Origin of the sequence: Hirschia maritima DSM 19733 (assembly GCF_000378345.1) — a bacterium.
GTDB classification, from domain to species: domain Bacteria; phylum Pseudomonadota; class Alphaproteobacteria; order Caulobacterales; family Hyphomonadaceae; genus Hirschia; species Hirschia maritima.
Genome location: NZ_KB899548.1, coordinates 1 through 57671, shown reverse-complemented (window position 1 = coordinate 57671; position 57671 = coordinate 1). Strand labels below are relative to the sequence as shown.

The following is a 57671-nucleotide window of genomic DNA, read 5'->3' as shown; positions in this document are numbered from 1 at the left end:
ATTGCCTACCCCTTCCAAGATAGCAGGAATAAGTGGAGCTCCACCATATACAAGCGAAGAATACAATTGGAAGCAGTGAGCACCCGCCCTGATTTTCTTATAAGCGGATTGGGCATCATGAACTCCGCCAACTCCGATTATGTCTAATCTTCCATCCACTCTGCGGGCAACCTTACCTAGCACGATAGTAGATTTTTCAAATAATGGCTTTCCGGATAGTCCACCGGCTTGTGATGCATGCTGGCTCTTCAATGTTTCAGGGCGGTCTATTGTCGTATTTGAAACGATTATTCCGGTGAGGCCTCTAGCCTCGAGAACTGCATCGACGATATCAGCAATCGCTTCATCATCTATATCCGGCGCAATCTTAAGAAACACGGGACGCTCAATTTGAGTGGCGTCCTGTTGCTCACCTATCGCACGTGAAGCTGAGGCTAATAACTCTTGAAGATCGGATTTATTTTGAAGCCCTCTCAGACCAGGTGTATTGGGCGAAGAAATGTTCAACGTGACATAAGAGCAGTGCTCCCACACGGATTTAATTCCATCTACATAATCTTCGACACGTTTAGCACCTACAGAGGTTTTGTTGGCACCAACATTGGCCCCCACAATACCGGCTCCTTTTACTCCATTCTTCAACCTACGGACAAAGGGTTCCAACCCCTCATTATTAAAGCCCATCCGATTGATAACCGCCTGATCTTCTTTCAAACGAAACAGGCGAGGTTTTGGGTTTCCAGGTTGAGACTTAGGTGTAACCGTACCGCATTCCACAAACCCACACCCCATATTTAAACTAGGGATGAACGCTTCAGCATTCTTGTCAAAACCGGCAGCAATACCTAATGGGTTGGGCAGCTCTAACCCCGAGATGGGGAGATTTGTTCGAAGCAATGCAGCCAATTCTTCATCCAGAATTTTCGCTTTACTAGCCAATCCAATCTTCAGCGCTTTTATCGTTGCGGTGTGCGCAGCCTCTGGAGAGAGTTGCTTGATGAGCGCTAGTCCAATGTCGTCGAAGATCGTCATGTGCTTAGATCATACTCCAAAGCTTCCTGCGGCGCTAAGGGTGCGCCTGATGGACCTAACTCCATCTGCCATGACTTCTTTGCTTGAGCCGCTCTCACTTCGCCGTAAACATGAGGAAACAATTCTCCACCTCGAGAAACTTCCCATTTCAATGTCTCCGAAAAATCGTCTGTATCGAACGCGATCAAAACTGCACCTTCGACGCCCTGAAACCATTTATCGAGCGTTTCCTGCACTTGAGCGGCCGTTGAAAAATGCACATATCCATCTGCAATATCGACAGGAGCTTGAATCAACGCTCCCTCTTTTGCAGCTTCCCAAGATGAATTTTCCAAAATTTTAAAAATAAGTCGATTTTTCATCATTTCGTATTGAAGGAAAATCGAAACTGAATCCAGATTAAACTTGCAATTTTTCAAATAAGAAAATTGATTTCCATCCTATAAATTAATACTGAAGACATAAATCTGAAAAATTCTCCAATTAGGACATTCTACAATTGCACTTTAGCGATTAGAACATGATGAACAGCGGTATGATTACCTTCATATTGTACATGAGGGATAGTTTTTTACGGCTATAGTATAGTTTAAGTTGAGTCATTCCTGCCCGTATTGATGTGCGTGGCACCAAGAAAATGTAGAGAAATCATGGAAACCGAGACTGTATTGCCAGGCAAATTGAAAGAAATTCAAGAAGCTCTTGAAAACAACAACCGCAATAAAGCTGCTCGCTTACTAACTGAGCAAGCTAAAGAACTACCTGAGGAAACAGTACACCGTCTTGGTCTTGCGCAATTAGCCGCAACAATCGGTGAAACTGCGACTACACGCTTTTATGCAACTCATGCAGTAGCGGGTGATTCAAGTTCAAACACAGCTCTTAAGGCAGCAACTCTTCTTGCGGATGTTGGCGATTATCCAAACGCCATAAAAATGGCAACTCGCGTTGTGAAAACAGCCAAAGATTTTGCACCGGGTTGGAATGTTCTTGGGACACTGCAGGCGCAACAAGGTAATTTTGCAGAAGCAGAGGAAAGCTTAAAAAAAGCGATCTTCATTCAGCCTAAATCAGCAATACATTGGTTAGAGTTGGCCACTATACACACCTTCACACCTGATGATCCACTTGTGAGAGACATCCTAAAACTGCAAAATTCCATGGCAGCAACGTCTCCAATGAATCAGGGAGCCTATTTATACGCCTTATCCAAAGTGTTTTTTGATCTGGGCGAAACAGATCAAGCCTGGCAGGCCACAAACACTGCAGCGACAATAATGAACCAAGTTTCGCCGTATGAAAAAGATAGAAACAATGAGAATGTCGCTGGCATTATCGGCGCTATTCAACAAAATACTTTTGGTCAATTGAAGCAAAGCCCTGATGCTTCAAATCGAGCTATATTCATTTTTGGAAATCTACGTTCGGGTGGATGCCTTGTTCAAAGAATGCTTGTTGGTCACCCTGAAGTAACCGCAGGTGATTCTACTGGTCTGTTCTCTTTGGCTGCCGCTTCCTTGAATGGCATTTCTTCGCAAGACTTACTGGAAATTCAAACAAAGTACGAAAATCCATGGCGTGATATGGCTGCAGCCTATTATCACATGGCAAAGTCCAGATTTGGAGCTGAAGGCCGCATCGTTGACCGAACTATGTCTCAAGGACGTTTAGCTCCTATTATTCATCAAGCAATGCCTAAGGCACCTTTGATCTGGGTTCGTAGAAACATTGAAGACACAGCTTTATCTCAATTCAAGACATGTTTCCCAAGCGGCGGACGTTGGTCATTTGATCAAAAGAACCTCGGCGAACACCTAGCTTTGGAAGAGAAGTTGTATGAAGCCATTGCACCAGCATTGGGCAACGCACTCCTCACCGTCAATTATGAAGACATGGTTGCTAACCCAGAAGCAGAACGGGCTCGCATATTCGCCCATTGTGGCCTTGCAGCCTCACCTGAAGTGGTGGCTCCACATGAAGTTCAGGACAACCCTGTGATTTCTTCAAGCGTCGCAGCTTTACAAAAGCCAATCCATGCCAATGCAATTGGAAATGGCGCTCGTTTTTCTCAACAAATGGAAGTGTTCAGGCAAGCCTACACTGCGGCAAAAGCCTAACTACAAATTTCGATCGTTGATCACCTACAGCTCAAGGGTTAAAACGATTCAGTTCATTAAAGACCCGCCTGTTCTTGGAATCTGGCGGGTCAAATTTTTAACAGCATTTCTGGTGTTGTTTATAACTCAATAACCGTCAGTCCATATGCATTCTAGGCTGTAGCAGGAAAGAAGCCCTCACTAATGCCCGAGAAAAATAGCAAAAATGCATTCTACTTTGTTCTGATCGTAGTGCTGTTAGACATGATCGGTTTTGGGCTTGTTATGCCCGTAATGCCTGACTTGATCACCGAATTAACAGGTCTAGAAGAAGTGAAAGCTGTAGCATGGGCAGGACCAATTATAGCTGTTTACGCTTTAATGAACTTCCTATGTGGACCACTGCTTGGTAGCTTGTCGGATCGATACGGTAGAAGGCCTGTCATTTTAGTTTCCGTGGCAATGCTTGGCGTAAATTTTTTAATTAGCGGATTAGCTTCCACGATCTGGATGCTATTTATCGGGCGCGTCTTATCTGGTGTGTCCGGCGCAACAATCGCCACAGCCAACGCCTATATCGCAGACGTTACCGAACCGGAAAACCGAGGCAAGGCCTTCGGAATGGTGGGAGCCATGTTCGGGTTGGGGTTCATTATCGGCCCTGTACTGGGTGGATATTTAGGCGAACTACACATGCGCGCACCATTTTTTGCCGCAGCTGGCCTATCTTTTGTCAGTGTTTTATACGGACTATTTGTTCTTCCTGAATCTCTCACATCGGAAAACCGCCGCTCATTCAGTCTAGCGAGAGCAAACCCTTTTGGTGCCTTTAAACACTTTTCTAAACTGCCCCACATAGCCTGGCTTCTTCTAGCCGTAGGGTTGTTGGCCCTTGCCCATAATGTTTACCCAGCTATTTGGTCTTTCCACGGGGAAATTCGATATGATTGGAGCAGAGCCGAAATCGGAAACTCTCTAGGATTGGTCGGACTTACAGCAGCCATTGTACAAGGTGCACTTATTGGCCCAGCATTGAAAAGATTTGGTCCAGCAAAAACAGTATGGATCGGTGTTGGTATTTCGATAATTTCCTACGTCTGTTTTGCTTTTGCTGATGTGCCTTGGATTGCTTATCTCATTATCCCGATTTCTGGCTTAGCGGGTCTCACAACGCCTGCGCTCAACTCAATCACTTCAGCGCAAACAAGCAAAAGCGAGCAAGGAGAATTACAAGGAGCACAATCTAGTCTTTTGGCATTAGCGCAAATCATCGCGCCACTGATGATGACACAAACATTATCTAGGTTTTCAGCAGATGACGCCCCGATCCAATTCATGGGGGCACCCTTCATCTTAGCGGCTATATTAGCTTGCCTAGCAGCCCCCCTCATCATTGTGGGGCTGAAGCACTCAAATGCACGAAAAGCCAGTGAGATAGCAAAACATCAGGACGAAGAGACCAATTCAACTGAAGATATTGCCACTGAAAACTAAAACGCACGCTCCCGTATACAAGAGCGTGCGCTAAAAATTCTTTGTTCTATTTATTTGGCTATTTTACCTGCAAGGACACCAAGAATGCCGCCGCCAACGCCACCTTCGATAAGGTTGGCTAGCATACGCATCATGTCGCCCCCGCCCATTAAAGAAGCGAGATCAAAGCCAGCAAATCCAGTTGCCTGACCAACACCGACTCCACCAACGACACCGCCGATTAGGCCCATAATCGTTCCCAAGCCGCCCTTGCCGCCCGCGAGTTTCATTAGGATTGGCCCAAGCACTGCTCCGCCAACACCATTTAACAAAAGTGGTAATAAATCCTGCATATTCAAACCCCTATATGATCATTTGTGTACAATCCATGATACGAATTATACGCCCCGCAGAAGGGTATACACAGATTTGCTATTGGTCCACATTCAAGTGCAGCAACGTATTAGCCAAAAACAACCGTCTTCTTTTCATTACTAAAGATACGCCCTTCGGTATGCAATTTCACAGCTCTTGCTAAAACGCGTGACTCTGTATCCCTTCCCAATGCTGCCATATCTTCAGCTGAAAGACGATGATCCGCAGGCTCGACAGCTTGTGTAATAATGGGCCCCTCATCAAGGTCTGGCGTCACGTAGTGTGCAGTCGCACCAACAAGTTTTACACCGCGATCAAAAGCTTGGTGATATGGTTTAGCACCTTTAAATGATGGCAAGAACGAGTGGTGTATATTGATACAACGCCCTTCAAGCTGACGGCACATATCGTCTGAGAGAACCTGCATATAGCGAGCGAGAACCACTAAATCAGCTTTAACATCTGAAATAATTTCCAGCATGCGTGCTTCCGCTTTCGGCTTGGTATCCTTAGTTACAGGTACGTGAAAGTAAGGAATATCGTGGCGCTCAGCCAACCAACCACATGTGGCATGGTTCGACACAATTGCGGATATATTGATGTTTAAAGCACCAGTGCGGTGACGATAAAGAAGATCATTCAGGCAGTGATCACCTTTAGATACAAATATCACAACATTGGGTTTTACTTTTGCATCGCGCAATTCCCAATTCATATCCCACTTTTTTGCAACGGCATCGAATTCATTTCCAAATTCAGACCGTGAAAAAGAAGCATTTTCAGGTGTAAATTTCACTCGATAGAAGAATAAACCAGTCGCTTGATCACCAAAATTGGCACTTTCCGTTATAAATAGGCGTCTCTCGGATAGAAAACTGGCTATTTCAGCGACAATTCCGATAGAATCCTTACATGATAAGCGAAGAATAAAACTGTCTTGATCAGAGTTGGGGGTCATGGCTTGTAAGACGTCCTTTTAGAGTGCATCAAAGTGCAAATAGCCATCGCTAGAGCTTTGTGCAAGCAAGAGATTTAAATGTCCTCATCAATTCGTATCCCTGATGATAAAGAATGCCCTGCTCTATTTCTAGATAGAGACGGGGTTATCAATGTGGATAAGGGCTATGTAAACACTGCTGATGGCTTTGAATTTATCCCTGGCGCGATTGAAACAATAGCAAAATTTAATTCAATCGGATGGCGGGTTTTCATCGTCACAAATCAAACTGGTATTGCTCACGGACACTATACCGAAAACGATATGTTTCGTGTGCATGCCTACATGAACTCGCAACTTTCTAAACAACATGCGCACATCGATCGCATTTATTATTGCCCGTATGATATTCGCGGAAGCGTCACGCAATATTGTCTAGATAGCGAAGATAGAAAGCCTGCCCCCGGAATGCTTCTAAAAGCAATGAGAGAGTTTCCAACACAAACCGGTTCATCATTTCTCATAGGGGACAAACTGACAGATATCGTGGCAGCACAAAACGCAGGAATTCAGGGCTTTCTATTTGAAAAAGGCAATCTGTTTGAATTCATCAAACAAATTGCCCCTGACATGGATACAAAGCTCGCCGCTAGCCTATCCGCCTAACACACCAGCAATTGCTGCTTTTGCTGCCAAAACAGGGCTAAGCAAATGTGTGCGGCCTCCACGCCCCTGACGTCCTTCAAAGTTTCGATTAGATGTTGAAGCACAACGCTCCTGTGGTGCCAACGTATCTGGGTTCATCCCCAAACACATTGAACAGCCCGGTTCACGCCACTCAAATCCAGCCTCTACAAAAATTTGGTCAAGACCTTCTTCTTCAGCCTGTGCATTTACCAAGCCGGAACCAGGAACAGCCATCGCTCTCACGCCATCAGCGACCTTTTTACCTTTGACAATTTCAGCTGCTGCACGAAAATCTTCAATTCGTGAATTAGTGCATGAACCAATGAAAACGCGATCTATTTTCAAGTCTTTTAGAGGTTTTCCAGCTTCTATTCCCATATAATCAAGAGCGCGTTCAGCTGCAGCTCGTTTTATGGGATCCGATATTTCAGAAGGAATTGGCGCGTCTGCAGATAATGGCAATGCTTGCTCAGGAGATGTTCCCCAAGTCACCGTGGGAGCAACATCTTCAGCCCGAATCTCTACAACTTCATCCCAATGCGCATCCTCATCTGAAAACAAAGTTTTCCAGTACGAGAGCGCAGCATCCCATTGCCCTGCTTTGGGTGCTGATGGGCGTCCTTTAATATAATCAAATGTCGTTTCGTCTGGCGCAACAAGTCCAGCTCGAGCCCCCCCCTCTATCGACAGATTACACAGCGTCATGCGAGCTTCCATGGACATGGCTTCAATCGCCTCACCCATAAATTCCATCACAGAGCCAGTACCACCGGCGGTCCCAATGACTGAGATCAAATGCAGAGCAAGATCTTTTGCACCGACACCGTCTTGAAATTTTCCAGAAACACGCACAGCCATGTTCTTCATTTTACGGGCGCGCAATGTCTGGGTAGCTAACACATGCTCGACTTCTGAAGTCCCTATGCCATGCGCTAGCGCACCGAATGCTCCATGAGTTGAAGTGTGGCTGTCACCGCAGACAATAGTCATGCCTGGCTGTGTGCGCCCTTGTTCAGGCCCAACAACGTGCACAATCCCATTATTGATGTGCCCCATTGGATAAAACTCGATACCGTGCTCTTTGACATTTTTAGAGAGCATTTCAAGCTGAGTGCGAGCTTGCTCATCCTTTACACCCTCAAGGCCAGCCGCCTGATTTTCAGTGGGTGTATTATGGTCGGCCGTTGCAAGCGTCAAATCAGGCCTGCGTACGTTACGCCCAGCAGCTTTTAAGCCAGCAAAAGCTTGCGGTGTTGTCACTTCGTGGATCAAATGTAGATCAATGAATAGGAGTGCCTCACCCGTCTCCGCATTGATATGCGCTAGGTGAGAATCCCAAATTTTGTCATAAAGGGTCTTGTGTGTCATGCCGACTATATGCAGCGACTATCAAACTGATGCAAGATGATGGCACGCTTATTCGTTCCAGCAAATCAATTAAATCCAACGTAGACTACGAATGAAATTGCAAACCCTTTGCAATTACTGTTAATGTCACACCAAACGCCATAACTATCTATCAAACGGCTCGACACATACTGAAACTGGAATAGGAATGACACAAAGCGCTAAACGCTTTTTCTGGATGATTTGCGGTTTCTTAGCTCTGGGGCTCGGGATTGCAGGTGTTATTCTTCCCTTATTACCGCACACTGTATTTCTACTGATCGCGGCATTTTGTTTTTCTCGTAGTTCTGAACGCCTACACAATTGGCTAATCAATCACAAACATTTAGGTCCCCCGATAAAAGACTGGAATGACCATGGTGCTATACCGACTGGTGCTAAAATTTTAGCAACTTTGATGATGGGAGGAGCACTTGCAAGCGCATTTCTTCTCCATGCTCCTCAACCAGTTGTTATCGCCCAATTAGTCATTTTACCGCTTGTGGGACTTTTCATTTGGACACGTCCCAATGGTCCTCGAGGAAAAGACCTTTCAAAGCCAGACCAAACTGGTGTGTAGTTAGAATAGCTCCAACCCATTGTTTCCAAAACTTGGGAAGTTGGGAAAAACATTTGCAAGCTCTGAATTCGTCAATCCAAACCAAGACGCAATGGGCGCTGCAAATTGTTCCAATGAAGTCGTTGGGATCAAGCGTCCATGCCCTGCATCCTGCTCATGATCAAAGTCATACTCTGGCATGCTTCCAAATATACGGTTTCCTCGTACGCCTCCACCGACTACAAACTGATGCCCCCCCCATCCATGGTCTGTTCCATCACCATTAACAGCCAGTGTTCTTCCAAAGTCTGATGCAGTGAACAACACCACATCATTTTGTAAGCCAAGCTCAATCATCGCCGTGTAGAAAGCAAAAATTGCTTCATCAATTTGTGTTTGAATATTTGGCAAAGCATTGGCTTGATTTGAATGGGTATCAAATCCCCCACGCGAGGCAAAAAACACCTGACGGCTCATACCCAAATCATCTCGAATTGAAATAGACCGCGCAATATTTTCAAGTTGTCGCCCCACACCAGTTCGTGGAAAAGCAGTGCTCAAATCAGTCGAATTGCTCAGCGCCTCATTAAACCCTTCATTATCGCTCAGAGCACTCGCGCCAGCATTGGCGATATCCCTTTGAAGCAAATTAGTTCCGCTAAAACTATTTCTCGATAATGCGCTTCGAACTGCCTGATAAAGCATTTCACCTTCATCTGAATGGCGCTCGCCTTCCAATGATTGAATAATACCAAATTCAGCCGCACCATCATTGGTAACAGGATATGGAGACACGCGATTCCCAGACTGAAATACATTATTTCCCGCTGCGGTAATTGCAGTGAAGGAATTGGAATTATTGGCCAAGGAATCGACAGCGGCATCGGCCATCAGACCTCCCCATCCCACAGCTGTCCCTTCTGGAGCTAAAGCCATCCAAGTTGATTGTTGATCATTATGAGAAAACAAACGTTTTGGTAAAATCACACTGCCATTTTCAAATTGTGATCTAGTGGTTGGAACAGCTAGTGGTCCAACATTCGCGATAACCGAAGCATTCCCTTCAGCGATCAATGTATGTAAATTTTGCAACTGGGGCGGCAGAGCAAATTGACGTGTACCAAAATCAGCTTGGTTTGCCGGAGTTAATTGCAACAATTGATCATGTTGGCGCGAACTATATCCAGCTAACATTGAAGATCGAATTTCTGCGTAACGATCGTAAGAAGTTTGATCAAAGGGAAGTATAGTATCGTGGTTATCCATCCCTCCAAATAGGAATAGGCATACAACGGCTTTATATCCTGATGTATCGGCAGCATGTGCTTGAAATGCCGGCAGAGCGGAGCCCAGCGTACTATACGTTGCTCCAGCGAGCGCAGATGCTGATAGCCCTTTAAGGAAGCGACGGCGTTGATTGGTCATACTCTCTAACTCCCTTTAGCGCTGCACAATGTAATCAGGTGACGTCATCACCAGTAAAACTGCGTAATAAACCCGTAAACGTGGCCCATCAAAGTCAGTTGTTGTGACATTGGGAATGGCACTCACGGCATCTTGAACGATATCTTTTGTATCTTGCGACATCTGACCGTTGGTCAAAATAATATCGAGATGATCAATTAGATCGGATGGACTATCTGCCAAGGCTAACTCGTCGGAATAATCTGGCCTGAAGCTCGCTCTCATCTCAGCTGTATCGACAAGCTCGCCGCCATCATTGTTTGCGAATCCTTCAAAAATGAAGGCATTCATGGTTCCAACATAACCCGCAATGCTCGCTGCATTTATGATCTGCAACTCGGGCACGGTTAGTTCTGCTGCTCCACTTTCAGTTCCCGGTGGGACATACCCCGGGCGAAAAAAATTAAATACAGATGGAGCACCATACCCCTGCTGGCCCAAACTGTTTACATCGCCTGTATGCCAAAGAGATGGCATGGATGCAGGCGTTACAGTTCCCACATCAAATGCTCTCGACCAGTGAATAAAACGAATGATTGGCTCTCTGATTTTTCCGAATGTGTTTGAATTAATATTGGCCGAATTACGCGCTTCATCATCAAACAAAATTGCAGCTACCGTTGCAGCCAGATCACCTCGGCGACCATCTCCAACAACCTCGCCATTGGGCAGTGTAAATTGCCCAGCAGCAAATGCTCCAGAAACGCGCTGGATATAGTCTGGAGAAGGATTACTCGTAACTAGCCTTTGAATTAGTTGATGACTAACAAACGGCGCGGTGTTCTCATGATTCACCAATGCATCCAATGCCGTAACGATACTCTCTTCACCCAATGTATCAGTCGGAATCTCAGTCGTTAAAAAGCTCTTGGCTAAATCCGAATGCTGATTTTCAAATATAACCATTCTTTGAGCTTGGTGTGCTCCATCATTCGCCAACAAATTCCGTCTGAAATTTTCATTGTTCAAAGACAAACCTGTAAACACTTTCGCTAGTTCAGTAATGTCATCATTGTCATACGTTTCAATCGGCTCACCATCAGCGCCCACTTTAAGACTTCCATCTTGGTTTAATTCAACCAAACCAATAGTGAAAAGTTGCATGATCTCACGCGCATAGTTTTCATCTGGCATTCGGCCGCTAGCTGGATCAGCTTTTTTGTTGCCCAAATAGGTCAGATAATGCCCCATCGCAGGAGAATAAGTCACCTCTTCCAAAAGGTCTCGATAGTTGCCTAGCGCGTGTTCAGTCAAAATATCTTGATAATAAGCAACAGCTCGCGGCGCATCTGATAGGGTTGAATCCAACAGAGAAATGACCAAAATTTCGGATAACGCAAAAGCCACGCGCTGACGTAATTCATCATCCCCATCAATTGCATTCATTAAGAATGAAAAACGTGGGGAAATATCAGCGATAAATCCTTCAATATTTGAAGAATTATCATCTATCCCATCCAGAAATCCCTGTACAATGGGCGTGTGGAGAGTCGGCGTTTTTGCCAATTCAGAAACAAACCATTCTGAAGGTGATGTTCCCGTCAATCCATCAATTTTTTGAGAATTTGCTCCAAACGTTGCTTGAGTCAAAAAACGAGCAGTTTCAGTATTTGATGTAAAAGCAGACGAAGCTGGAGGTGTCGGTGTGGGCGTGGGAGTCGAACCGGTTGGTGGCGGAGTTGGCGTTGGGGTTGGATTAGAATCGCCCCCTCCACCAGAACAAGCTGCGGCGAAAAACAATACACTCAGTGCCAAACTAGTCTGTTTTAGAAGTTGTTTCCTCATCAGATAATGCCTCACCTTCCCAGGAGTTCACCTTTGGAGAAGGAGCCTACATAATTCATTTTTTTTGAACAGAAAAAACTTATGAACTTTTACTAACTAAATTCATAGCATTCAAAAAAACAATCAATTTTGGGAAATAATCAGACTGAGAGGTGATGGCGGTCTGGGGAGGATTCGAACCCCCGACCCCTTGATTCGTAGTCAAGTGCTCTATCCAACTGAGCTACCAAACCATTCACCATCTCGTCTGAGAGGCGGTTTCTATCGTTCTCATTCAAACTATGCAAGAGGAAATTTGAAAAAGATCGCCTCTTCGTCAAAAAACTTCAACGACAACTGATTTTAAACGGTTTTATTTGCTTCAAAAACACCGCGCGCCACCGCTCTAGCAAGCGTACCTGCAGCCAATTCACCTAGACGGGCCAAAGCTAAAGGATTCGGTTCTGGTAATTTCTTTTTTGCTGTCGACACGACAAAAACGACATCGCCATCAAAAGGTGCAAAAACAGGGCGAATAGCGCGCGACAATCCGGAGATTGCCATTTGTGCAACGCGTTTAGCTTGTGCAGGCGTAAGCTCTACATCAGTTGCCACACAAGCAATTGTCGTATTTTGACGTTCATTGGTTGAATTGGCCTGACTCGCTGGATTAACTTTCGCAGCTCCCCAATCGTCTGGATCTAAAACGAAACCTTCTGGCGGACGCGAACCACCGAACTCATCATTCAGTTCATAAGGGTGAGCCCAAAAGGCATCACATCCTGGCATACGGGTAGCTCCAAAACAATTGACCGCAACTAAAGCCCCTACCGTAATATCATCACTTGTGACGATGCTAGTCGACCCGAGACCGCCACGTTCAGCACCGGCGCGTGCGCCGTAACCCGCTCCAACTGCTCCTAAAGAAAGCATTTCTCCGTTTTCAACTGCATCCATATAAGCCGCACGCCCTAAAACACGGTATGGCGTGTCCTCTCCCCATTTTTTATTCCCACCATTAGCGAGATCATAAAGGATAGCCGAAGGTACGACGGGTGATTTGGGTACATCAGGTAAATCCATAAGAGAAAAACCCTCACCCTGTGCTCCCAATGCTGCAACCACCCCATCCGCAGCAGCTAAGCCGTACACAGAACCACCGGATAAAACGACTGCATCCACGGCGTCGACAAGCTTATCAGCACCTAAAGCGTCAGTCTCACGCGTTCCCGGTCCTCCTCCCACAATAGCCACGCCACAAACGGCACGGTCATCCGGTAATATAACAGTAGTACCGGTCAGAACTTCACCGTCATGACTATTGCCTACTTTTAAGCCAGCAACATCAGTAATAAGATTTTTCGTACCTATACGTGTTGTCGTCATTGGGAAGTTATACCTATCTATATATTTATCACGGCAATTGTGATTTGAACTTATTCTCTGTGAGTCTCACATCACCACTATACAAGCAAATTTAAAGGGACATAGGCCTTATGATCTTCAAGCATGTTTTACTTTCCGCCACAGCGCTGATCTCCCTGTCTGCTTGCCAAACAGAGGATGCGGTTAAAACTCCCACGCCACCCTCAAATGCGACAAAAGATGTTTCGCAACCTGAATGGCGTCTTGCCGGAAAAGCTATGGCCACAGCGGCAAACCCGCACGCAGTTAAGGCCGCTGAAAAAGTGTTAGCCGAAGGCGGACATGCAGTGGATGCTGCTATCGCAGCGCATGCGGTTCTGGGACTAGTTGAACCACAAAGCTCTGGCATTGGTGGTGGTGGTTTCATGATGGTCTATGATCGTGCCAGCGATACTATCCGAATGTATGATGGACGCGAAACAGCTCCTTCATCCATCGATGAAAGCCTATTCCTTGATGAAAATGGAAAAACACGCGGATATGTCGAATCTTGGCAAAACGGAATAAGCGTCGGCGTTCCCTCAATTGTTCGAACCTACGAACAAGCTCATGAAGACTTTGGAATGGCCAGCTGGGAAAAACTATTTGGCGATGCTGAAACCTTAGCCAGAGATGGATTTAATGTCTCTCCACGTCTAAACAAATTACTTTCGAACCCGCGTCTACGTGGTGCTATCAACCTAGATGACAATCCCAAGAGTGCCGCTTATTTTTATCCAGACGGCGAACCTCTTGTGGTAGGCACACTCCTCACAAATCCAGCATATGCAGACATGATGCAGAACATTGCTATAAATGGAGCTGATTGGTTTTACGGTGAAGGCATGGCAGGGGCTATCGAAACAGCTGTTCAATCAACCACTATTCCAGGCGAGCTAACAGCTGAAGATATCGCAGCCTACCAAACGATTGAACGTGACGCACTTTGCGGAGCATATAAAACCTATAAAATTTGTTCTGCTCCCCCTCCCTCATCTGGCGGCATTACCCAACCAATGATCCTTGGGTTGTATGAGCGTTTTACTGATGGGCTTGATTTTACTACCGCTGAAAATTCCAATTCATTTCCATCAGATAAACACCTGAAAGCTTTTGTAGATGCACAACGCCTAGCTTATGCAGACAGAGATCACTATGTAGCGGACTCAGATTTTGTTTCAGTTCCAATGCATGATCTTATCAATTCAAAATATTTGGATGCGAGGGCCAAAGAAAGATTCGAACCTTCTCAAAAATCCAAAGCAGGTGACCCTGGAAAAGTCCTACGAAATGAACCAATCATTGATATGTGGGGGCGCGATACCACAGACGAAACGCCAGGCACGACCCATCTTTCCATCGTTGATGTTTACGGGAATGCTGTATCTATGACAGCCACAGTCGAAAGTCCTTTTGGATCATCAATCTGGGTGCCTGAAGGCGGATTTCTTCTCAACAATGAACTTACTGACTTTGCACGCAATCCGCGAATTGAAGGGAAGCTGGTGGCCAATGCTCCGTCTCCAAATAAACGCCCACGCTCTTCCATGTCGCCAACATTGGTATTTGACGAGAATGATGATCTCTTCATGGTAACAGGATCACCTGGCGGAAACTCAATTATCGCTTACACAGCAAAATCTCTCTTGGGAGTTTTGGATTGGCAGATGGATGCACAGACAGCTGCGGACCTTCCGAACATAATCGCCCGCGGCGACACTGTGAATGTTGAAATTGGTGTAGCTAACGGTCAACATGCATCAGATACATTAAAAGCCGCTGGTTACTCAGTTAAAGAGCGAGAAGGTGAAAATTCTGGAATTCACACAATTGTAGCTCGCACTGACCACTATGAAGGTGCAGCTGATATGCGCCGCGAAGGTATTGTCGTTAGCATCGATAAAGAAGCAGATTAGCCTAACTGGAAATCTCGCCGGAGCTTACTCCGGCGAGTTGAAGTTTCAGTTTGAAAACCGCACCTTTTTCAACAGTTTCATCAAGCGCAACTTCACCGCCCATTGCCAAAGCTAACTCTCGCGTGATTGCCAACCCCAATCCGCTACCGCCTTTATTTTCTGAAGTTGAGAATGGTTGAAAAATTTTTGTTTTCACCTTCTCAGGCACGCCAGGTCCATTATCTTCGACCAATATCTGTATCCAAGTATCATCAATGATTTCCGCGCCAATGCGTATTAACCCTGGCTCTGCGTCTGCTTCCTGCTGTGCAATAGCTTGTCCAGCATTGCGAACTAAGTTTGCAAGCAAGCGATGAAGCATTTCAGGATCTGCATACACCTGCACTTCTTCATCAACATCATTAAGCCAATCAACCTCAGGATTAGCTGCTACACCTTCCAACAAAGCGTCTTCAGCTATGTTTCTAAGCTCTACGGTGACCATGTGCGCCTTGGGTGCATCAGCTTTGCCATATTGCAGCGTTGCCTCTGCTAACCCAATGGCACGCTCTATGGCACGTTCCAGCCTTGGTGCTGCAGATTGCACACGAGGGTCTTCTGATCTCATCAAACTGTCAGACGCCAGACGCGCTACCGATAATGAATTTCGAAGGTCATGGGAAATTTTAGCTACAGCCTCGCCCAGTTCCGCAAGACGCTTATTTTGGCGAAAAGAATTGGAAACCGCACTTTGCATATCTACTAGTGCAAGTTCCGCTTTACCAATTTCATCATCCCGCCCAGACGGTTTAAATGCCGCCAATCTTTCAGGAGCTTCACCAAAATCAGCAACAGCATTCGTGATTTTCATCATAGGCTTCACCACCAAATGATAAAGTGACCACGCAATAAACGATCCAACGATCGCTGAGATAAGCAAAGAAATCAAAAGGATATTGATGGAGTATTCAAGCAGATCAGAACGCAATGCTTCTTCGGGCACAATGATATCGATGTATGAATCTTCCGTCCCGCTATCAGTATGAGAGATGACTTGAAGAATGCGACCGTCTTTGGCCGTTGCGTGCGCAAAAAGACAGAAGAAAGCGTCAAACCAAGTTTCATCACGCAAATCCATTGTGACTGGCATAGAAGCAATGGGCATGGGAGGACTAAACACCTGCTCCCACATCTCCTCATCTCCCATGGCGACAGCAAGCAATTGAGTCTCGTTCAATAATCTTGCGCTCAATTCCTGAGATACTTTACGATCCGGCGCAATTTCCAGCGCTGTTGCCGCGATTTCAGCTGCTTGCACACGTTCTGCAAACCAGTCGCTTCGAAACTTGGTGATTGAAGGAAGGAAAATCAGAAATTCCGCGACAAGGACAAAAGCGACTGTCAAAATCAACAATCGCTCCATCAATCCAATTTTTACATTGGGCAAACGCCCCGTCATCTTCACATCCGCCTGCGCAGAGTGAAGCCTATCAGGATCAACCGGAGCATCCTCCGTCCCTTGAAGACCAATTTCTTGTTTCACTAAACCACGTTTGCTCTGAAGCAATTAAAGCTCAACTAAAAATTCTTCAAAAACTTTACCATGAACTTACCTTTTTTACCGAATACCAATGGCTCATACCATTTTGACGCGGCACGTTTCAAAATTTCTGCCCGAGTTGGATATGGTGAAATAAAATTTGTAAGCGCTCTAATTTTCAATCCGTTGGACATAGCAACACTCGCAAGCTGAATAATATCCCCTGCTCCCTCTCCCACGACGGACACACCAAGCACAGTTCCATTTTTCAAAGTTACTATCTTTGCGCCACCTATCGTGTCTTTCTCTGCAATTGCGCGATCATTCTCTTTGAACTCGAAGTGAGAGACACGAACCTTTTCTCCATGTTCTTCGCGAGCTTGTTTTTCGGTAATTCCAACTTGTGCAACCTCGGGAGATGTATACGTCACCGCAGGAGTTGGAAGAGAATCCGCACGAGCGGCGGATTTAAACAGAGCGTTTCTAACAAATACCGATGCATGCCACCCAGCAAGGTGAGTGAACTGTCCACGTCCTGCAGCATCACCCAAAGCCCAAACACGACCATTCGATACCGAACGCAGATTTGGTTTTGTTTTTACGCCATGACGATCAAAATCCACACCACCAGCTTCAAGAGCTAGGCTCTCAATAACCGGTACACGCCCCGTCGCGACTAATAGGTGCGATCCCGTAACGGCATCAACTTCGCCATCAGCCGTTTTGGTTTCAACCCTTACGCCAGAACCTGTTTGAGAAGTAGCAGTCGCTGTTGTGCGCTCGAGAATTTCAACACCTTCTTTTCTCAATTCTTCAACTGCAATCGCTGCATGCTCTTCATCCGCGCGTTCCATTGCTCTAGCACGCTCGATAACTGTTACTTTAGACCCTAATCGTTTGAAGGCTTGCGCCATTTCAATCCCGATCGGACCGCCGCCAAGTATGATTAAATGTTCCGGCAATTCTTCAACATCAAAGAGGGTTTCATTGATGAGATATGGCGTATCCTCCAATCCATCAATTGGAGGAACAAATGCGCGAGAACCAGTGGCTATGATAATACGTTTTCCTTCAACTTGCGTTGAAGCAGAGGCCACTACGTTTTCTGTTACAAAATGCGCTTCCTCACGAATAACTGTAACACCCAGTCCCTCAAATCGTTCCTGACTGTCATTTGGTTCGATTGTAGCGATTGCTTCCTTCACATGTGCCTGAACTCGTTTCCAATCCACTCCAGGGTCAGCAGATGTTAGCCCAAATTTGTCTGCCTCTCTAAAGGCTTGTGCTTGTTTTGCTGCTGCTATCAGGGCTTTAGACGGCACACACCCATAATTCAAACAATCACCGCCCATTTCGCCCTTTTCATAAAGAACTACTTTTAGGCCAAGCATCGCACACCCAGCAGCAGCAGATAGTCCACCTGCACCTGCTCCAATGACCACCAAGTCTGCTTTTAAACGCTTTTTCTTGCTCTCAGTTGAAGCATTAGCTTCCAAAGTCTCACTCATATTCATTTTCCTCAGAAGCTTCTATTCACTATCAGCAGTTACAGCTGATTTAGGACCAAATTTTTTCCATGCAACAGGTATCAAAGCGACAACACCCAACGCTACCAATGCTGGAATAAGGTTTTTAGCCACTCCAGCTAAATCTGGGTTCTCCCCAGCGTCAAATGTTGCCCCAAGACCAGACCCAATCCACGTGTAAGCAATAACACCCGGAATGATGCCGAGCATCGTTGTGATTGCATATTGTGAGTATTTTGCACCAAAAATTGCCGGAGCTATATTCGCCACTGGATAAGGCACTGCTGGGATAAACCGTAAGGCAAACATATAGGACCAAGCGTCCTGTTTGAATCCTTCTTCCATCTTAGAGACAAATGGACCGGCTTTTTCACGCAAAATGCTTCCAACAGAAGATTTAGCCGCAAAGAATAACGTAGAAGCGCCCAAAGTGGCTCCTATCACTGTCAATATGCTTCCAGTTACCAAACCGAACAGAAACCCTCCAGCTATCGTCAGCACACCTGCTCCCGGTGTCATCACGACAGTAGCAACGATGTAAATTCCAATATAAGCAAGCACTGCAATGAGCATGTTTTCTTGTACAAATGCCAACAGCACTTCTCTTCGCTCTCTTAATGTTTCGAGCGTAAGAACCTCATGCCAACCATTTGAAATGAAAACCACGACTGCGGCAATGATTGCAAAGATTGGCCACAGCTTTACAAACATATTAGACTTTTTGACGGGTGCCTCATCACCTGAATTCTCTATATTTTCCATCGTGATTCCACCTTTATTTTTTAGACCCAATATCATTGAGTGACCAATCATATCGATATGATTTTATCATTGTTTCAGCAGTTAAATTGGACGCAAGGTCAGCAGGCGCATTTTTCATTAAATGCATGACAACCCCAACTTGGGAACCACCAAAATCCTTTTTGAACCAACGATAAATTTTAGAGATTCGCAATCTGCCGTCGGGTAACACTTCAACCCCTCTTGGATGAGTAATGAATTCTATGGCTGCTTTCTTCAGATCAGATTCCAATGTTTCTACTTCCCATGCTTTGGGTTGCAAATTCGGACACCCAATTGAGGCACAATTTACAGCATAGTGAACTCTCGGTTCGTCCCACTTTTTTCGTAGAATACGGTGCTCAATGTCATCGAGACTCAGCTTCTTACCATCAATTTCGACAAGCTTTTTCTTCCAAGGACCTTTGAAAACGAAGTTGCCTCCAATGTCTCGAATAGACTTTACTGGATAATTTTCGACAACAATGTTTACCGTCAAAGCATTGTAAAGGTTTACCCAAGCAACAAACTTTTCGTCTTTTGAACCATTGGTGTACACATCGCTTTCAATCAATTTCTGAATATATTGGTTTAATTCCAGGCGATCATGATCATTGCGTTTGAAAGCTGCATAATCCACGCGATTGATCCCGTCTTCACCCTCTTCAACATATTTGCTTAACAGGAAGGACCATTCATCATGCGCTTGCGCCAATGCAGACGGCACAGCAATCGTCTGCAGCACTAGCAACAAAAATGAAAATATGGAGCGTGTCATCCAATCGGTCCTTCTAGATCTGACCAATTAAATAACAGACTTTATTCAAAAAATATCCTCACAAGCGTACCTGGGCTTCTAACAAGCACGTGATCGGTTATTGATGAGTATTAAGAGTTATTGTCCCAATCGAGTTGTTCCAAAGCGAATTCTCTCATACGTTCTGAACGAGCAACAATGTCTTGTGGACGCCATTTACTTAATTCTGCTACTTCTGCTGACATCGCAAATGGAGGTCTCATCTCACGATAGAATTGAACTTTCTCGGAAAAATCTCCCGAACCTGCTTTGTGATTGGTTTCTTTATCGATCAGGATCAAGTTACCAAGCATATTGCATAGCCCGAGGCGAGCATCTGGATCTGGAAAATCTATAGCCCACTGCTTAGCTTCAGGTGCCGGCGAAGTCGGCATAACATGCTCGACTGTTCCTCCCGCCACATAGTCAGGTAACGCGTCACGCGTCCAGTGCAAGCTTTCCAACCAACGCAAAAAAGCAACACGCGCTTCATAATCATCAAACCCTGTTGATAATTGGCGTTGGGCTCTATCTTTCTGAGTTGGCTTCAATCGAAGAGCCCCATAAGAAAGAGACATGCAGTTTCTGGCTTTTCCGTCTCCCGTTAAACCTTCAGATTGTTCGATAGCTCTACGGATAATGGTGTGACGCGCTTTTGCCCCTAGTCCTGCCAGCGAAATCGCCATGGCGCGTCGATGGAAATCAGAGAAACGACTGATTACTGTATCCATCCGACGCTTATTATTTTCTTTCTTGGCTTGCTGATAAACAAACACGAAATGAAGCGCTAACGGTTTCCACTCATTCCAATTTTGAAGACCAAGACGCCACAAATCACCTTCAAATGGATCTTTTTGAGGATCGAACAGAGCAGATTTCATTGTCCGCCAAGAAGCTGACAACGCTTCCAAACGATCCATCCATTCCAAAATAGCAAAACCCGGACGTGCTTCAGCCAGATAATCTCCAAACTCAACAAGGTGAGATGGCCCCTGTTGAGCGCGCCGTTCAATGAAATCGACAGCACTCATAAAGTTTTCAAGATCAGGTGTCGTTGAAATACGGTCCCATGTGTCTTTTACCTGAGCAGCACGTTCATCATTGCCCGCGATATCCATCAAAACACCTTTGAGGATATCAACAGAGGACAAAGCCACACCACGTTGGTTGGATGTCACAAATGCTTGTCTCGCTAATTGCATATCTGCGATTTGAATCGCAACAATTCGCACGCGCGTCATCATAAACTCAGCAAAAGATGTAAGTTCTGATGGGCTCATATCCTGCGTTAAACGACGAAACTCTCTAATCGCCCGTGTGACACGGCCACGAGGCGTTTTCGATTCAAGGTTGCGCCGTGCTTTGATGCTCTCGCCTCGACGTTGCGCCATTTCCGAAAGCCAACGCGCTGTTCCTGTTTCTTTGTGGCTTTTAGTGGGATACGTTAATCGGTATCCCCATTTTTCATCTTCGACAAAAGTGTGAAGCCAATCACCCCACTCTTTAGATACAAGTGAAATTCTGTCTCTCAATACCGAGATGAGAATTGTCAAACTGGTGAGACGTTGAAGGCCATCATAAACTTCGCTAATGCCATTTTTAGGTGGTGCCAAATACATTGGTCCCAAAAGATAAGCATTGGGCGGTCCTTCTATCTCCATATCAATGGGTGGAGCTACACCTGATAGATCAGCATCAATTAACTCATCACTTGAAGGAATCGGGATTGCTTGATCATCTTCCTCTTCGTTATTTCCAGCATAATGCGCGGAAAAAACACGATAGATATCCTCAAACAAAGCGACACAGTTGGCCGCTTCCCACTTAAAATCTCGCTGAATGCTCGCAGGTTGAAATAGTCGGCGTCCCATCAAGGAACCGATTGTTTCTACTCGTGTTGCAATATCATTTTGTGGTTTATCGCCCATAAATGACCAACATTCCTTTACTTTTCCCCAAGCGACCTCTCTTTTGCACTATCTACATTGTAAGGTAAATATTAGAAAGCACTGGAATTTACGAGAAAATTGGTTTGCTTAATCTTTTGGCAAAAACCTCTTGACTTATACGCACCGAGCCTATAGCTACCGCTCCTTCTTATTAGAGATTTTTGTTAGAGGGCGTGAGCCGTGAAACGTACATTTCAACCAAGCAACCTCGTTCGCAAACGTCGCCACGGATTCCGTTCGCGCATGGCAACAGCTAACGGTCAGAAAGTACTGGCCCGTCGTCGCGCGAAAGGCCGTAAGAAGCTATCGGCTTAAGTCCGATGGCGTCTACGACGCTGAACGAGACTAACATTGACCGCGTCGAGCGCTTGCGTGTTCGGCGCGCGTTTTTGTTTGTGGCAAAGGGATATGCTGAAAAACGACGCTCTGTCGTAATTCAAGCCCGCCCGAGACCCAACCAACTTTCCGACAATCAAGCCCCAACTGATTCCTCTCAACAGTCAGCTGCACCTTCTGATAAACAGCTAACTGCCGGAGCCGGCTTCACTGCGACGAAAAAAATTGGCGGCGCAGTCACAAGAAACCGCGCAAAACGTCGCTTGCGGGAAGCTTCCAACCAATTTATGCGTCAACATGCTCTTGCCGATGTCGACTATGTGTTTATAGCAAGACGTGACACTGCGACCCGCAATTGGGACGGATTACTTGACGATGTAGAAAGTGCATTGTTAAGCCTGCGTCAGAAAATTCTTTCAGGTGATCCACCTGACCCGAAACCAAACCGCTTTGGTAATCATCGTCCTAAAAAGCGTTGAGACATCAAACGGCAGACTGAGCTTGTAAAAGTAGAGACCGCGCAAACATGCAGCAACAACCACAAGACCAAAAAAGTTTCCTGATCGGAATCGGCCTTATCCTAGTTGTGATGGCCATATCCCAGTTCTTTGTATGGGGACCTCAACAGGAAGCTCGAGAAGCAGCACGCCAAGAATTGCAAAAGTCTGCTGCGGCAAACTCCCCTTCTGCAACGGATTTAGGTTCATCAACTAATACAGCGCCAGTTGACCGAAAAGAAATCATCTCAGGTTCTTCTAGTGGTGGCCGCGTCACTTTTGATGCCCCAGCTTTGGATGGCTCAATCTCACTGAAAGGTGCACGCATTGATGACCTTTCAATGAAACGTCACTTTGAAACATTGGAAAAAGAAGAGGAAGTTCACCTTCTTTCACCTGAAGGCTCGAAAGGTGCATACTATGCTGCATTGGGCTGGCGTGGTGATGCAGACAAGCTTCCAAGCGTTCGCACACAATGGACGCAAACAGCTGGCTCTACACTGACACCTAGCTCACCTATTACACTGAGCTATGAAACAAATGAACTGACATTCTCGCGTCAGATCGAAATCGATGACAACTATATGTTCACCTACACTGATACGGTGACGAACAAAGGCACTGAAGAAGTTTCTATCCGTCCTTTCGGTATCATGCGCCAGTTTGGAATGCCAGATGACTGGTCACCATTCTACATATTGCACGAAGGTGCGATCGGAATGGCCACCAACAAATTGAAACTGAAAAAGTATAAAAACCTAGATAAAGGAAAAGACCTTTCCTTTACCTCTCAAGGTGGATGGATCGGCCTAACCCAGAAATACTGGATGACAGCTTTTGTACCTGCTCAATCTGAAAACATTGCGGTGCAAGCGCGTGTGGTAATGGAAGGACTGCGTCCAACATATGTTGCTTCCATCGAAGGTATGGACCGCATAATTGCACCCGGCCAAACAATATCATATGCGCAACGCATTTTTGCCGGAGCAAAACGTGTTGCAGTATTGGACGCTTATCAAAAAGGTGAGACCGGTCAGGAAGCTATTCCTCGTTTCACAGATGCAGTTGATTGGGGGAATTTCTGGTTCTTCACAAAACCATTCTTCTGGTTCTTGAACATATTTAACGGCTGGTTTGGGAATTTTGGTTTGGCGATCCTTGCCCTTACTGTGATCGTAAAACTGGCTTTCTTCCCCATCCAGAACAAAGCTTATGCTTCCATGGCTAAGATGCGTAAGCTAATGCCGCAAATGGAAGAGATTAAAAAGAAGTATGGCGACGACCGGATGAAAATCCAACAGGAAACCATGGAGCTTTATAAACGTGAGAAGGCTAACCCCTTCTCAGGATGTTTACCGCTAATCCCTCAAATGTTTGTTTTCTACGGATTGTATAAAACTCTGTTTGTAACATTGGAAATGCGCCACGAACCATTCTTCGGTTGGATCAAAGACCTTTCCGCGCCGGACCCTACTTCATTCATGAATCTATTTGGGCTGTTACCATTTGATCCAAGTGCAATTCCATTAATCGGAATGCTATCAATCGGTATTTTGCCAATCATGTATGGTGTAACGATGTGGGCGCTTCAAAGCCTCAACCCGCCACCACCTGATCCAACTCAACGCATGATGATGCAATTCCTACCGATCGTCTTTACCTTCATCTTTGCAGGGTTTGCCGCTGGATTGGTTGTCTACTGGACATGGTCAAACATCCTATCCATTGCGCAACAATATTACATTATGCGCAAGAATGGTGTCGAAACTCAATTCGATAAATTCTTGAAAGCAAGGTTTGGCAAAGGTGCCAAACCAGCCGAATAGACGAAACAGTAAAAACAATACACATTGAACGGGGCCTAAGCGCCCCGTTCTCTATTTTCAAACTATTTTATCCGAGCCAACAATGACTAGCGACGAATACGAATATCCAGCATTGCAAATTGAAGATGGTCGCAAGCTTTTTGCGTCTGAAGTTAATTTCGTCAAAGGTGTCGTAAACATGAAAGGTCTTCCACCTGCGGATAGACCCGAGATTGCTTTCGCAGGTCGATCGAATGTGGGCAAATCCTCCCTGATCAACGCCCTATTTAACCGCAAGCAATTGGCTCGTGCGTCTGCTCAACCTGGTCGCACACAAGAGATCAACTTTTTTACAATCCTTGAAGCAATGTATGTGGTTGATTTACCGGGTTATGGTTATGCCAAGGCTCCCAAAGCTGTCGTTGAAAAATGGACCGCATTCACAAACAACTATCTGCGTGGGCGCACCAATTTGCAACGCGTATTTCTTCTGGTTGATAGCAGACGTGGTGTAGGTGATGTCGACCGCGGTATCATGAAGACTTTGGACCGCGCAGCAATGAATTATCAAATAGTGCTCACCAAAGCAGACAAACTTAAAAAGTCTGAACTGGACAAAGTTATTGAAGGTGCTGTTGAGGCAATCAAGAAAAACCCAGCAGCCCATCCACGTATCATGATGACGTCGTCAGAAAAAGGACTGGGACTTCCAGAGTTAAAAGCAGAAATCGTCGCTTTGCTGTAATAATTTAAGTTATTTCCGCTCAGATTGATCAAAAAACTGGGCACCATTGCACTTCTTTTGACAAATTGAACTTTTGATTTCTGTCGAAAGCAGATAGACATGACGCTATGACTAAAGACACATCCCAATCCTCTGGACTTCCAACAGTCAATACGCTGGCTGAAGCCCTTCCGTTTATTCAACGCTATGACAAAAAAACGATAGTTATCAAATATGGCGGTCATGCCATGGCTGACATTTCGTTGGCAAAAGGCTTTGCGCGTGATGTTGTTTTACTGAAACAAATGGGTGTTAATCCAGTCATCGTGCATGGTGGAGGACCACAAATTGGTGATGCTCTCAAACGCTTGAACGTGACCAGCAAATTTGAAGATGGACTTCGCGTTACTGATGCCGCAACGATGGAAATAGTTGAAATGGTTCTATCCGGCTCAATCAACAAAACGATCGTCCGCGCGATTAACATGGCGGGCGGAAACGCAGTTGGTTTGTCTGGCGCAGATTCAAATTTAATTTATGCTGAAAAAGCAAAAAAAATAAAAAAAGACCCAGACTCCAATATCGAGAAAGTTCTCGACTTGGGTTTTGTAGGCGAACCTAAAAAAATAGACCCAACTATTTTGGAAACACTCGCCGCCCAATCAGAAGATTTCATACCGGTTGTTGCCCCTGTTGGTTTTGGCAATGAGGGTGAAAGCTATAATATTAATGCTGATACAGCTGCCGGCGCGATTGCTGGCGCGTTAAAAGCAGAACGCCTTTTACTTCTGACTGATGTTAAAGGTGTGTTAGATGAGAAGAAAGAACTCATCAGAGAGCTTGACCAAGACACCACAAGTAAGCTCATCTCTACTGGAGCAATTAGCGGCGGTATGATTCCAAAAATCGAAACTGCTCTAACTGCAGTAAAGAATGGCGTTAAGGCGTCAGTTATTCTAGATGGTCGTACACCCCATGCGCTTTTAACGGAGTTGTTCACTGATCATGGTGCCGGAACACTTATCTCTTGATCACATCAAAACAGCCTTAGCTGCACTTGCCATTGCATGCCTTGCTAACTTGCTTCCACCAGCTGCTCAGGCTCAAACTGCCAATGGTTGGCGCTTGTGCAACGAAACTAGCTTTGTATTAGAAGCTGCAACAGGACGCCCTGAAGGATCTACAGGGGTGATTGTTGAAGGCTGGACGCGGCTTCGTCCCGGCGAATGTCGTAGCGCCGTCAGCGCTCCCCTTCGTGAGGGCATTCACTATGTCATGGCACGCTCTTCTACAGCCCATCATGGTGGGCAACGTAATTGGGGCGGAGAAATTCCATTGTGTATAGACACAACGGGATCTTTTGCCGTTGAAAATCCCCCATCGTGTTCTGCTATGGGATTAGAAGAACGAAAATTTCGCGCTGTCAAAATTGAAAACCGCAACAATTGGACAACACGCCTGACTGAAACCGAGCCATATGGAACCAAACGTTCTGAAAGTGCTGGACTACAAAGGCTTCTTAAAGATGCCGGTGTCGCAAATACATCTATTGATGGTTATGTCGGACGCCGGACGCGTGGTGCAATTGCCGCTTTTCTTAAGGCCAACAACCTCTCCTCTGACACTGCAGATGCAACACTCATCGATATTTTGGAAGAGGTCGCCAGCAATCGATCGCGCGAAGTTGGTATGACGATATGCAATCGTACACCTCATAAAATGTGGACAGCCATTGGCCGGCGTAGAGGAAATGGTTGGGAAAGCCGCGGATGGTGGTCATTGGATTCAGATGCATGCGCCCGAACGATTGATGAAAGCCTAATCCCAACAGCTCACTATGTTTATGCTGAGCTTGAAACAGAAGAAGGCACACGCCATTTACTAGATGCAGAACATATCTTCTGTATTGCACGTTCAAAGTTTGCAGTTGTGGGACGTGAAGGTTGTGAAGTACGCGCTTACAAAGAGGCTGACTTCCTAATCACAAAATCTCCTGTAGATGGCCGATTAATCTACGAATTCTTTGATCGTGATTTCAATGAGGAACCGACCGAGGTTTATTAGAGATGAGCAAATTCGTTGCACCTGTATTGTCCACGAGTTTTAGCAATGTAGATAACTGGGTGTTTGATCTGGATAACACCTTATATCCAGCAGCATGCGACTTATTTGCAGAGATAGATCAACGGATGACGGCTTTCGTGCAGAAAGAACTGAACCTACCACACGATCAGGCTCGCATTGTTCAAAAAGACTACTACAAACGCTACGGGACAACGCTCCGCGGGATGATGATCGAACACAATCTAGATCCACATGTGTTCATGGGATTTGTACACGATATTGATCACAGCCCACTTAATGCTGCACCGGATCTAAAATCGCAATTATCTGCTCTGCCCGGCAAAAAATACATCTACACAAATGGCTCCACCTGCCACGCTGAAAAAGTTACAAAATACATGGGATTGGATCACTTATTCGAAGACATGATCTGCATCGCCAAATCTGATTTTCTTCCCAAGCACGAAGATGGAGCATTTGAAAAATTCATCTCACTAACAGGGGTTGATCCCAACAAATCAGCCATGTTCGAAGATTTGTCCAAAAACCTCATCCCAGCCCATCAGCTGGGATTTAGAACTGTGCTTGTGACTTCGGACAAAGACTGGAGCCATGAACCAGAAGGGGTACGCCCTGCTCACGCAGACGACGAAAAGCCCGATCATGTTCATCACACCACAGATGATTTACCCAGCTTTTTAGAAGATGTTGCAAAAGAGATTGCACCAAAAGCTTAGGCAAGCTAACTCCTGCATCAATACAATTTGAATTTAGAATGAAAGTCCGACCCCATGACTGATATTTCAGCCCTAGAATCCGCAATCAATGCTGCTTGGGATGCGCGCGATACAATTTCAACTGACACCACAGGCGATGTTCGCGAGGCAGTCACTCAGGCGCTGTTACTAACAGACCAAGGTGTTTTGCGTGCAGCTGAGCCAGACGGAAATGATGGTTGGAAGGTCAATGAATGGGTAAAGAAAGCTGTTCTTCTGTCTTTCCGTCTAAATCCAAATGAAATCATAAAAGGCGGTCCAGGCGAAGCAACTTGGTATGACAAAGTGCCTTCCAAATTTGATGGTTGGGGCGAAGCAGAATTTAAAGAAGCGGGCTTCCGCGCAGTTCCTAACTGTACAGTGCGCCGCGGATCGTATGTCGCCAAAAACACTGTGCTAATGCCTTCCTTCATCAACATCGGTGCTTATGTAGATGAAGGTACAATGGTCGACACATGGGCGACCGTAGGATCATGCGCACAAATTGGTAAGAATGTTCACATCTCTGGCGGAGCAGGCATTGGCGGCGTATTGGAGCCACTTCAAGCTAGCCCTGTCATTATCGAAGACAATTGTTTCATCGGTGCCCGCGCTGAAGTAGCTGAAGGTGTTATCGTGCGCGAAGGTTCAGTCTTGGCCATGGGAACCTTTATCTCTCAATCAACAAAGATCGTGAACCGCGCAACAGGTGAATTCACTTATGGTGAAGTGCCACCTTATTCAGTTGTAGTTCCAGGCGCTATGCCTTCGACAAATGGTGGTCCATCATTGGCATGTGTTGTTATTGTGAAAACAGTGGATGCTAAAACACGTTCTAAAACTGGCGTAAACGAGCTGCTGAGAGACTAGCTCAGCCAGTCCAGCTGGCAAAAACATTCAAAGCGCGCAATATAAGTTTGCGCGCTTTTTTATTGGATTGTCACAATGCTCTCGTTTTTGTGAAATCCCTGCTGATTGCTTCTGCCATCGCTCCTCCTTAGCTTGAAACTTTGATTTCAATTCAAGTGGATTTTCAATGACATTCTCAGCAAAAAAATTTCTTCATCTACTTTTGTTTTTCATCCCTACGTTTGGGCTAGCAATTGCAAACGCTGATGACTTTACCTCCGTACCAGCTTCACCAGAATATTGGGAGTTGCATGCGGGACAAGAATGGGAAACGACAACCATTGCCGGACGCGAAGCTTTCACATTATCCCGCCCTGCTATCGTGAAAGATCTCGAACTTTCCCGCGGAACAATTGAAGTGGATATTATCCGTTCCTCACCACGACATTTTGCAGGAGTATTGTTCCACGCAAATGAAAGCGTTGAACCATACAACCTTCCTTTCAATGAATCGGTTTATGTTCGCATGCACAAAGCAAACAGTCCTGATGCCATGCAATACACACCGCACTTCAATGGTGAATCCAATTGGCAAATGCTTGCAAATGCACAAACCGCAAATGCTTGGCCACAAAATGAATGGTTCACGTTGAGAGTGGAATTCACAGAAACTCAGGCCCGCGCAAGCATCATCACGGGCAAGGAAACGAAACCACTGAATATTCCCACACTCAAAAATAATAAATTTCAATCCGGTCACATTGGAATATGGGCCTTATTTAAAGGCCATTACAGCAATTTCCGCTATAGTACCCAAACTAATCTAAGTCTTGAGACAACAACAACACCATTACCAAAAACGCAAATTCAAAAATGGAAAATTTCTCAGTCCATCACCGCGGATAACCACTTTAATTTCAATGGCGAAGATGGTGTAAAACCAGACTGGTCTATTGTTCAATCAAATCTGGATGATGGATTATTGTATGTATCCCGCTATGCACCTAAGGCTAGAGGTGGAGATTTTGAGGGCAATAGTGATGATAAAGTCTTGATCAAAATACCTGTAAAAGCCGAGAAAACCATCACCAAACAATTGAATTTTGACTTTTCTGACCAAGTCACAATCCACCTCAATGGCGAGCCGCTATTTAAAGGAAATAATAGTTTCCGTGCCAAAGGCCCACTATTCAGAGGTGACTTCAATGCAAAAGCTCAATCTATCTTTCTACCTTTAACAAAAGGAAAGAATGAAATTGTCTTTGAACTAGAAGAGCGCGCAAACGGCTGGGGGCTCAGCGCAGAATTTGATAACCTTGAAGACATTCACCTGCCCTTACAAAACTAAGGATAATCTACCTGACTGAGGTATAAACCATCTGGTGGCGCGACCGTTCCGCATTTTGAACGGTCCGCTGCTTCGAGGATATCCTTCATCCAGGAAACTGGCTTTTTACCCCGTCCGACTTCCATTAAAGAGCCAACGATAGACCGAACTTGTCTGTGTAAAAATGATGGCGCGGAAACAAAGATTTCTATCTCATCACCTTCTCTTACAACATCAATGCTAGTGAGTGTTTTTACCGGACTATCAGCCTGACATTGCACATCCCGAAATGTTGAAAAATCATGCTTCCCAACGAGACACTGAGCCGCTTCATGCATCGCTGAGGCATCAACTAGAGACATGGCCTTCCACGCAAGTTTGCGATCAAATGTCAGATCAGCGCGACGATCTACAATGCGGTAAATATAATGGCGAGCGTGCGCCTTAAAACGCGCATGGAATTCTTCATCGACCAATTCAGCTTGAAGGATTGAAACAGGTTCATCCTTCATGAAATGATTCATCGCATCGCGCACTTTGTCCGTGGTGAAATCTTTTGTCAGATCAATATGCGCCACCTGCCCCAACGCATGTACGCCAGCATCAGTGCGTCCAGCTCCATACACATTGACGGTTTCGCCAGCAAACTTGGGGATGGCTTCTTCAAGCACCTGCTGAACAGACAAATGCTCTTTCTGCCGCTGCCATCCGACATAGGGTGAACCATCATATTCGATTGTAAGCTTATATCGTGGCATGGCTTCTCACGCTAGGATTACCCCCTCTGAAACATCATTGCCGCGTAGAAAGTCTTCGGAATTCATTGCCGGTTTTCCCGCACGTTGGAGACGTTTGATACGGATAGCCCCATCGCCGCAAGCTATTTTCAGATTATCATCCAACACTTGGCCCACTGGACCATCCCCCAAACTTTCAGTCACCTCCAACACCTTCACGCGCACCGGGCCTTTCGCGCTTTCCATCTCAAACCAAGCACCTGGAAATGGTGATAATCCGTGAATGTGCTGTCGCACCTCTCTTGCTGACTTAGACCAATCTATACGTGTCTCTTCATTGGTCAGCTTGTGAGCGTATTCTATTCCCTCTTCTGACTGCGCTACAAACTCTGCTTCGCCATCTTCCAATTGCCCAACCGCATCTACAAGCAATTTGGCTCCGGCTTCACACAATTCATCATGCAATTGACCTGCAGTTGTCTCAGGTAGGATTTCCACAGATACCGACGCCATTACTGGTCCTGTATCAAGCCCCGCCTCCATTTGCATAATTTCAACACCTGTCACCTCATCACCTGCCATAATAGCCCGCTGGATAGGTGCTGCGCCGCGCCATCTAGGCAGCAAGCTAGCATGCGCGTTGATACACCCCAAACGAGGCGCATCGAGCAAGGCTTGTGGCAAGATCAGCCCATAAGCCACCACAACAGCCAAATCTGCTTCCAATGCCGCAAATGCCGCTAGCTCGTCTTCTGATTTTACCGATTTAGGTGTGCGAACTTCAATGCCCAACTCTAAAGCAGCATCATGCACGGGTGTATTTCGTTCAGTTTTTCCTCGCCCTGCACGGCGCGGAGGTTGTGAATACACACACACCACTTCATGCCCAGCATCAACCAATGCTTTCAGGCACGGCACAGAGAAATCTGGAGACCCCATAAACACAAGTCTAAGGCTCATTATGTGATCCCCATAAATTGAAAACTAAGAATAAATCGCGCTTAACAACAATCGCAATCAGAACCGTGAGCCACTGGAGCAAACTTTTGGGCTTTTTTAACTTTGGCTAATGCACGTGTCTTTTTCAAACGAGATAAATAATCAATGAAAAGCGTGCCTTCCAAATGGTCCATCTCATGCTGTATACAAGTCGCGTATAGGCCTTCAGCCCACTCTTCGACCTCTTTACCATCATAATTGAGATATTTCAGACGCACACGTGAAGGACGATCAATCGTTTCATAAACCTGAGGTACAGACAAACATCCTTCATCATAAGGCGCTGTCTCTTCAACGGTCTCCAAAATCTCTGGATTCACAAAATACTGTGGGTTCGGCTCATCTTCTGGACCAGCGAGATCCATAACAATCACTCGGACAGGTTTACCAATCTGAATTGCGGCTAGACCGATACCAGGGGCGTCATACATTGTTTCCAACATGTCATCCATGAGTACACGGATTTCATCGGTCACAGCATCAACCGGCTTGGAAACCTCTTTAAGAAGAGGATTTGGAACTGTTAAAATAGGTCGTATCGTCATGGAACTTAGCTAAGTGTGATGAATTGCTGCGTCAAGCTTATATGAACTGGATTTTATACCAGTTTTTCACTTTCCGATACAATTGCCTCTGGTAAAGGCGGAATTTCATCCGCGTTGAATAATAGATCACGCCCTCTTCTTGGCTCACGCATATGATCTTCTATCTCTTCTAAATCAGGAATTTCTTTGCCATCAGCACTCACCCCCAACGCGTCAAATTTGCGTGCTTGAGGCAGAACTTTGGTTTCCAATGTCCCCACTAATTCATTGTATGCAGCTGAAGCGCCATTCAGTCCGCGCCCCATTTTCACAACCTTGTCTCCCATTATAGCAATGCGGCTGTATAGCTCGCGCGCCAATTCTGTAACTTCTTTCGTATTACGCGCAGCATTCTCCTGACGCCACCCGAACGCGACCGCTTTAGCAAGCGCCACCAACGTGGATGGTGTAACAATGATGACCTTGTTTCGTGCAGCATAATCAAACAAGTCACGATCTGCGCTTAAAGCTGCTGCATAAAAATTTTCACCCGGCACAAACATAGCTACAAAGTCCACAGTATCGGGCAATTGCGCCCAATAAGCTTTGCGCGCTAATGCAGTGACATGATCTTTCATTTTACGTGCATGAGTTTGCAACAACAAATTTTGACGCTGAATGTCTGTTTCTTCAGATGCTTGCAGGAAATCATCTACACTTACTTTTGAATCGATCACCAAATGCCGGCCGCCGGGCATACGTACCATCACATCCGGCCGGATATTCGCGCCTTCTTCTACATTTGCATGTACCTGCTCTGTAAAATCGGCATGTTCAGAAAGGCCCGCCATTTCCAGCACATTGCGAAGTGTTTCTTCGCCCCAGCGACCACCCGATTTAGGCGCAGATAAAGCATTCGCAAGCTTACCGGTAATGTTTTGTGTATCCGCCATGGTCTGAGATAATTTTTCGATCTCTGACCTTAAAGACGCCCTATCCTCATTGCGGACCTTCTCAATATTCTCAACCTTCTGACTAAATTGTGAGAAACTCTCTTTAATTGGACCAATCATGCTTGTTAGATCAGCCTTAGACACTTCCTTATGTTGCCGCATTTGTTCATTGGCAATTTCAAGGAACTGTTTTTGAGATTGGCGCAAAGCATTATCAGCTAAACTTTGAAACTTTTGATGGATCTCTTCATTCAGCGTTTTCATGGAAGCACGCTCTGCTTCGAAAGCTTTTTCGCGCTCTTCATGCCCTGCTTCTAATCCAGCTAATTTCCGCGACACGTTTTCTGCATGAACACGGTACTTTTCCAGAGCTTCTTTATACTTTTCAGTATTTTGAGCCTCTACAGCTAGAGATTGTTCTAGCTTTAATTTCTCACCAGACCAAATACCCTGTTCTCGCTGATATGTTTCCTCAAGATTTTGCAATCGCAAGGCACCAACTTCAACTTCACCTTTAAGAAAATGAGTTTCAGCATCAAAGCGTTCCTGCATCGATTTGCGTACACGCGAAATTCGAAATCCAAGTATTAATGATAAAATTAGTGCAACCACCGCAACAGCGAGGAAACAAATGTGATACAAATCGAATACGAGAGCGTTTTCGCCAAAGGATAATGAGAACATAACGAGATCATATCCCGTTTTTTATTCCCCTACAAGGCGATATTTAACTAAAAACGAATCACTTATCCACAAATGATAATGTATTATCGGCGCGAAGAAAATGCTGCTGCAATCGTTCCGTCATCAAGTGAACCTAGCTCACCACCAACTGGAACACCATGTGCCAAACGGGATACTGCTACATCAATTCCCTCTAATTGATCAGCAACATAGTGTGATGTTGTTTGTCCATCTACAGTAGCATTTAATGCTAGGATAATCTCTTTCACCCCACCATCAGATGCGCGTTTTACAAGGCTCGCGATGTTTAGATCATCAGGCCCAATACCATCCAGCGCAGACAAGCAACCACCTAATACATGATATCGCCCACGAAACACCCCAGAGCGCTCCATTGCCCATAAGTCGCCAACATCTGCCAGAACACAAATTACGCTATCATCGCGCCCTTTAGATTGGCACACTCCGCAAGGGTTCAATGTATCGAAGTTTCCGCAAACATCGCATGCAGTTACCTTTTGAGCTGCGTCTGCCATTGCACGAGACATTGGAGCAAGTAGCTGCTCTGGTTTTTTAAGTAAGTGTAGCGTAGCACGACGCGCTGACCTGGGCCCCATTCCTGGAAGCTTAGACATCATTTCTATGAGTCGTGTTATTTCAGGGCCTATCGATCTATGCGCCATGGAATTATCCTAAGACATCCCAAGCATAATACGCTTTATCCCTGTCCGAATAGACAACAATATAATGGCACTTCCCAAGAATAACGAAACGCTAAAGAACATATCAGCCATTGGGTAAGCCATTAACACAGCTACCGCGACAGCTCCGCACCAAAGAAAGAAAAGGATGATATCCAACCAAAATGGAATGGGAGTATTAGAAGGCAAAAACCCCTCCTTTTTCTCATCACTCTTTTTAATCTTTAGCGGGTCTTTTTTCTTTTTATTGGATTTCGCAAAAGAATCCGAAGACTCCCTACGGAATCCATCCAATGGAATATCATCAAAATCGCTTTTGCGTGTCGTATCTGTCATCAAAAACTTCCCTAAAAACGTTTCAATGCTCATTCACCACTAAAATGGCATTTTAAAGCCCGGCAACATACCCATACCTGATGTCGCATCTTTCATAGCATCTGCATGAGCGACTTCCAATTTACGGCGAGCATCATCATGAGCAGCTTTGACTAAATCCTCAATGATTTCAGCATCGTTGGGATCGATCAAACTAGGATCGATAGACATGCTGGCCATGTCACCTTTCCCCTTAAGGACAACCTTCACCATACCGCCGCCTGATGTACCTTCAGCTTCTATTTCTTCAAGCTTTTCCTGCGCTTCAGCGAGCTTTCCTTGCATCTGCTGCGCCTGACGCATGATTTCTTTCATATCCATGAGGTCATTCCTCTATAATCTAAACATCATCTAATTTACTAAAGTCGCGGCGACGGTTGAAATCTACACGAACAACATTTCCTTCATCGTCAGTATCGAACTTTTCGATTTTGACAACTTTTGCACCGGGCAAAAGATCCAGCGCTTCTGCTATGCGCGGAATTGAGGATACCTCGTCAATACGCTCTTTTTCCTGACGAACACGTATTTCTTCAAGACTCTCGCGCGTCGAATGACCTAGATCAACCTGCCATTCTACGCCTGTTTTATCTTCCAGCCAATTTTTCATGCGCATCTGAAAATCAGCAGGAATTCCCGGTGCAGCTGCATATGTAAATAAGCCGTAACGCACCTCTGCTGGGCGCACATAATGCTCTACATCATACAATAAGTGGATTTGTTTATCCGTCTGCAATGCTGCACAAATCTGATTCAATGAACCCAATACAGGCCCCGGCGCAGCTTCTGCATATTGATCGGGAACCGCGCGAGCGACCACCTGCCCAGCTTGTGCATGAGCTTTTGCTCCACCACTGCCACCTGCCTGATAAGCCTGCGCCCCCGGTCCTGGATCACCGTTAGCATATCCACCGCCATTAGGACCGCCGCCTGCTGGACCGCCAGTGGGTCCACCTTGGAACATACGCGCTGCTTCTTCTGGTGAAGGAAGAGCCGCAGCAGCCGCTAACCTCAATACTGCCATTTCGGCAGCAACATTTGGATCTGGTGCGCGTGCGCAATCTTCAAACCCCTGAAGCAATAATTTCCAATAACGTGCTGACTGAGCATTGCTCATGCTTGCAGCTAGCTTTTTAGTGCGGTCTGTCCATTCGGTCGGCCCAGCAAAAATATAGGCATCCCCCATTGCTTGAGCGCGCGCTATTTCAGCCATAGCATCGAGCAAGTCCTTCATTAGGACTTGGGCTTCAGCCCCCTCCTGCAATTGTGAAGTGGTTTCTTCTAAGGCCGCTTTGTGCTGGCCTGATGTCGCTGCATCTAAAAGATTAAATACGCGCGCTCGATCTGCCAAACCGAGCATGTCTCGAATTGCTTCAACTGATACTTCTTCGCCAGTCGACTGAACTATAGCTTGATCAAGAACCGACAGCGCATCACGTGCAGACCCTTCAGCGGCGCGCGCGACTAATGCCAGTCCTTCTTCGGATACCTTCGCGCCCTCTTTTTCACATATACGGCTAAGGTGGGCGGCAAGAGCTTCTGTCGTCAACCTTGCAAGATTGAAACGCTGACACCGCGAAAGTACCGTCACGGGGACTTTGCGGATCTCAGTTGTTGCAAAAATGAATTTCACATGTGGAGGCGGCTCTTCCAATGTCTTCAGCAACGCATTAAACGCTGCTGTAGAGAGCATGTGCACCTCATCTATGATGTAAACTTTATAGCGAGCATTGACCGGAGAATACCGTACACCATCCAACAACTCGCGCATGTCTGCCACACCTGTGCGAGATGCGGCATCTAACTCCAGCACATCAGGATGCCGGCTTTCCATAATCGCCTGACAATGCGTGCCCATCGGGTTGAGCTTCACACTTGGCCCATCCTCTCCATTACCCACATAGTTGAGCGCGCGAGCAAGCAATCTAGCTGTTGTCGTCTTCCCGACACCACGCACCCCCGTCAGCATGAATGCGTGCGCAATACGTCCCGTTTTAAACGCATTGGTCAGCGTACGCACCATCGCTTCTTGTCCAACCATATCATCAAAAGTGGTTGGCCGATATTTTCGGGCTAAGACCTGATAAGCTTCATCACTCCCCGCATTGGGGTTGTCATCTCCAAACATGGATGCCGTGTTTGGATCTGGACCTTCATCTTGCATATCATTTGAGTCGTTCATTGGCGGAACTTAACCTTACTGAACGCACTTGCATATAGGGCAAATGACGAAATTCCACGCGCCTTTCCTAAAATTCACGCCCGCAACTCACTTACAGCTCTTTGCGCATATGAATGACAGTCTTAATTTCTCCATTAGAGCCCGGAATTTCTTCTGTGAAATAGGCTTTATACCCGCGCGTTTCATAGAGAGGTAATCCCGGCACGGTAGAGCCGAGTTCAATCGTTTTAAAACCAGCATTTCGTGCCGCACCTTCTCCCAAATCAAGCAACATAGTTCCCAACCCTTTTCTGATCCATTGTGGATGAGTGTACATGGCGCGGATACGGGCGGGATCCTTTGTCGGATCACCCAAACTGTCATCCCGGCCCTGTGTGTGATCACCGCCATATAGAGTTTTACGCTTGCCCCAACCGCCGCATGCAACCATGACTGGCAGACCATTTTGAAGGGTTTCAATAACGAAATATGTTTGATCTTCAATGAGGCTCTGATCGAGTCCCATACTCTCTTTAGCCGCCTCTATCTCTTTCTCAGAGAGAAAAGCTTTCATATTGATTTCTATGGAAGCTCTCATAAGCTCAACAATTTGCGGGATATCATCGGCACCCGCCAAACGTGATGTGAAATGGTGATCAGATGACATGTCAAACTCCTCGCTCTGAAGCTGTTTTCCTCAGTCCCGCTAGAACCACCTAGTCTATTAGATGCGTCAACACATCACCCCGCTCGCTGCAACCATTTATTGTTGATTTCCTCTTCAAAAATCCATTTTGCCAGAAAACACTTCACCTGCTGCCTGAAAGTGTTAAGATAAATAAAGGACAAGTTTTACGAGGGCGAAAACTGTGGACTACGATATTTTCTTAAGTTATCGGCGCGCAGATCAAGAATTGGCGCGAGATTTAGTTGCAGCCCTTGAAGCCAGAGGCGTCGGTGTCTGGTGGGATCAAAAGATCGATGGTGGCGTTGATTGGCGTGATGCTATCGTTGAAAACCTGATCGCTTCAGACATGCTAGTCATTCTGTTTTCGAATGAATGTAATGAATCAAAGCAACTCAAAAAAGAATTGGCGTTGGCTGATGATCTGGACAAAGACGTCATCCCTGTCTTGATTGAAGATACCAAGCCCAAAGGTCATTTTTTATATGAATTGGCGGCTCGAAACTGGATCCAAATTTTTCCAAACCCACAAGAAAAGATCAACGATCTAGCAGACCGGCTAACATTATTGGCGGAAGACAGCCCCGGTGGGTTAGCAGGAACAAAGCCTGAAGCTGAACAGACGCAGGAATCAAACCTCGTTTCTTCAGAAACACCTGCTCAAGAAACGATTGCGCCTCCACTCTCTTCATATACAAATATCGACCCAAATGATTTGGAAGCGCGCCGTGAAGCTTTAAAGCGTGAAGAAGCACTTCTGAAAATTGCTGAGAAAAAGGCAAAAGAAGAAGCCAAACAAGCCTCTAAAGGTAAATCAAAAAAGACTGCAGCAAAAAAATCCTCCAAACGCGGGAAAGTTAAAACGCAATATCGAAACTTCCTCCCATTTAAATGGATTGATGTGATTTTAATGGCTCCGATTGTATATTTTGTAATGCAATCGAATGGCATGGATATTGATGATATCGACCTCACCGACATACCTGAGCTAACAGAATTAGTTGCATTTATCGCTATTGGGCTGGCTGGTGTTGGTGCTCTTCTATTCCCAATTAGATACTATATGCGCAATCTACGCCTGAAAGACGCGGCAAAAGCCTATGCAAAATCCAGTCTAGCACTTTATGCGTTGCTGTGGGCTGCAGGTTTGACCTATGCCACAATTGAAGGCGAATTTGACGAAGTTGCAAGCGTTTGTGCAGGCTTTGGGTTGCTTTGGCTAGGTTTTGGTATCGGTGCTTTTGCCCTCTACGGCCTAATGCACTTCCAACGCACAATCCGCAACTTCAACGCCAATGTGGATAAGATATAGAAACGAATACTACTTGCCGTTAAATAGCGACCATACTTCATTGCCAATAATTTCAACCAATTGTTGATACAATTGTTTTGAAACCACGAATCTACTTCCCAACATGGGGTCCTCAAAAAAATTCAAATCCCGGACTTTATCTTCAAATGTAAGCCGCGATGTCATTTCAGCGGCGATCCTATACCCTTCGTTTACCGGTGAATACGAGCAATTGAATTCACTTTTTTCTAGATCTAAGGAAAGCAGTCGGCGTTTTGGATAAAAATAATACCAATTCTCTTCAGGCGCTGAAATTCCATTTTCAACAAATTCAACTGGAACATAGTCAACTTCGCCAGCCGCAAATTCATCGAGAATATTTTTTACTTTTTGCGAACAACAAAACGAACCACTGACGCGAAACTGAATGGGCGCGTCAGGAACAAATTTAAAGTATTTCTTTGAAGGATTTGAAACCGGCTCAAGTATTACTTTATTCGATGTAGTGATCTCATCAGGAAGAGGCTCTCCCTCATCTGTGTAATTCCATTTTGTTAAAATCACATCGCCATTTTCATCTCGCTCAAATCCACCTTTCAAACTTCTAACATACGGCGCTGGATAACCATTCACAGAACGAAAACACGCCACATTACCTGATGGTATTGAAGATGTTATCAGCCCAACGAAACCATTCGCTTCCCAATCATATAATTCATAGGGCAATTTACGCGTATAGCTTTGCGTTCTACCTTCTCTTGGAGGAATGTATTCCTCCCCACGTTCAGCTAAAACTTCCAATAACTTTTGAGATGGGGGTCTAATTTCATCTGTATACTTTTTACCGCGCATAAAATCTTTAACAAATTGCGGAGTTTCATCTCCCCTAAAATGAAGTGGATTTGAAAACCAATTGGATTTATTTTTCTTAGCCATTTCTTTCTACCCCCTCAAACATTCCCATCGGCAATAATAAACAAAAGTTTCGAACCTAGGGTCACTAAGTACTTATCCTTCGTTTCATCAATTTTTAGGGAAAGGTGAAACTGGCGACGACCCGAACGAAACCCGTTGCGGCTGCTTCCTTCCGGACCTGACCGAGTTCGCGAGCGGCTCGTCCGCCACCAGCTTCGGGTTGATATATCGCAACGCTCGGCCCATTTAGCAAGAGTAGGCTCGATTTTAATCACAAAGAATCTAAGAAAAACACTCCTTATGCTGCAAAATGACGCCCTTAAATTCGCCAACGCCCCTTTTGATCGGGCCGCACATCTTCGCAAGGATGAGGAATGGTTGAAAAAAGCTATTAAAGCTGACGACACATTATTCCTACCATTCTATGCAGGAAAAATTCTTTGCATTAATAATGGTGAGCCCGCAGATGCAATTATTCCAGGCATAAAAATTTCGAAAACACCAAGAAAAATTGCCTGGCTTTACAATGATGAGATTCCGAATTTCAGCCACTGCCAGTTTATTTTCCTAGGTGAAGAAAAAGGCAAGGCTCGCTTTGCTGTTTCCATCCCGACATCTATCAACCTCGAAACCTCCCTTCTGGCAGATTTGGTTGAGGGTGATTTGCGCGCAATATCAGGCGGGATTAGCGCTGAAGATGCTCATTTCGCATCGACAAGCGCTGCAATTCTCAATTGGCATCGAAAACATGGCTTTTGCGCAAATTGTGGTGAAGCAACTCAGATATCAGAGGCAGGATGGAAAAGGGAATGTCCTGCGTGTGGCACTGAGCACTTTCCACGCGTTGATCCAGTTGCGATTATGTTGGCTGTAAAGGGTGACAAATGCCTAATGGGTCGCGGCGCACAATGGGGGGAGCGCATGTATTCCTGTCTCGCTGGCTTTGTTGAACCAGGCGAAACAATGGAACAGGCCGCAGCACGGGAGCTATTTGAGGAAGCTGGAGTCGTGGCAACAAACAATGCTCAATATCTATTTTGCCAACCTTGGCCCTTCCCGTCTTCCTTAATGATTGGAATGATAGTCGAAGTAGAAAATGAAGAGCTGACCATTGATGAAAACGAACTGGAAACAGCACGTTGGTTCTCAAAAGACGAAGCGCGCCAAATTCTGGATGGGAACCACCCAGATGTTGACGCGCCCGCCGATATTGCCGTTGCCTACCATGTTCTAAAAGCATGGGTTGAAATGGAATAGATCGTTTATCTATCGAGAATGTCCGGCCATTTGGAATCAGCAGATTCAATAAAACCTTGAGGATCTGCTTTCCACTTAGCCTGAATTTTATCACTGAAGTTCAAGTAGAGCTTGCCGTCTAAAACTGTCCACTGCTTGGGATCACCTTTAAAGAATTTTCCATCAGCCATCGCCCATGCACAATATCCGCCGTACTGAGGAACAAAAGCATCAGGAGAAGCTAGAAACTTGTCGAGATTTTCCTGAGAGGCAAAAAGGAAGTCTGCCCCAAGATGGCTAGTCTTGAACTCTTTGTTTCCCTTTACCGGTTCACCGCCATCAAAATACGACACGACATCATATCCGCCAGCCGCATTATTATTGAACGACTTTGTGTAAATTGGATCTTTCCCAGCATATGCAGCTGGTGTGACTAACAAAACAGTGGCCGATAGGAATACAGACGAAATCAATCGCTTCACGACAAACGCTCCCAAGCTAATTTAAATTAACCCTAAATGTGCCGTGTTGTCAGTTCACTATCAAACCACTTTTTCGTGATGCGCAATTATTGTTTATGCACACCCGTTTTACGGTATTGATCAGCAAGGAAAACACCGAGAATATCCAAACGTGTTGAGAAAAAACTCATCTCCTCCAATGCAAGTTGCACATTGCGGTCGTCTGGATGCCCTTCCACTTCCGCGTAGAACAAAGTTGCTGTGAATGAGCCTTCACTTAGATAGCTTTCCAGCTTGGTCATATTAACATTGTTCGTCGCAAATCCGCCCATCACTTTATAAAGCGCTGCGGGCACATTACGAACTTTAAAAACAAATGCAGTCACAAATTCTTCGGTCTTGCTGGTACGTTCCAATACGGCTGGTTCTTTCGCCATAATCACAAAACGAGTCGTGTTATGTGTGTGATCTTCAATATTGGATGCGAGGATATCTAGCCCATAAACTTCCGCCGCCAATTCTGGTGCGATTGCCGCTAAGTTTCCATCATCTGATTCGGAAACTTCACGCGCTGCTCCAGCAGTATCGGCAGATGTAACCGCTTCAATATCATGTTTTCTCAAAAAATTTCTGCACTGACCAAGCCCCATAATATGGGATCTGGCGCGTTTTATTTGATCAAGTTTCACACCTCTATTTGCCATCATGAAAAAACGAATTGGTAGAAAATGCTCAGCATTAATATGCAATCCCGAATCCGGCAAAAGGTGGTGAATATCCGCCACACGGCCCGCGATAGAATTTTCAACAGGGATCATAGCTTCAGCTGCATCCCCTTGTTCTACAGCGCTAAAGACGTCTTCAAAGGTTCTGCATGGCATAGGCTCAAGATCTGGTCGTGCTTCCGAACACGCTATATGGGAATTAGCTCCCGGCTCACCTTGATATGCAATTTTCTTGGTCATTAAATCGTCTTTCTGTGGGGTCTTAGAAATGCATCATTCACTCAAATTTGGCTGAATCAGAGTGCGACGGTTCGTCGCTTGTAAAAGCGGGTCGTAATTCCTGCAAGACTCGCTATGTTGCAGTTCAGGCAATAGCGTGGCAAAAGGCCCGCACAAACCAAAAAATACGAATCTATGACAAGGGCGTTTCATGAGCGACTTGGGCTTAAATAAATATATGGCTGCGGCCTTCTCCACGGGTCTTGTGATCCTTGGTGTTAACGAAGCAAGTAATGCTTTTTTCAAGCACGAAAAACCAGAACAGCCAGGATATCTGGTTGAAGTTGCTTCTGCGGACGCTGGGCACGGCGACGACAAACCAGCTTGGATACCACCAACTGATTATGGTGTTCTGCTTGCTGAAGCAGACATCGCCAAGGGTGAAAAGAAAACAGCAGCTTGCATAAGCTGTCACAAGTTTGAGCAAGGCGGTGCAAACGGCACTGGTCCAGCTCTTTATAATATAGTTATGGCTAACAAAGCATCAGTCGCTGGATTTAGCTATTCATCAGCCCTAACTGACCTTGGCGGCCAATGGGATTATGAAGCTCTAGATGGCTTCCTGAAAAACCCTAAGAAATACGCATCTGGTACAGCTATGAACTATGCTGGTCTATCTAAAGAAAAAGACCGCATGAATGTTATCGCTTACCTACGTACATTGTCAGCTTCTCCAGCTGCACTACCAGCTCCTCTTCCAGCAGAAGCATTCATCGAGCCTACGGAAGATGCTGAGCATTCTGCAGAAGAACACGCAGCTGATGCAGCACACGCAGTTACTGAAGTTGCTGAAGAAGCAACTGAAGCCGTTGAAAGTGTTGCAGCTGAAATTGAAACAAACGACGTTGTAGAGACAGTTGAAGCTGCTGCGGAAGAAGTTGTTTCTGAAGTTAGCGAAGATGCGGCAAGCATTGTTGAAGACGCTGTAGAAGATGTAACAACTGAAGCAACAGATGCTGTAGAAGCTGCAGTTGGCGATATCACCGAAGAGGCTGCGCCAGCATTTTCAGAAGGCGTCAGTACAGATGCTTTGGAAGAAGCAGTTTCTGACGCGGTAGAAGATGTTACCGATGCGGCTGAAGAAGTCGTCGAAGATGCTCAACAATAACTGCATCTAGTAAGAATTTAAATGAGGCGGCCGTTTGATTGATCGAACGGCCGCTTCTTTTTTGCTTATTCTTTCAATTGCTTCTTCAACAGGTTCACTCGCACACATCATGTGATGCGCATTCGCATGCAGCATGAATTCGTTATCTTGCATGATCCCCACGTGTCCCGGCCAAAATATAAGATCCCCACGCTGAAAGGATTTTAAACCGGTTTCGAGATCCATTGTCTCACCGACATTTGCAGAAACTTCCTGCATGCTCGCATCGCGAGGAACACTAAATCCAGCGGCCATCATCGACGATTGCACCAACCCAGAACAATCCAACCCTAGACTATCCTTGCCGCCCCACAGATAGGGTGCATCCTGAAACATCTCAGCGACGGATACAAAATCATCATAACCTTCCCCAATTGAGAAAAGATGCTCTGTGACCACCCACCCTCCTGTCGCAAGTTCCGAATAATCACCATCCTGTCCAATGACTGCAACACGCGCATTCAAGCTAACCATGTATTTGGGTGTGGTTTTGAGATTGGGTTCCGAGAACACAATCGTTCTAAGCACACCAACTTTATGAGTTGCACCAAACTGCTTCGCGGAAAGGTGATCCGATTTTATCCAACCAACATATTTATCATTAGAGAGTTGCCCCCACGACCACTCACCTTGCACGTCGTAAACAGTAAAAACTTCACCCATTTGCGCCTGTGTATCCAAAGCAGAGTCATCAGCATTGCGAAACACACCAGTAACGGGTGCATTCACTTGATAAACAACACCTTCGACAAACTTTGCAGCCTCGACCTGCCCCTCCAGATGAGCAGCAGCGATATCTTCTCGAAATGGATTCAAACGAGGGTTTAGCGGTTTTTGCGACATTAGCTTCGCCTATCTGTGAGCGAAGACTACCTATAAATCAGGCGACTTTCTTCGCTGTCTCTGGAAGTTTTGCTTCAATAATTTTTGAAGCGTCACAGATTGTATCACCGAACTCGGTTAAGAAAACAGAACCAGCCACCGTTCTTTGCACCAATACATTGCGCAAATCATCAGGATCTTTTCTACGTTTCAACAACTTTAAATTAGACAGAGTATCTAGTGCGCGCGTAACCGCTGGTTTCCCAAGATCCAAACTGAGCGCCAAACCGCGAACCGTATGAGGTGGTGGTGTCAAATATACAGCCATCAGAATTGCCATCTGGCGCGCCGATAGATCGGGCGCATCTGAACGAACGGAATTAGCTAATACATCCCGCCAAAGCTGTAGCGCTGCTGTACGATCCAATTCCATGACAAATATTTCTCCCGTGACGCGAATATATCACAGTAGAATCACCTAATTCGATTCGCGAATCAATGCCTTTGCGTTGAATTATTTCTGATATTTTTGTTTTAAGTGGTTCATGACCGCTCTTAAGGCAAATGCTGCCCCACCTTCTGGCCGTCCATATTTTCCTAATCGCCAACCCCAGACATCAAAATGTGCCCACGATTTAACGTCGACAAACTTCTGCAAAAACAAAGCAGCTGTAATGGTTCCAGCAAACGGTGAAGCCGCACCATTTACAATGTCAGCTATAGAACTCTTCATCATAGACAAATAAGATTTCCACAACGGCAATCGCCATATTGGATCCCCAACATCACATGCACTTTGCGAAAGCTCACCTGAAAACACATCATCTGTTGCAAAAAACGGAGCCACTTCTGTTCCCAATGCAACACGTGCGGCTCCCGTCAAAGTGGCAAAATCAAGCAACAAATCAGGTTTCAATTCGCTGGCTCGCGTAAGCGCATCAGCCAAGATTAAACGGCCTTCTGCATCCGTATTGTCAATTTCAACCGTGATACCTTTTCGGCTATCCAATACATCACCGGGACGAAACGCACCTGCTCCAACTGCGTTCTCTACCGTTGGAATATGCAGTGTTAGATACACGTCCAGTTTGGAAGCCATAATCATACGAGCCAGTCCGATAGCATGAGCCGCACCGCCCATGTCTTTCTTCATGATGCGCATGTAATTGCCCGTTTTTATGTTGAGACCACCTGTATCGAACGCTACACCTTTTCCTACCAAGGCAATGTGGGGTGATTTTTTATTACCCCAGCTTAGCTCGATGTAACGCGGCGCATCTGCTGCAGCGCGCCCCACAGCATGAACCATAGGATAATTTTCGGCGAGCAAATCATCGCCAATTATTTGAGAAGTATCTGCGCCGAACTCTTCTCCTAGCTCCACAATAGTTTGAGCGATTTGAGTTGGCCCCATGTCTTCTGCGGGCGTGTTGATCAGATCACGAACGAGCTTGATTGAAGCCTCTTCGATCTGTGCTGCCTCACGGGCCACTTTGTCATTTACAACAAGCATAGGTGGTGTCGAAGAATCTTTTTTGTAGCGCGTAAATCGATAGGCACCATCAGCCCAACCTGCATATACTTGCTCTAAACTCAGTTTCTCCGATTGTGTTGCTATTTCATAGCTACCTTCTGGCAAGCTAGATGAAGCATTCGCCAACACCAGTGCATCTTCTGCTTCGCCAATACCAAAAGCAACATTTTCAATTTTACCATCTGTATTTGGTATCAATACAAGTTTACCCACCTGTCCGGAAAAACCCATTCCTTCAATGAAATTTTTGACGCGATCATCTTGCGTCTTATTCCAATTTTCAAACTCATCAGAAGAAACAATGTGAAGGTGCACAACTTCTTTTGCAGAAGCAGTAAAAACAGAATTCATAAAATCATCCAAATTCAAACGCTGCGTGTAGGAAAGCGTTAACTAATCATTGACCTGAAAATAGGATAGTTAGGCCCTGAAACTATATCAACGTTCTTTTTGAAAACTTCTGGGGGTCATTTCATGGCGACCAATTCTTTATCCCGACTCATTTTGCTGTCTACTAGTGCCCTTCTTTTGGTGTCTGCTTGTACAAAGCCGCCAACATCTAAAGAAGAAGAAATGATGGAAGCTGTCGCAAATGAGAAACAAATCCTCGCGGCGTCAGCTCAAGAACGTCAACAAATCAAACACCATGACGCTTTTACACAGGCAAAATTCTGGGGAGATCAATTCGATCTAAATCCCAGCGATTATGAAGCCGCTACTGAATTTGCAAGCGTACTAAGAACAATCGGTAGCGCCGAGCGTGCCGTCGACGTCGCAACACAAGCATTGGCTCTTCATCCAGGAGATGTTGAACTATCCAAAACACTCGCAAAAGCCCACATGGATGCTGGTCGCCCAGACCGTGCAACAACTGCCCTCTACAATGCCACTCCAGAAGGTGACGACTGGGCACTCTACTCTTTATATGGTGTGGCACTTGATCAGTTAGGTGATCATGAGAAAGCTCAATTACGCTATGTCAAAGCTTTAGATATTTCTCCTGATAATCAAGTCGTTTTAGCAAACTATGCACTATCCTTGGCACTACAAGGCAAACCAGAAGACGCTGAAGAAAAACTACGATACGCTGTAGAGCAGAACCAATTTGTTGATCCACGCGTCCGCCAAAACCTAGCCCTTATTCTAGGTATTCAGGGAAAGTTCGACGAAGCTGCTGAATTATCTGCAATTGATCTTCCTCCAAGCATGGTTCAGGCAAATGCAGAATACTATAAAAAGCTATTAACCCCACCTTCAAGAAGTTGGAATGCGCTTCGCAGAACTCAATCTGAATAAACTCCTCTGCATATCGAGAGAAAATACAATTGAAAAATAAAAAAACGCTCCCAGACGGTATGTCTCGGGAGCGTTTTTTATTTATTATGCAAACTGTTTTTTTATTCAGTTGCTCTTGCCACTGGATTTTGCTCTGCATCGTCGTTTTCTTTGATCTGGATGTAGGCAGGAGTACCGATCACTATGAACAAAACAGGCAAGAAGAATACAATCATAGGGACGGTCAGCTTGGCGGGAAGCGCTGCTGCTTTTTTCTCTGCTTCAAGCTCTCGAAGTTCCCGGTTTTCTTTCGCCATCGTTCTTAACGCTACTCCCATAGGCGTACCGTATTTTTCGGCCTGAACAAGTGCTGTTGCAACAGACTTTATCCCAGGATGGTTCGTGCGTTCTGCAAGATTAATATAGGCTTGGCGTCGCTCTTGAAGGTAAGATAGTTCAGCTGTGGTAAGTCCTAATTCTTCGGCTAACTCCACCGACGCTGTACCAACTTCTTCACCCACACGTGCAAATGCCGCTTCAATTGACATCCCAGATTCAACACAAATAAGCATCATATCCAAACTGTCGGGAAAGGCCTTCATAATAGAAGCTTTTCGTTTATCCGCCCTATTCGTCAAATACATGTTTGGCGCATAAAATCCTGCAGCCGCTCCAAACATAACCACACACATTTGTAGCTGAAAATTCAAATCAAAATCATTTACGAACTTGAGATACAGAAAAGAAGCAAGACCAAGAGCGAAAGGAAGAGCAAACCTAGCAAAATAGAATGCCGATACGGGCCTAGGACCACGAAGCCCTGCCTGCACAAGTGCTTTTTCGAGGTTGTCATCTTTTAGCGCAGATTGCAGATCCAATTTATCCACAACATTGCGCATCATACCTTCATCTTTGCGACGAAGACTTTTTTCCTGTAGCTGCTCTCGGCTTTTTCGACGCAGCTCTTCACGTCTATTAGATACCGATTTTAAGCGAGTTTCTAATTTATTACCCTTGAGAGCTGGGGCTGCAATCGTCAGGATGGTAGCAAACGCAGCCAATCCAGCCAACAATGCTGCTAGAAACCCTGGATCTTGAAGTGCTTCCATCATAATGCGCTCCTAAACATCCAGTTTCATCATTTGCTTCATAACGAAGATACCAACTCCCATCATACATGCCCCCACTCCAAGCATGAAATGTCCGGTTGGGTGAGTAAACAATATCGACATATAGCTAGGTGAAGATAGATAAACCAATATCATAACAGCTATAGGTAATGCCCCGATAATCATTGCAGATGCTTTGGCCTCAGAAGACAAAGCCTTCACTTTTTCAGCCAACATTTTTCTTGAACGAAGAACGTCTGAAAGGTTTCCCAATGCCTCTGAAAGGTTACCACCAGATTGTTGCTGAATACCGATCACAATTGCAAAGAAATTCACTTCTGGCAGTGGCATTCTACGATACATATTCATTAGTGCTTTATCGACAGTTGCGCCCATTTGAATGGAATCAATCACTCGAGAGAACTCGCTCCCAAGTGGAGCGGGAGATTCATCTGCAATAATTCTCAAACATTCAATTAATGGAAGCCCAGATTTTACACCCCGAACAATCACATCAATACCATCGGAAAACTGCTGAGTGAATTTCTTTTGACGAGCACCAATCCCCATTCCAACAATCCATCGAGGGAGACCGAAAGCTCCGACAAATCCTGCCGCAGCAACAATTGGATAAGTTTGTCCCATGACAAAAGCAGCAGCAGCCACAACCACTCCCAACACAGCTGACAACATCCAAAACACCGCCGGTTCTATTGTCCATCCAGCTTGCGCCAGTTTATCCTTGATTGAGTTCCCACCGACATCCCGGCGGCGTTTATTTTCTTTGTCGCGCAGGACTTTCATGGAATCCTGCATTTGTTTTCGCCGTATCGCCGCCGCATCATTTGTTTGATTTTTTGATCCAGCGGCAACCTCACCTAAAGCAACTTGCTTAAATCGTTTTTGTTGCGTTTGAGTTGAACCACCAGTCGTAAATGCAAAACCAACTCCCACCACACTGATGAAAGCCAATCCAGCGATGAGGTAGACTGTCATTGACTGATCCATTAGGCAGTCTCCAACTCATCAAGTGCCTGTCCCAAAGCGCCCTCAAGATTGTAGTATTTAGCACGCTCCCAAAAACGAGGTCGTCCAACACCTGTTCCACGGTGACGACCAACAATTTTTCCGTTTTTATCTTCACCATCGATTTCATATCGCAACACATCTTGTGTCACGATCACATCACCCTCAAGGCCCATGACTTCTGAAATAGATACGATTTTTCTTGACCCATCGCGCAAGCGAGTTGCTTGGATCACCACATCGATAGACCCAACAATCATCTCTCTAATCGTACGTTGTGGAAGAGAAAAACCACCCATGGTGATCATGGACTCAACACGAGAAAGCCCTTCACGAGGCGTATTTGCGTGAAGCGTTCCCATTGATCCATCGTGACCAGTATTCATCGCTTGAAGTAAGTCGAATGCTTCGGCACCACGCACCTCACCCACGATAATTCTGTCAGGACGCATACGTAGACAGTTCTTCACCAAATCAGTCATGGTGATCTTACCCTGCCCTTCCAGATTCGGAGGACGGGTCTCAAGACGAACAACGTGAGGCTGTTGCAGTTGAAGTTCCGCAGCATCTTCACAAGTAATTACACGTTCGCCCGGCTCGATGAATGCAGTCAAACAGTTCAATAGTGTTGTTTTACCCGATCCAGTACCGCCTGATATCAGCACATTACAACGTGCAGTCCCGATTATACGGAGAAGTTCAGCACCTGCTGGTGATATTGCCCCAAACTCCACAAGGTTTTGAATAGTAAGCTTATCTTTCTTAAACTTACGGATTGTCAGTGTTGGACCATCAATAGCCAGAGGTGGTGCGATTACGTTTACACGCGAGCCATCAGCAAGACGCGCATCACATATCGGACTAGATTCATCAACACGACGACCAACTTGAGACACGATACGCTGACAGATGTTCATCAACTGACCATTATCTCGGAAGCGAATGTTGGTCCGCTCAATCTTACCATTCACCTCAATATATGTGGTGTTGGCTCCATTCACCATGATATCCGCGATATCATCACGAGCGAGCAATGGCTCAAGAGGCCCATACCCCAATACATCGTTACATATGTCTTCCAGAAGCGTTTCTTGCTCCGCCAATGACATAACAACATTCTTGATCGCAATAATCTCAATCACAATGTCACGGATCTCTTCACGTGCACTTTCTTGATCTAATTGCGCAAGTTGAGAGAGATCAATTGTATCGATTAAGGCATTAAATATCTCAGTTTTTACTAGATAGTATTCTTCCGAGCGTTCATCCACACTGGCAACAACGGGCTTCTCTTTTTTGGCTACAGGAGCAGGCGATTTAGGCTTCGCCTGTTTTGGTGCGGACGCTTGCGGCTTGGGAGCAGACCTTTCCGGTGCAGCTTGTTTTTCTGCGGATGGCGGAGGTGCTACAGCAACACTCTCTTCTCCTGCTTGTGGCGCACTCGGTCGACGAGGTTGGCCACCTCCATCCCCTGTACCGAATGATCCTGTCTTCTTCCCAAACATTGCCTACCCCTAGCGTTTGAACAATTTGTTCAACAAAGAACTACGTTCAACTTTTACTTCCTTGCCTGAAACCAAAGAGGCAAGATAATCAATTCCTTGAGCACATTTTGAATCTTCAGCAACATCAGCAATCATCTGTCCGTTGTTTGCTGCCGTTCCAAATAATTGCGGATCAAAAGGCAGCACTAGATCAGGCTCTAAATCCATTGCTTGCGCAAAGTCCTTCACTGGAATTTCTGGACGTTTTGGTACACCAACCTGATTGACCACCAATCTAGGTGTTGAATCGTTTGGACGCGCGGCTTTCAAGAAATCAATAAGGTTTTTTCCGTTGCGCAGAGAAGCAAGATCAGGTTGCGCCACAACAACGATCTCATCTGCAGATATCACAGTGTCTTTAAACCAATCTGTCCAAATGTGAGGAAGATCCAACACAACGAACGGAACAGTTTCACGCACCTTGTTCAGAACCAGATTATAAGTATCCCCATCGACGTCATAGGTTCGATCCAAACTAGCTGGTGCAGTGAACAAAGACAGGTTGTCAGTCGCCGGTGTGATCAGGCGGCTCATCACCGCTTCATCAAAACGCTCTGGTGCCAAAAGCGCATCAGCGATTGTTTGATTGTTTTCGCTGTTGAAATCCAGACCTGTTGTTCCAAAATTCAAATCAAGGTCAACCAATGTTGTGCCTTGATCCAATCTCTCAGACAAAGACCAAGCCAAATTGTGAGCAATCGTAGAAGACCCAACGCCGCCTTTTACCCCTGTCACCGCTAAAGTTTTACCTACAAAAGGCTGATCTGGGTCTGCAAATTGTCCCGAAATTGCGCGGATCAATTGTACTGTTTCAAGAGGAGGCACAATGTATTCTGATACACCACGCGCCATTAACTCTCTGTACAACCGAATATCATTTGCCGCGCCGATGACGACCACTTTGACATTCTCGTCACACAATTGAGCAAGTTCATCTAACTCAGCTAACAAACGAGCCGATTTTGCAATAGACTCAACAACAATCATATGAGGTAAATCATGCTGCTGATAATAGTTGATAGCAGCCTCAACACCACCCTCAACAATTTCAGCCGATACATTTACCATGCGTCTATCCTGCATGGATTTTTTAAGCATCTGATTGCACAATTGAGTTTGTGAAAAAGCGTGAATAGTTATTCTAGGAATTATTCTATCGCCGCCAACTGATTGCGACATTTCAAACCCTAAATCAGCTTCATCTTCATACGAAGATTCCAGTGCGGAAGTTTGCGGAACATAAGCTTCGGTTTGCTCTGGAGCTTCAGCCAATCTCATAACTTCATTGGAAGTGTCATCAGCAAAGTCATTCAGACTAAACCCACCGTCTGGCGCGTTTAAATCCTCATCAAACGATGGTAATTCCGATGGCAAACGCTGCGTACTCGTTCTCGAAGAAGGGCTAACTTCTGGCTCTTCAAACGCTTCAAATGGCACATCATTATTTGCTTCCAATTCGACTTCTTCATCAAGTTCATCAATTTGAGAAAGTCGATCAGAAAATTGTCCATCGTCGATCGGTGGTTCAAAATCTTTAGAAAGAGCATTTTCCAGAATACTGTCTAGGTCTTCAAACTTAGGATTATCAACATTTGAAGGCTCACTTGATACCCAGTCATCATCTGTTGATGTTTCTATATCTTGAGTTTCATTGACCGATTCAACCGCAACTTCAGGATAAGCATCTTCCGTTTCTTCTAAAGACGTAGAATCAAAACTGTTTTCATCTTCAGAAAATTCAGAAGACAATGCTTCTTCAGATAAATCCAGTCCATCAAAAACAGAAACTTCTTCACCATCAATTTGTCCAGTAACACTGTCTGTTTCTGTAGCGTCTGCTGCGGTCTCGCCCTTAAGTTCTTCTAATAGTGCTTCAGTTTCACTCTCAACTGGCACAATAGCTTCGACTTCTTCAGCGGCGTCCGACATCAGCGCGGATGCGAGATCAATATCTTTACCTTCAGGACCAGAAGCCTGTAATGGATCTTCAACAAAAGTTGCATCTTCATTGAATTCAGGGTCACCACCCTCAATAACACTTTGAAGCTCCGCTAGTAGTTCAGCCGGAATCTCCACGCCGCTATCACTTTGTTCAGAGTGGTCTACATCTGTCAACGCAGTGTCTGCAGTTTCGAAAGGCGCTGTTGAAGAGGATTGCTCCTGCTCATCATCATGCTCTCCAATCGGCTCATCAATGTCCAAATCAAGCCCTAACTCTTCAATTAGGGATTCATATGTTTCATCATCAAGCGTGTCGTTGGGACCAGTCATATGAGCCCTCCTAAAATCTTTATTGGTCTAGTTCTGCGTACTGCCACCGTCAGCTTCTCTCGAAGATGCGGTGTTCTCACCCAGACGATATTTTTCGTATACTGTTAGCTGTCTTGAAGAGTCCCCAGGTCCCAATTCTCTTTCACCGAGAAGGTCGCCTGGTTTAGCAATCATCATCGCTATGTTTTCATTCACAGCGCACCCAAAGCTGGGCAAAGATGAATTGCTACTGAGCTTAGTCCAGTCATGTTCATTTACTTTGGAACACCCAGGCACATGGGCTTCGTATGTTTTAAACGCCATGATTAATGGTGCTTCATCATTTGCATTGGGGACATAATCTCCAACAGCAATATTTGCAGGCAACACACCAGCTTGAGACAGTATAGATCGAATTGAAGTCACGACACCAAATGCGGCGCGAGACCCTTCCGGTGCGCTTACGGTGATTGGGCCGTAACCATCATTTGCAAAGATAGACGCAAATTCAGCAACTCGCGCTCTATCCGCTGTCGTTAGATGTCCAACTTCAACATTTGTGAGTTCCAGATAGTGAGTTTGTTCTTTCACCTGAATTTCTCGGTGATCACCATTAGCAACTGCGATCGACTCTGGTGAATGGCCACAAGCAGACACTGCGACTAGTGAAGCGCCAAGAAGCGCGAGTGCTTTAAAGTTGCTCATATTCGCTCCTTACATCAATCCAAAATGAAGCCAGCGCCTTGCACACCAGCATTCTCTTCAACATCCGCACCTTCAACAGCGTAGACCTTGTTCATTTTTCCAAAGAAAATCGCTTTGGAATCCTTGGCCGAAACATAACCATCATCAGGTGATCTCAACTTTTTTGGATCCGTTGGATCTACCAAGTATGGTGTCACAATCACAACCAACTCTGTTTCATCGTTTTGAAATTCGCGTGAACGGAAGAGCGATCCTAGAACAGGTAAATTTCCTACGCCCGGAACTTTGTCCATTGCCTGCTGAGTCTGCTCCTGAATCAATCCAGCGATGACCAGCGACCCACCAGAAGGCATTTCAACAGTGGTGTCAGCTCGGCGAACTTTTAGTGCCGGAATAACGGTTGCTGGAATTGTCGAAGTAGAACCATCTGCATTGACGGCAACCCCTCCACCAACTTGATAACCACCTTGGTTTGTAAGTTCAGAAACCTCAGTAGAAATCCGCATGGAAATACGGCTTTCCGACAGGACAACAGGCGTAAATCCAAGCCCGACCCCGAATGGTTTAAATTCAAGAACTACATCACCATCATCATCAACTTCCGCTGGAACAGGGAATTCACCACCTGCAAGGAATTTGGCACTTTCTCCAGATAGTGCTGTGAGATTTGGTTCCGCCAATGTGCGTACTAGACCGATGCGTTCCAGCATATCCACTGAAAGACCGGCTGAGCTTTGAAGTTTGTCACCCACGAAATTATTGTATGAAGGCGCTAAACGTAAGCCACCTAATGATTCACCCGAGATGCCGAGGGAGTTGGAAGTTCCAAATGAAACAGATTGATCCCAAGGCGCATCAGGAGCAAAGATTTGCAGAGGGTCTCCATTCGCACCAAGCGCGACAAGGCCTGTTACCGGATCGATTGCAGTCTGCAAGGTTCGATTGGCCATTTCACCAACATTCATAGAACCCGACACATTCACACCCAATTGCTTAATGACTGTACGTTGCATTTCAACGATACGTACCTTCAATAGAACTTGGTCTTTTCCTTCGATGGAAACCATATTGATGACTGGACTATCATTGACCACAAATTGTTGTGCCAACTGAATTGCCATATCAGCATCTGACAAACTCGGCGCTTTACCTGCTAAAACAATTGCACCATTTACAAACTCAGCCTTTATGGCTGCACGTGGTACATATTGATTGATTAGCTCTTGAAGCTCAGTCACCCCTTGGCCGGCAACGACAACATCCAGCGCCAGAATTTCTTTTCCTTGGGCATTGGTGAAAATAATGCTGCTTTCACCCTTACCTTTAGCAAGAACCGCAATTCGACGCTTAGAACGCGCTAAAACATCGGCAATTTCTGGATTTGCCACCAGAATATCATCTACATCTTCTTCAAATTCGAGAATTGCAGTTTTGTTTTGAGCTATATTTAACGTTCTTGATGTCGCGCTCTGCCCTGGCTCAGAAACTTTTACACTGATGGTTTCTTGTTGCTGACCACCTGCTAACGGCTCTGCAAATGCGTTTTCGCTACCCAATGCAAGGGCAGCTACACACGCTGAAAATAGTATTTTCTTTATCATTACTGACACTCTCAAAGCCTATTAGCGAGGACCTTCCGGTCCATTCGCCCCCATCTCACTTGGTTCAAAAGTCTGATTCGGCTGAACAACCCCGGGAGGCGCACTCATCAGAGCTGTTCTGACACCGCGTTGAAACACTCTCACGCCGTCAGACCCACCACCGCGACGAGAGGCTAAAGCCAACCCGCTAGCAGTTGCCCCTGATGTGCCGGCTAACTCCGTTACAGATCTTAATACTAAACTGATTTCGCCGCGTTCTTGCGCAGCCATCAATACCATTGCGTCTTGTCGACTTAGCTCTAGAGTCGCTCTGTTACCCACAACAGCCTCGCCGGCTTCGCTTTCAACTGGTTTGTAATATCCATCAATCGCCAACACGCGAACATTATTCAAAATTGTGTCGATTGCTGTTTCTTCCTGACGCCCGTTCGGCCCATCAACTTCAACTTCAAAAGTTAGCAACACATCCACGTGATCGTTTGGAAATATAAAACCACCAGCTGCGGTTTCAGCAGTGATTTCCACGCCGACTGCACGCATTCCTGGTGTTAAAACTGCCGACATAAATCCTGCTTCTCCAGGATGCACAATTTTCGCTGCTGTTAATGGCTCCCCTGCCATCATGTTTACTCGAACTACAGCTCCAAGCATTCCCTCAATCGCATCGGGGTTTACTTCTTCTATAAGAAAAGAAGTGGTATTTGCCTCTTCTGGCCAATCTTGCCAACTCAATTGTCCTTCTTGAACAAACTGTCCAACTTTAAGGTCGCTAGTCGCAACCAAAACCTTTAACGTTGGCACCTCTTCAACTTCTTTGGCGGCAACAAGTGAAGATGTCTGAATTGGTAAAACCGCAGGTGTAGATGAACCTTGCATGCCATTCACCAACAGCGCAGCCCCCACAGCTGCTGCTGCAGCGATCAACAAAATAACAAGACGCATTACTGGCATTTGATTCTCCTAAAGCCCGAAGGACTTCAATTTATTTCGACACAATTCCACACATGTCCTAAACGTATCGTTAATTCCTATTACGATTGGGATGTAGAAATTGCATTTAGCGCAATTGTAAAAATTGGGGATTGAGTTGCAGCCCAGAAAGCTCCGGCAGTAATGGCTACGCCGTAAGGTACTTTTTTTGTATCAAATACCTTAGCCATTCTCGGGTTTGAAAATTTAAGATCTAATCGTCGAACAACTATAAGAGGCAATGCGACGAGACCACCAGCTATCGCAAAGGCAGCTAAGAAAGCCATTTCAGCGGGAACACCCATCCACAATGATGCCGCAGCTACAAGCTTTGCATCTCCCCCGCCCCACACTCTCAGGTAAAACAACCCCACACCTACCGCCAAGGCGGCAAAGCCAACCAACAAATGCCAACCAAAATTTTCAAGCGTTAAATTTGCAAAATAAGCGGCGGGAAGAAACAATACAGCGATTGCTATAGAAACCCAATTGGGAATTGTTCGATCAAACACATCATGAAAAGCAGCGAAAACTAACAATACGGCACATACTGCCGATAAACCTAAGACCACCATAATAAATAATTCTCACTGCCCCGTTTCATGTGTAAGCAGATTGTTAATGTGCGATCGTAAATTTGTGGTTACTTCTGGATTTACACAAAAAAAAGCCGCCAGAGATAACTCTGACGGCTTCTTCTTTAATCTTAACAGTCTGACTATTAAGCGTCGTTTGCAGCAGTGATAGCTGTACCAACTGTAGTGAATGATTCTGCTGATTCACTACCGATTGTTGTTACACCACCGATGATTGCTACAGATACTAGAGCAGCAATTAGACCGTACTCAATAGCTGTTGCACCAGACTCGTCTTTAAAGAATTTGTTCAATAGGTTTTTCATTTTGTATTCTCCGCATTTTTTTGCATGGCTATAAACCCACCC

Annotated in this window: 55 protein-coding genes, 1 tRNA gene and 1 other RNA gene (1 of these 57 running past the window's edge); 18 read left to right on the top strand and 39 right to left on the bottom strand. The window is 45.5% G+C overall.

Annotated elements, in window-relative coordinates:
• Positions 1-1032: the 5' portion of a quinone-dependent dihydroorotate dehydrogenase gene (locus tag F551_RS0113500; RefSeq protein WP_018998048.1), read on the bottom strand. It extends 57 nt beyond the left edge of the window; 1032 of the gene's 1089 nt are visible here — the first part of the coding sequence; the start codon lies at positions 1030-1032; its stop codon lies off the left edge, out of view.
• Entirely contained in the window at positions 1029-1397 is a 369-nt protein-coding gene (locus F551_RS0113495; protein ID WP_155826048.1) for a DUF952 domain-containing protein, read from the bottom strand. The genes F551_RS0113500 and F551_RS0113495 overlap by 4 nt, the downstream gene beginning before the upstream one ends.
• A gap of 285 nt (positions 1398-1682) precedes the next feature.
• Here F551_RS0113495 and F551_RS0113490 point away from each other — a divergent pair, with 285 nt between their 5' ends.
• On the top strand, positions 1683-3149 hold the full coding sequence (locus F551_RS0113490) for a tetratricopeptide repeat-containing sulfotransferase family protein (RefSeq protein WP_018998046.1): 1467 nt from the start codon (positions 1683-1685) through the stop codon (positions 3147-3149).
• A 183-nt stretch (positions 3150-3332) separates the two neighbouring features.
• Positions 3333-4622 (top strand): TCR/Tet family MFS transporter, encoded by a 1290-nt coding sequence (locus F551_RS0113485; RefSeq protein WP_018998045.1) that lies wholly within the window; start codon positions 3333-3335, stop codon positions 4620-4622.
• Positions 4623-4672: 50 nt separating this feature from the next.
• On the opposite strand, the gene F551_RS0113480 is transcribed toward F551_RS0113485, so the two are convergent.
• Both F551_RS0113480 and purU read right to left on the bottom strand, forming a co-directional pair.
• Positions 4673-4954 carry a hypothetical protein gene (locus F551_RS0113480; RefSeq protein WP_018998044.1) on the bottom strand — a complete coding sequence of 94 codons (282 nt, stop codon included), beginning with the start codon at positions 4952-4954 and terminating at the stop codon, positions 4673-4675.
• A gap of 110 nt (positions 4955-5064) precedes the next feature.
• On the bottom strand, positions 5065-5934 hold the full coding sequence (purU, locus tag F551_RS0113475) for a formyltetrahydrofolate deformylase (RefSeq protein WP_018998043.1): 870 nt from the start codon (positions 5932-5934) through the stop codon (positions 5065-5067).
• A 78-nt stretch (positions 5935-6012) separates the two neighbouring features.
• Here purU and F551_RS0113470 point away from each other — a divergent pair, with 78 nt between their 5' ends.
• On the top strand, positions 6013-6579 hold the full coding sequence (locus F551_RS0113470) for a D-glycero-alpha-D-manno-heptose-1,7-bisphosphate 7-phosphatase (protein WP_018998042.1): 567 nt from the start codon (positions 6013-6015) through the stop codon (positions 6577-6579).
• Here F551_RS0113470 and leuC read toward each other — a convergent pair.
• Positions 6568-7968, bottom strand: coding sequence for a 3-isopropylmalate dehydratase large subunit (gene leuC / locus F551_RS0113465; protein ID WP_018998041.1), 1401 nt, complete (start codon positions 7966-7968; stop codon positions 6568-6570). The genes F551_RS0113470 and leuC overlap by 12 nt on opposite strands.
• Positions 7969-8155: 187 nt before the next feature.
• Here leuC and F551_RS0113460 point away from each other — a divergent pair, with 187 nt between their 5' ends.
• The gene (locus F551_RS0113460) at positions 8156-8566 is read left to right on the top strand and encodes a YbaN family protein (RefSeq protein ID WP_018998040.1); all 411 of its coding nucleotides are present in this window, start codon (positions 8156-8158) and stop codon (positions 8564-8566) included.
• Here F551_RS0113460 and F551_RS0113455 read toward each other — a convergent pair whose 3' ends face one another.
• The 4 genes from F551_RS0113455 to F551_RS0113440 all read right to left on the bottom strand — a co-directional run bounded on the left by F551_RS0113455 (position 8567) and on the right by F551_RS0113440 (position 13159).
• A complete protein-coding gene (locus F551_RS0113455; protein WP_018998039.1) occupies positions 8567-9970 on the bottom strand; it encodes a DUF1501 domain-containing protein in 1404 nt (467 codons plus the stop codon).
• 15 nt (positions 9971-9985) lie between these two features.
• Positions 9986-11794, bottom strand: a complete 1809-nt coding sequence (locus F551_RS0113450) for a DUF1800 domain-containing protein (RefSeq protein ID WP_018998038.1) — start codon at positions 11792-11794, stop codon at positions 9986-9988.
• A gap of 156 nt (positions 11795-11950) precedes the next feature.
• Positions 11951-12027, bottom strand: a tRNA-Arg gene (locus F551_RS0113445).
• 109 nt (positions 12028-12136) lie between these two features.
• Positions 12137-13159 (bottom strand): P1 family peptidase, encoded by a 1023-nt coding sequence (locus F551_RS0113440; RefSeq protein ID WP_018998037.1) that lies wholly within the window; start codon positions 13157-13159, stop codon positions 12137-12139.
• A 110-nt stretch (positions 13160-13269) separates the two neighbouring features.
• On the opposite strand from F551_RS0113440, the gene ggt reads away from it, so the two are divergent.
• A complete protein-coding gene (ggt, locus tag F551_RS0113435; protein WP_018998036.1) occupies positions 13270-15093 on the top strand; it encodes a gamma-glutamyltransferase in 1824 nt (607 codons plus the stop codon).
• A gap of 1 nt (position 15094) precedes the next feature.
• On the opposite strand, the gene F551_RS0113430 is transcribed toward ggt, so the two are convergent.
• The 5 genes from F551_RS0113430 to F551_RS0113410 form a co-directional block, all read right to left on the bottom strand.
• The gene (locus F551_RS0113430; RefSeq protein ID WP_233355256.1) at positions 15095-16615 is read right to left on the bottom strand and encodes a sensor histidine kinase; all 1521 of its coding nucleotides are present in this window, start codon (positions 16613-16615) and stop codon (positions 15095-15097) included.
• 35 nt (positions 16616-16650) lie between these two features.
• Positions 16651-18126: a dihydrolipoyl dehydrogenase family protein gene (locus tag F551_RS0113425; protein WP_018998034.1), complete on the bottom strand. Its 1476-nt coding sequence runs from the start codon at positions 18124-18126 to the stop codon at positions 16651-16653.
• A gap of 15 nt (positions 18127-18141) precedes the next feature.
• A complete protein-coding gene (locus F551_RS0113420) occupies positions 18142-18900 on the bottom strand; it encodes a TVP38/TMEM64 family protein (protein WP_051089175.1) in 759 nt (252 codons plus the stop codon).
• 13 nt (positions 18901-18913) lie between these two features.
• Positions 18914-19696: a DUF547 domain-containing protein gene (locus tag F551_RS0113415; protein ID WP_018998032.1), complete on the bottom strand. Its 783-nt coding sequence runs from the start codon at positions 19694-19696 to the stop codon at positions 18914-18916.
• A 110-nt stretch (positions 19697-19806) separates the two neighbouring features.
• Complete coding sequence (locus tag F551_RS0113410) at positions 19807-21642, bottom strand: DUF262 domain-containing protein (protein ID WP_018998031.1); 1836 nt, start codon at positions 21640-21642, stop codon at positions 19807-19809.
• A gap of 201 nt (positions 21643-21843) precedes the next feature.
• Between F551_RS0113410 and rpmH the strand changes: the two genes are divergently transcribed.
• The 9 genes from rpmH (at position 21844) to F551_RS0113370 (ending at position 30041) form a co-directional block, all read left to right on the top strand.
• Positions 21844-21978: a 50S ribosomal protein L34 gene (gene rpmH / locus F551_RS17330; RefSeq protein ID WP_015826725.1), complete on the top strand. Its 135-nt coding sequence runs from the start codon at positions 21844-21846 to the stop codon at positions 21976-21978.
• Positions 21979-21983: 5 nt separating this feature from the next.
• On the top strand, positions 21984-22478 hold the full coding sequence (rnpA, locus tag F551_RS0113405) for a ribonuclease P protein component (RefSeq protein ID WP_018998030.1): 495 nt from the start codon (positions 21984-21986) through the stop codon (positions 22476-22478).
• A gap of 47 nt (positions 22479-22525) precedes the next feature.
• Positions 22526-24322, top strand: a complete 1797-nt coding sequence (gene yidC, locus F551_RS0113400) for a membrane protein insertase YidC (RefSeq protein WP_018998029.1) — start codon at positions 22526-22528, stop codon at positions 24320-24322.
• Between the two features lie 82 nt (positions 24323-24404).
• Positions 24405-25046, top strand: coding sequence for a ribosome biogenesis GTP-binding protein YihA/YsxC (gene yihA / locus F551_RS0113395; RefSeq protein ID WP_018998028.1), 642 nt, complete (start codon positions 24405-24407; stop codon positions 25044-25046).
• A gap of 107 nt (positions 25047-25153) precedes the next feature.
• Complete coding sequence (gene argB / locus F551_RS0113390; RefSeq protein ID WP_018998027.1) at positions 25154-26056, top strand: acetylglutamate kinase; 903 nt, start codon at positions 25154-25156, stop codon at positions 26054-26056.
• Positions 26031-27089, top strand: a complete 1059-nt coding sequence (locus tag F551_RS0113385) for a DUF1036 domain-containing protein (RefSeq protein WP_018998026.1) — start codon at positions 26031-26033, stop codon at positions 27087-27089. The genes argB and F551_RS0113385 overlap by 26 nt, the downstream gene beginning before the upstream one ends.
• Positions 27090-27091: 2 nt before the next feature.
• Positions 27092-27826 (top strand): pyrimidine 5'-nucleotidase, encoded by a 735-nt coding sequence (locus F551_RS0113380; protein ID WP_018998025.1) that lies wholly within the window; start codon positions 27092-27094, stop codon positions 27824-27826.
• A gap of 54 nt (positions 27827-27880) precedes the next feature.
• Positions 27881-28714 carry a 2,3,4,5-tetrahydropyridine-2,6-dicarboxylate N-succinyltransferase gene (gene dapD / locus F551_RS0113375; protein ID WP_018998024.1) on the top strand — a complete coding sequence of 278 codons (834 nt, stop codon included), beginning with the start codon at positions 27881-27883 and terminating at the stop codon, positions 28712-28714.
• A gap of 166 nt (positions 28715-28880) precedes the next feature.
• The gene (locus tag F551_RS0113370) at positions 28881-30041 is read left to right on the top strand and encodes a hypothetical protein (protein WP_018998023.1); all 1161 of its coding nucleotides are present in this window, start codon (positions 28881-28883) and stop codon (positions 30039-30041) included.
• On the opposite strand, the gene truA is transcribed toward F551_RS0113370, so the two are convergent.
• The 9 genes from truA to F551_RS16745 form a co-directional block, all read right to left on the bottom strand.
• Positions 30038-30778, bottom strand: coding sequence for a tRNA pseudouridine(38-40) synthase TruA (truA, locus tag F551_RS0113365; protein ID WP_018998022.1), 741 nt, complete (start codon positions 30776-30778; stop codon positions 30038-30040). The two genes, F551_RS0113370 and truA, sit on opposite strands and share 4 nt — an antisense overlap.
• 6 nt (positions 30779-30784) lie before the next feature.
• Positions 30785-31717: a methionyl-tRNA formyltransferase gene (gene fmt, locus F551_RS0113360; RefSeq protein ID WP_018998021.1), complete on the bottom strand. Its 933-nt coding sequence runs from the start codon at positions 31715-31717 to the stop codon at positions 30785-30787.
• Positions 31718-31758: 41 nt separating this feature from the next.
• Positions 31759-32301 (bottom strand): peptide deformylase, encoded by a 543-nt coding sequence (gene def / locus F551_RS0113355; RefSeq protein ID WP_018998020.1) that lies wholly within the window; start codon positions 32299-32301, stop codon positions 31759-31761.
• 53 nt (positions 32302-32354) lie between these two features.
• Positions 32355-33917 (bottom strand): DNA recombination protein RmuC, encoded by a 1563-nt coding sequence (locus F551_RS0113350; RefSeq protein WP_018998019.1) that lies wholly within the window; start codon positions 33915-33917, stop codon positions 32355-32357.
• 83 nt (positions 33918-34000) lie between these two features.
• The gene (gene recR, locus F551_RS0113345; protein ID WP_018998018.1) at positions 34001-34600 is read right to left on the bottom strand and encodes a recombination mediator RecR; all 600 of its coding nucleotides are present in this window, start codon (positions 34598-34600) and stop codon (positions 34001-34003) included.
• A gap of 9 nt (positions 34601-34609) precedes the next feature.
• A complete protein-coding gene (locus F551_RS0113340) occupies positions 34610-34954 on the bottom strand; it encodes a hypothetical protein (protein ID WP_018998017.1) in 345 nt (114 codons plus the stop codon).
• Positions 34955-34993: 39 nt separating this feature from the next.
• A complete protein-coding gene (locus tag F551_RS0113335; protein WP_018998016.1) occupies positions 34994-35314 on the bottom strand; it encodes a YbaB/EbfC family nucleoid-associated protein in 321 nt (106 codons plus the stop codon).
• Positions 35315-35333: 19 nt separating this feature from the next.
• Positions 35334-37175: a DNA polymerase III subunit gamma/tau gene (locus tag F551_RS0113330; RefSeq protein WP_018998015.1), complete on the bottom strand. Its 1842-nt coding sequence runs from the start codon at positions 37173-37175 to the stop codon at positions 35334-35336.
• A gap of 91 nt (positions 37176-37266) precedes the next feature.
• Positions 37267-37821 (bottom strand): GNAT family N-acetyltransferase, encoded by a 555-nt coding sequence (locus tag F551_RS16745; RefSeq protein ID WP_018998014.1) that lies wholly within the window; start codon positions 37819-37821, stop codon positions 37267-37269.
• Positions 37822-38023: 202 nt separating this feature from the next.
• On the opposite strand from F551_RS16745, the gene F551_RS0113320 reads away from it, so the two are divergent.
• Positions 38024-39151 carry a toll/interleukin-1 receptor domain-containing protein gene (locus F551_RS0113320; protein ID WP_018998013.1) on the top strand — a complete coding sequence of 376 codons (1128 nt, stop codon included), beginning with the start codon at positions 38024-38026 and terminating at the stop codon, positions 39149-39151.
• 9 nt (positions 39152-39160) lie between these two features.
• Here F551_RS0113320 and F551_RS0113315 read toward each other — a convergent pair whose 3' ends face one another.
• Together F551_RS0113315 and ffs are read right to left on the bottom strand one after the other, a co-directional pair.
• Entirely contained in the window at positions 39161-40066 is a 906-nt protein-coding gene (locus F551_RS0113315) for an imm11 family protein (RefSeq protein ID WP_018998012.1), read from the bottom strand.
• 102 nt (positions 40067-40168) lie between these two features.
• Positions 40169-40263, bottom strand: an RNA gene (gene ffs / locus F551_RS17325) — signal recognition particle sRNA small type.
• A gap of 82 nt (positions 40264-40345) precedes the next feature.
• Between ffs and nudC the strand changes: the two genes are divergently transcribed.
• Positions 40346-41302: an NAD(+) diphosphatase gene (nudC, locus tag F551_RS0113310; protein ID WP_018998011.1), complete on the top strand. Its 957-nt coding sequence runs from the start codon at positions 40346-40348 to the stop codon at positions 41300-41302.
• A 5-nt stretch (positions 41303-41307) separates the two neighbouring features.
• Here nudC and F551_RS0113305 read toward each other — a convergent pair whose 3' ends face one another.
• Both F551_RS0113305 and F551_RS0113300 read right to left on the bottom strand, forming a co-directional pair.
• Positions 41308-41763 carry a YHS domain-containing (seleno)protein gene (locus F551_RS0113305; RefSeq protein WP_018998010.1) on the bottom strand — a complete coding sequence of 152 codons (456 nt, stop codon included), beginning with the start codon at positions 41761-41763 and terminating at the stop codon, positions 41308-41310.
• An 86-nt stretch (positions 41764-41849) separates the two neighbouring features.
• Entirely contained in the window at positions 41850-42707 is an 858-nt protein-coding gene (locus F551_RS0113300; protein WP_018998009.1) for a prephenate dehydratase, read from the bottom strand.
• Between the two features lie 190 nt (positions 42708-42897).
• Between F551_RS0113300 and F551_RS0113295 the strand changes: the two genes are divergently transcribed.
• Positions 42898-43854 carry a c-type cytochrome gene (locus tag F551_RS0113295; protein ID WP_033405127.1) on the top strand — a complete coding sequence of 319 codons (957 nt, stop codon included), beginning with the start codon at positions 42898-42900 and terminating at the stop codon, positions 43852-43854.
• 6 nt (positions 43855-43860) lie between these two features.
• Here F551_RS0113295 and F551_RS0113290 read toward each other — a convergent pair whose 3' ends face one another.
• The 3 genes from F551_RS0113290 to F551_RS0113280 form a co-directional block, all read right to left on the bottom strand.
• Positions 43861-44736, bottom strand: a complete 876-nt coding sequence (locus tag F551_RS0113290; RefSeq protein WP_018998007.1) for a C40 family peptidase — start codon at positions 44734-44736, stop codon at positions 43861-43863.
• A gap of 37 nt (positions 44737-44773) precedes the next feature.
• Positions 44774-45148, bottom strand: a complete 375-nt coding sequence (locus F551_RS0113285) for a MarR family winged helix-turn-helix transcriptional regulator (protein WP_018998006.1) — start codon at positions 45146-45148, stop codon at positions 44774-44776.
• Positions 45149-45229: 81 nt separating this feature from the next.
• On the bottom strand, positions 45230-46600 hold the full coding sequence (locus F551_RS0113280; protein ID WP_018998005.1) for a leucyl aminopeptidase family protein: 1371 nt from the start codon (positions 46598-46600) through the stop codon (positions 45230-45232).
• A 123-nt stretch (positions 46601-46723) separates the two neighbouring features.
• On the opposite strand from F551_RS0113280, the gene F551_RS0113275 reads away from it, so the two are divergent.
• Positions 46724-47545: a tetratricopeptide repeat protein gene (locus F551_RS0113275; protein WP_018998004.1), complete on the top strand. Its 822-nt coding sequence runs from the start codon at positions 46724-46726 to the stop codon at positions 47543-47545.
• A gap of 101 nt (positions 47546-47646) precedes the next feature.
• Here the strand turns inward: F551_RS0113275 and F551_RS0113270 are convergent, their stop codons facing one another.
• The 9 genes from F551_RS0113270 to F551_RS0113230 all read right to left on the bottom strand — a co-directional run bounded on the left by F551_RS0113270 (position 47647) and on the right by F551_RS0113230 (position 57629).
• Positions 47647-48636 (bottom strand): type II secretion system F family protein, encoded by a 990-nt coding sequence (locus F551_RS0113270; protein WP_018998003.1) that lies wholly within the window; start codon positions 48634-48636, stop codon positions 47647-47649.
• Positions 48637-48645: 9 nt separating this feature from the next.
• Positions 48646-49641, bottom strand: coding sequence for a type II secretion system F family protein (locus F551_RS0113265; RefSeq protein WP_018998002.1), 996 nt, complete (start codon positions 49639-49641; stop codon positions 48646-48648).
• Positions 49641-51164, bottom strand: coding sequence for an ATPase, T2SS/T4P/T4SS family (locus tag F551_RS0113260; RefSeq protein ID WP_018998001.1), 1524 nt, complete (start codon positions 51162-51164; stop codon positions 49641-49643). Before F551_RS0113260 ends, F551_RS0113265 begins: the two co-directional genes overlap by 1 nt.
• Before the next feature lie 9 nt (positions 51165-51173).
• Positions 51174-53474 (bottom strand): AAA family ATPase, encoded by a 2301-nt coding sequence (locus F551_RS0113255; RefSeq protein WP_018998000.1) that lies wholly within the window; start codon positions 53472-53474, stop codon positions 51174-51176.
• A gap of 27 nt (positions 53475-53501) precedes the next feature.
• The gene (locus F551_RS0113250; protein WP_018997999.1) at positions 53502-54158 is read right to left on the bottom strand and encodes a CpaD family pilus assembly protein; all 657 of its coding nucleotides are present in this window, start codon (positions 54156-54158) and stop codon (positions 53502-53504) included.
• A 14-nt stretch (positions 54159-54172) separates the two neighbouring features.
• Entirely contained in the window at positions 54173-55759 is a 1587-nt protein-coding gene (locus F551_RS0113245; protein ID WP_018997998.1) for a type II and III secretion system protein family protein, read from the bottom strand.
• A gap of 21 nt (positions 55760-55780) precedes the next feature.
• Positions 55781-56710 (bottom strand): Flp pilus assembly protein CpaB, encoded by a 930-nt coding sequence (gene cpaB / locus F551_RS0113240; RefSeq protein ID WP_018997997.1) that lies wholly within the window; start codon positions 56708-56710, stop codon positions 55781-55783.
• Between the two features lie 80 nt (positions 56711-56790).
• Entirely contained in the window at positions 56791-57303 is a 513-nt protein-coding gene (locus tag F551_RS0113235) for an A24 family peptidase (protein WP_018997996.1), read from the bottom strand.
• A 146-nt stretch (positions 57304-57449) separates the two neighbouring features.
• Positions 57450-57629, bottom strand: coding sequence for a Flp family type IVb pilin (locus F551_RS0113230; RefSeq protein ID WP_026296835.1), 180 nt, complete (start codon positions 57627-57629; stop codon positions 57450-57452).
• Between the last annotated feature and the right edge of the window lie 42 nt (positions 57630-57671).

What these genes read in the sequence shown, in the direction of transcription:
- F551_RS0113230 (WP_026296835.1), bottom strand. Translation starts at nt 57,629, where the DNA reads ATGAAAAACCTATTGAACAAATTCTTTAAAGACGAGTCTGGTGCAACA.
- fmt (WP_018998021.1), bottom strand. Translation starts at nt 31,717, where the DNA reads ATGAGCCTTAGACTTGTGTTTATGGGGTCTCCAGATTTCTCTGTGCCG.
- F551_RS0113250 (WP_018997999.1), bottom strand. Translation starts at nt 54,158, where the DNA reads ATGAGCAACTTTAAAGCACTCGCGCTTCTTGGCGCTTCACTAGTCGCA.
- F551_RS0113410 (WP_018998031.1), bottom strand. Translation starts at nt 21,642, where the DNA reads ATGGGCGATAAACCACAAAATGATATTGCAACACGAGTAGAAACAATC.
- F551_RS0113495 (WP_155826048.1), bottom strand. Translation starts at nt 1,397, where the DNA reads ATGATGAAAAATCGACTTATTTTTAAAATTTTGGAAAATTCATCTTGG.
- F551_RS0113275 (WP_018998004.1), top strand. Translation starts at nt 46,724, where the DNA reads ATGGCGACCAATTCTTTATCCCGACTCATTTTGCTGTCTACTAGTGCC.
- F551_RS0113300 (WP_018998009.1), bottom strand. Translation starts at nt 42,707, where the DNA reads ATGACCAAGAAAATTGCATATCAAGGTGAGCCGGGAGCTAATTCCCAT.
- purU (WP_018998043.1), bottom strand. Translation starts at nt 5,934, where the DNA reads ATGACCCCCAACTCTGATCAAGACAGTTTTATTCTTCGCTTATCATGT.
- F551_RS0113335 (WP_018998016.1), bottom strand. Translation starts at nt 35,314, where the DNA reads ATGGATATGAAAGAAATCATGCGTCAGGCGCAGCAGATGCAAGGAAAG.
- F551_RS0113285 (WP_018998006.1), bottom strand. Translation starts at nt 45,148, where the DNA reads ATGGAATTGGATCGTACAGCAGCGCTACAGCTTTGGCGGGATGTATTA.
- F551_RS0113470 (WP_018998042.1), top strand. Translation starts at nt 6,013, where the DNA reads ATGTCCTCATCAATTCGTATCCCTGATGATAAAGAATGCCCTGCTCTA.
- recR (WP_018998018.1), bottom strand. Translation starts at nt 34,600, where the DNA reads ATGGCGCATAGATCGATAGGCCCTGAAATAACACGACTCATAGAAATG.
- F551_RS0113350 (WP_018998019.1), bottom strand. Translation starts at nt 33,917, where the DNA reads ATGTTCTCATTATCCTTTGGCGAAAACGCTCTCGTATTCGATTTGTAT.
- def (WP_018998020.1), bottom strand. Translation starts at nt 32,301, where the DNA reads ATGACGATACGACCTATTTTAACAGTTCCAAATCCTCTTCTTAAAGAG.
- F551_RS0113255 (WP_018998000.1), bottom strand. Translation starts at nt 53,474, where the DNA reads ATGACTGGTCCCAACGACACGCTTGATGATGAAACATATGAATCCCTA.
- leuC (WP_018998041.1), bottom strand. Translation starts at nt 7,968, where the DNA reads ATGACACACAAGACCCTTTATGACAAAATTTGGGATTCTCACCTAGCG.
- F551_RS0113295 (WP_033405127.1), top strand. Translation starts at nt 42,898, where the DNA reads ATGAGCGACTTGGGCTTAAATAAATATATGGCTGCGGCCTTCTCCACG.
- F551_RS0113380 (WP_018998025.1), top strand. Translation starts at nt 27,092, where the DNA reads ATGAGCAAATTCGTTGCACCTGTATTGTCCACGAGTTTTAGCAATGTA.
- truA (WP_018998022.1), bottom strand. Translation starts at nt 30,778, where the DNA reads ATGCCACGATATAAGCTTACAATCGAATATGATGGTTCACCCTATGTC.
- F551_RS0113245 (WP_018997998.1), bottom strand. Translation starts at nt 55,759, where the DNA reads ATGATAAAGAAAATACTATTTTCAGCGTGTGTAGCTGCCCTTGCATTG.
- F551_RS0113290 (WP_018998007.1), bottom strand. Translation starts at nt 44,736, where the DNA reads ATGTCGCAAAAACCGCTAAACCCTCGTTTGAATCCATTTCGAGAAGAT.
- F551_RS0113455 (WP_018998039.1), bottom strand. Translation starts at nt 9,970, where the DNA reads ATGACCAATCAACGCCGTCGCTTCCTTAAAGGGCTATCAGCATCTGCG.
- F551_RS0113425 (WP_018998034.1), bottom strand. Translation starts at nt 18,126, where the DNA reads ATGAATATGAGTGAGACTTTGGAAGCTAATGCTTCAACTGAGAGCAAG.
- F551_RS0113485 (WP_018998045.1), top strand. Translation starts at nt 3,333, where the DNA reads ATGCCCGAGAAAAATAGCAAAAATGCATTCTACTTTGTTCTGATCGTA.
- F551_RS0113340 (WP_018998017.1), bottom strand. Translation starts at nt 34,954, where the DNA reads ATGACAGATACGACACGCAAAAGCGATTTTGATGATATTCCATTGGAT.
- F551_RS0113235 (WP_018997996.1), bottom strand. Translation starts at nt 57,303, where the DNA reads ATGGTGGTCTTAGGTTTATCGGCAGTATGTGCCGTATTGTTAGTTTTC.
- F551_RS0113315 (WP_018998012.1), bottom strand. Translation starts at nt 40,066, where the DNA reads ATGGCTAAGAAAAATAAATCCAATTGGTTTTCAAATCCACTTCATTTT.
- dapD (WP_018998024.1), top strand. Translation starts at nt 27,881, where the DNA reads ATGACTGATATTTCAGCCCTAGAATCCGCAATCAATGCTGCTTGGGAT.
- F551_RS0113490 (WP_018998046.1), top strand. Translation starts at nt 1,683, where the DNA reads ATGGAAACCGAGACTGTATTGCCAGGCAAATTGAAAGAAATTCAAGAA.
- F551_RS0113420 (WP_051089175.1), bottom strand. Translation starts at nt 18,900, where the DNA reads ATGGAAAATATAGAGAATTCAGGTGATGAGGCACCCGTCAAAAAGTCT.
- F551_RS0113265 (WP_018998002.1), bottom strand. Translation starts at nt 49,641, where the DNA reads ATGGATCAGTCAATGACAGTCTACCTCATCGCTGGATTGGCTTTCATC.
- F551_RS0113440 (WP_018998037.1), bottom strand. Translation starts at nt 13,159, where the DNA reads ATGACGACAACACGTATAGGTACGAAAAATCTTATTACTGATGTTGCT.
- F551_RS0113260 (WP_018998001.1), bottom strand. Translation starts at nt 51,164, where the DNA reads ATGTTTGGGAAGAAGACAGGATCATTCGGTACAGGGGATGGAGGTGGC.
- F551_RS0113385 (WP_018998026.1), top strand. Translation starts at nt 26,031, where the DNA reads ATGGTGCCGGAACACTTATCTCTTGATCACATCAAAACAGCCTTAGCT.
- F551_RS16745 (WP_018998014.1), bottom strand. Translation starts at nt 37,821, where the DNA reads ATGTCATCTGATCACCATTTCACATCACGTTTGGCGGGTGCCGATGAT.
- rnpA (WP_018998030.1), top strand. Translation starts at nt 21,984, where the DNA reads ATGGCGTCTACGACGCTGAACGAGACTAACATTGACCGCGTCGAGCGC.
- nudC (WP_018998011.1), top strand. Translation starts at nt 40,346, where the DNA reads ATGCTGCAAAATGACGCCCTTAAATTCGCCAACGCCCCTTTTGATCGG.
- yidC (WP_018998029.1), top strand. Translation starts at nt 22,526, where the DNA reads ATGCAGCAACAACCACAAGACCAAAAAAGTTTCCTGATCGGAATCGGC.
- ggt (WP_018998036.1), top strand. Translation starts at nt 13,270, where the DNA reads ATGATCTTCAAGCATGTTTTACTTTCCGCCACAGCGCTGATCTCCCTG.
- F551_RS0113280 (WP_018998005.1), bottom strand. Translation starts at nt 46,600, where the DNA reads ATGAATTCTGTTTTTACTGCTTCTGCAAAAGAAGTTGTGCACCTTCAC.
- F551_RS0113370 (WP_018998023.1), top strand. Translation starts at nt 28,881, where the DNA reads ATGACATTCTCAGCAAAAAAATTTCTTCATCTACTTTTGTTTTTCATC.
- F551_RS0113450 (WP_018998038.1), bottom strand. Translation starts at nt 11,794, where the DNA reads ATGAGGAAACAACTTCTAAAACAGACTAGTTTGGCACTGAGTGTATTG.
- F551_RS0113330 (WP_018998015.1), bottom strand. Translation starts at nt 37,175, where the DNA reads ATGAACGACTCAAATGATATGCAAGATGAAGGTCCAGATCCAAACACG.
- F551_RS0113415 (WP_018998032.1), bottom strand. Translation starts at nt 19,696, where the DNA reads ATGACACGCTCCATATTTTCATTTTTGTTGCTAGTGCTGCAGACGATT.
- yihA (WP_018998028.1), top strand. Translation starts at nt 24,405, where the DNA reads ATGACTAGCGACGAATACGAATATCCAGCATTGCAAATTGAAGATGGT.
- F551_RS0113480 (WP_018998044.1), bottom strand. Translation starts at nt 4,954, where the DNA reads ATGCAGGATTTATTACCACTTTTGTTAAATGGTGTTGGCGGAGCAGTG.
- argB (WP_018998027.1), top strand. Translation starts at nt 25,154, where the DNA reads ATGACTAAAGACACATCCCAATCCTCTGGACTTCCAACAGTCAATACG.
- F551_RS0113270 (WP_018998003.1), bottom strand. Translation starts at nt 48,636, where the DNA reads ATGATGGAAGCACTTCAAGATCCAGGGTTTCTAGCAGCATTGTTGGCT.
- F551_RS0113460 (WP_018998040.1), top strand. Translation starts at nt 8,156, where the DNA reads ATGACACAAAGCGCTAAACGCTTTTTCTGGATGATTTGCGGTTTCTTA.
- cpaB (WP_018997997.1), bottom strand. Translation starts at nt 56,710, where the DNA reads ATGCCAGTAATGCGTCTTGTTATTTTGTTGATCGCTGCAGCAGCAGCT.